Genomic DNA, 57,671 nt, shown 5'->3' on the forward strand with positions numbered 1-57,671 from the left:
CCCGCTTCGCGACCGAGTGGAGCAACGCGGATCCGCACATCGCTCCCGATGGCAGGAGCGTGTTCTTCATCTCCAACCGTCCCCACCCGGGGGAGACGGCCGCGCGCGCGACGCACGACCTCTGGGTCGCCTCGCTCCAGGCGGACGACGAGTGGGGCGAGGCCACCCGCCTCCCCTCGCCGGTGAACGACGCGAACACCGACGAGTGGTCCCCCGCCGTGGCCGCCAATGGGAACCTGTACTTCGGCGCCGAGCGCCCGGGAACACACGGTGACAGTGACTTGTGGGTCTCCCGCCTCGTGGACGGCGTGTATCAACCTCCGGAGAACCTCGGAGACGCCATCAACACCCGCGCGGCCGAGGTCGAACCGTGGATTGCCCCGGATGAGCGCTACCTCCTCTTCAGCGCGCTCCGTCGCGCGGATGGCGTCGGTAGCTATGACCTGTACGTCAGTCAGAGACTTCCGGGAGGTGGATGGGAGAAGGCCCGGCTGCTCGGTGGCGGCATCAACTCACCCGACAGGGACTTCAACCAGAGCGTCTCCCCGGACGGGAAGTGGCTCTACTTCAGCAGCAACCGGCCGCATGCCGGTGACGTGGACCTGGGCGCGAGGTTCGACCACCCGAGGAACGACGCCGCGCTCGTGGGCATCGGCAAGGGCACGGGTGACATCTACCGCGTGCCCATGAGCGCGCTCGGCCTGTGATGCGTCACGCCTTGAGTCGAAGCGCGTATGCCGTGAGGAACACGGAGGGCAGGTCCATGTCACCCGACGGCTCGCGCACGTAGCCGCGCTTCATGTACATGCGCGCGACGCCGTCCGCGCCCTTGCGGACGTGGAGGCATATCGCGTCCATTCCCCACTTGCGCGCCAGGTCCTCGGCCGCGTCGAGCAGCGGCCGGGCCAGCCCGGTGCCGTGGTAGCGCACGGCGGTGGCCAGGCCGCGCAGGTCCGCCGCGTTCGGCAGCCACGCCTCCGAGCCCGGCGCGCCCGGGGGGAACAGGGCCACCGTCCCGGCAATCTCCCCGTCCACCTCCGCCACCAGCACCGAGGCCACCTTCCGGCGCGAGGCCACGTCCCGCAGCTCGCGCTTGCGCTCCTCCGTGTAGACGACGTCCGGCAGCTTCTTCGCGTACTGCGTGATGAAGGCCTCCACCAGCAGGTCACCGACCGCCGGGTCATCCTCGGCCCGTGCCTCGCGAATGAGGGCCCGCTCCGCCACGTTCTGGGTCTCCATGCCCCGGGCTCTAACACGCTCCTTCTTCCGCCGCCGCATGCGGAAACGGGGCTCCACCGCCGCGCCGCGGCATGCCACCCTGACTCAGAGATAGTCGCTGATGAACCAGGGGAGCTGGTCCACCAGCTTCTGGAGCACCCCGCGCCGCTTCCACCCGCTCCAGTGGATTTCGTGGGAGTGGCCCAGGTCCTTCTCGAACGCCGCGGCGAGCCCGGCCGCCAACCCCGCGTCGTCCACCACCACCGAGCACTCCTCCGAGCTGCCCAGCGCCAGCGGGTCCAGGTTGGTGGAGCCGACGACGGACAGCGAGTCGTCCACGAGCATCGTCTTGGAGTGCATCATCGACAGCTCGTACTCCCAGATGCGCACGCCCCCTTCGAGCAGCCGCGCATACGAGGACCGCTGCGCCGCGTGCACCGGGTCGATGTCATGGTGCCGCCCGGGCACCAGCACCCGCACGTCCACGCCCTGCTTCACCTTCTCGATGAGCATGTCGCTGATGGCCTCGGAGGGGATGAAGTACGAGTTCGCAATCCACAGCCGCCGCCGAGCCGAGGCGATGGTGAGCAGCGTCATCCGCCGCGCGTTGGACATGAAACGGTTGTTGGTGCTGGCGACGAAGCCCGCGCGGGCCTCGCCCACATACAGCGGCGCGGGGAAGTCGCTGGCCGGGAGGAAGTCTCCGCCCGCCTCCTGCCAGTTCTGCGCGAAGGCCACCTGCATCTCGCGCGCGGCGGGGCCCTCCACGCGCACGGCGAGGTCCCTCCACGAGTCCGGCCCGTCCGCGTCCCCGAGCCAGCTCTTCCAGATGCCCCAGCCGCCGGTGAGCCCCACCTCGCCGTCGCGCACCACCAGCTTGCGGTGCATGCGCATCTTGATGCGGTTCGGGTCGAACGAGGAGATGGACCCCTGGATGGGCCGGAAGGTGCGCACCTCGCAGCCGGCCTTCGCGAGCGTGAGCCCCACGGACTCGAAGTTGACGCTGCCCAGCGGGTCCACGAGCACGCGGCAGGCGACGCCGGGCTGGCGCTCCTGGATGGCGCGCAACAGCCGGTCCGACGGCACCCCCGGGCGCCAGATGTAGCTGGCGATGTTGATGCTGGTGCGGGCGGCGCGAATCTCCCGCTCGATGGCGTCGAAGATGTGGCCGTTCTCCACCAGGTCCACGCGGTGGCCCGGCTCCAGCGCCACGCCGAGCGACTGATAGAAGGCGAGCGAGCGGGCCTCGGGGTCGCCCTCCGGCAGCGCGCGCAGGCGCAGGTCATGACGGTGGTTGGGGTACGAGCACCCGGTGACGAACAACGCGCCGAGCACGAGCCAGGCCAGCTTCACCGCCGGAAGCTAATGCCGCGGGTGCACGAGCGCACCTGCCCTCCATCACGCACCGGTCGGAGGACAGCGTCCGGCCGACAACATCTGGACGTGGGGGGGTGGAAGCCCGCGCGGGGCGTGCGCACCGTTGTCCCCCACCGTGCTCCGGACCGGAGGACGTGTGGCCCCTGTGTGCCCATGTCTTCTTCCGTGTCCCTGATGTTGCTCGGGTGCCTGCTGGCACCCCTGGCCCACGCGGCCTCCGACGCACCGCTGCGGCGGAACGCGAAGGCCCTGGGGCTCTCGCAGGAGGCTTCCGCATCGGACTCCACCGCGGCGCCGGAGCCGGACACGGACACGGCGGGCGACACCTCGACACCCGCGGCTGCACCGCCGCTCGCGGCGTCTCCGTCTTCTGGCCAGGACGGCACGCGGCTGCCCGGAATGAGCGGCGTGCCCGTGCAGTCGAACGGGGAGGACGTGCCGCTCTCCACCGGGGCCTGGGTGGCGCACGGGGGACTGACGCTGCTGCCGCTCGGAGGCATCTGGGCCGCGACCCGCGTGGGTGGAGACACGCGGCTGACCGCCACCGCATCGGAGACAGCGGCGGGCATGCTCCTGGGCTCCGTGCCGGCCCACCTCCTCTTCTTCCGGCCCGCCACGCCGGGCGGTGGGCGCTGGACGGAGTTGGAGGTGACGGCGTTCGGCGCGGGGCTCGTGCTGACGCCGCCGCTGGCCGCGCTGGGCACGTGGGGCTTGGGCGAATTGGCCTTCGGTGGAAGCAGGGACCGCGGCGACGCGTACCTCGGTGCGCTGGGAGGCGCGGCGGTGGGGGCGCTGCTGGGCGTGGCAGCGCACGGCGTGCTGCTGAAGCTGGCCGGGCCGAGCGCCCGACTGAAGACCGAGCGTCAGCTCATCGGGCTGGGCTTCATCGGCGCGGGAGCGACGCTGGGCTACCAGTGGGCCGGCGGTGGCCCGCGTCCGTAGTCGTCCGGTACGCGTCCACGGCCGGTGCCCTACTCCGTCCGCATGGCCTCCACGGGGTCCAGCTTCGCCGCGCGCGCGGCGGGGTAGATGCCGAAGGCCAGTCCCACGCCGCAGCTCATCGCGAGCGACAGCGCCACCGCCCAGAAGGGCACCTCCGTGGGCAGCCGAATCACCCACCTCGCCAGCTGCGCGAGCCCCACGCCCATCCCCACGCCGAGCACGCCGCCCGTCAGCGACAGCACCACCGCCTCGGTGGCGAACTGCGCGAGGATGCGCCGCTTCTTCGCGCCCAGCGCCTTGCGGATGCCAATCTCCCGCGTCCGCTCCGTCACGGCCACCAGCATGATGTTCAGGATGCCGATGCCGCCCACCAGCAGCGACAGCAGGCACACGCCGAAGCTCGCCACCGAGATGACCTGCGAGATGTTGTTGAACATCTCCGTGGCGCTCTCGTTGGAGAACACGAAGAAGTCGTCCTCCTCCATCGGCTTCAGCGCGTGGCGCCGCCGCATCAACAGCGTCACCTCGTCCTGCGCGCGCTGCACCACCTCCGCCGAGTTCGCCTGGATGCTCACCCGGAAGTCCCGCACGCCGAACAACTGACGGAACACCGTCAGCGGCATCATCACGTTGTTGTCCTGGCTGCCTCCGCCCAGGAAGCCGCCCTTGCGTTTGAGCGTCCCAATCACCAGGAAGCTGCGCCCCTGCATGCGAAGGGTCTGCCCCAGCGGCTCCAGGCCGGGAAACAGCGTGTCCGCCAGGTCCTGGCCAATCACCACCACGCGCCGCTGGTCGAGGAACTCCGTGTCCGTGAAGGCCCGTCCCGCGTGGATGGACACCGAGTTCGTCTGGAAGTACTCCGGCGTGCCCGCCCAGACGCTCACGTTGGCCCGCGACTCGCGCAGCGACGTGGACACCTTGAACCCGCCCTTCGAGTCCTCCCCCGCCGCCGTCAGCACCGACGGCAGCTCACGGATGGCCTCCAGGTCCGCGTCGGTGAACCGCGGCCGCCGCGCCAGCTGCGCCGGAGTGAGCTGACCGCCGAAGGGCAGCCGCTGCACCTGGAAGCAGTTGGTGCCCAGCTCGGACAGGCTCTCGTTCACCTGGTTCCGCAGGCCCTCGATGAGCCCCATCATCGCCACCACCGTGGTGGCGCCGATGACGATGCCCAGCAGCGTCAGGAAGGAGCGCAGCGGATTCGAGACGAACGTCCCGAAAGCCAGCCGCAGGGTGTCCCAGATTGCGTTCATCGCCGCCCTCTCCCGTCACTCGTGGCGGAGCGCTTCCACCGGGTCCAGGTTCGCCGCCCGCGCCGCCGGCCAGATGCCGAACAGCAACCCCACCGTGGCCGCGAAGCCCACGCCGAAGACGACGGTGAGCGGCTGCACCGCCGCAGCCAGCGGCGTAATCATCGACACCGTGTACGCCAGCCCCAGCCCCGCCAGCGTGCCGATGGTGCCGCCCAGCGCGGACACGCTCGAGGCCTCCATCAGGAACTGGAGGATGATGGTGCGTTTGCGCGCGCCCAGCGCCCGCCGCACGCCAATCTCCCGCGTCCGCTCGCGCACCGACACCAGCATGATGTTCATGATGCCGATGCCGCCCACCAGCAGCGTGATGAAGCCCACGCCCGTGGCCGCGCCGTAGAGCGCGCCGGTGAGCTGCTTGTACATGTTGGCCAGCTGCTCCGGCCGGTTGATGGCGAAGTCGTCCCCCAGCTCGGGGGGCGTGTTGCGCTCGCGGCGCAGCACAGGGGTAATCGCGTCCTGCACGTCGAGCACGTGGTCCGGCGAGTCCACCGCCACCGCGATGTTGGGCGACTGCCGCTTGCCGAAGTGAGAGAGGAAGGTGCGGTAGGGCACCATCACCACCAGGTCCTGGTTCTCTCCGAGGATGGTGCCCTTGGCCTCCAGCGTCCCCACCACGCGGTAGGGCTTGCCCTCCAGGAGGATGCGGTGGCCGATGGGGTTGATGCTGGGGAAGAGCGAGCGGACGACTTCCGCGCCGATGACGGCCACCGAGGAGCGCTGGTCCAGGTCCGCGTCGGTGAGGAAGCGCCCGCTGTCCACGACGAAAGAGGACACGGTGGAGTAGTCCGGCGTGGTGCCGACAATCGTCACCGAGGCCATCTTCCGGTCCAGGAAGCGGCCCTCCACGCGGTCGAAGTAGATGGGCGCGGCGGCCAGCACGTGCTCGGACGCGGCGACGATGGGGCCCACCAGGTCCGCGGACAGGTCCTTGCGGTTGCGGTACTCCCACCAGTTGCCGCCCATCGTCCACGGGAACTTGGAGATCTGCAGCGTGTTGGCGCCAATCTGGGAGAGCTGGTCGTCGAAGGAGCGGTTGATGCCCTGGATGATGCCGACGATGGCCAGCAACGTGCACACGCCCACGCCAATGCCCACCGTCGTCAGCACCGTCCGCAGGCGATTGGAACGGAGCGAGAACAGGGCAATCCGCCCGCCCTCCCACACATCGACCCGGAAGCTCACGTGTAACCCTCTCCGCCGGTACTCCGTTGCGCCCCGAGCACACACTCCCGGCGGGCACCCTGGCTACGCGCCAGCCAACGGGTGATTGCATGCGGCATTCCCCAGGGCAAATGCCCGGGGTCCGGATCCGCTTCACGCAGAGGAGGATTCCCAGGGTAGGACACCCCGGGCCCCGGCGTCCGGCCACCCTCCGCCACGCGGCCGTCACCCGGCCCACGGGATCTCCGGAGAAGTCGGGCCCCCGGAATGCACCAGGACTCAGCGCCCGGCCACCTTCCGCCACGCGGCCACCAGCGCCGCCGCCGCCCGGTCCACCTGCTCGCCGGTGGTGTCGGGCCCCAGGGACAGGCGCACCGCGCCCAGGGCCTCGGGCTCGGGGAGGCCCATGGCGCGCAGCACCGGTGAGGCGGACTCGCCGCCCTCATGGCAGGCCGAGCCGGTGGACGCCGCCACCTCCGGCGCCGCCGCCAGCACGTCGGTGCCCCGCACTCCCGGGAAGCGCACGTTGAGGGTGTTGGGCAACCGCTCGGTGGGATGGCCGTTCAGCGCCAGCCCTGGCACCTCCGCGCGCAACCGTTCCCACAGTCGCTCGCGCAGCGCCACCTGGGCCGCGGTGCCCCGCGCCAGCCTCACGCGGGCCAACTCACACGCGGCGCCCAGGGCCACGGCGTAGGGCACGTTCTCCGTCCCCGGCCGCAGGCCCCGCTCCTGCCCGCCGCCGAGCACGAAGGGCCGCAGCGGTGTGCCCGGCCGCACGTACAGCGCGCCCACGCCCTTGGGGGCGCGCAGCTTGTGGCCCACCAGCGTGAGCAGGTCCACGCCGAGCGCCTCCACGTCCACCGGCACCTTGCCCACCGACTGCGCCGCATCCGTGTGCACGGTGGCGCCGTGGCGGTGGGCCCGTGCCGCCACTTCGGCCACCGGCTGGAGGACGCCCGTCTCGTTGTTGGCGTGCATCAGCGTCACCAGCGCGGTGTCCGCGCCCGCCGCGTCCAGGGCGCGCGCCGCGTCCTCCACGCGCACGCGCCCGTCCGCGTCCACCGGCAGCCACGTCACGCGCCAGCCCCGCCACTCCAGCGTGTCGCAGGGCAGCTTCGTAGCGGGGTGCTCAATCACGGAGGTAAGGACGTGCCGCCGCTCCGCGCGGGCCTCGGTGGTGCCGCGGATGGCGAGGTTGTTGGCCTCGGTGCCACCCGAGGTGAAGAGGATGTCCCCGGGCTTCGCGCCGATGAGGGCCGCCACCTTCGCGCGGGCCTCCTCCAGCGCGGCGCGGGCCCTACGGCCGTAGGGGTGCCCGCTGGAGGGATTGCCGAACTCCTCGCGCAGGTACGGCAGCATCGCGTCCACCACCTCCGCGTCGACGGGGGTGGTGGCATTGTGGTCCAGGTACAGCGGGCGCTCGGGAGGGCTCATACGCCCCGCAGGATTACGGAAGGACGGTGGCCGTGTCGCCCTCCAGCGACATGTGGACGAACACTTCGTTGGGATGAACGCTTTCCTCCTCGAGGAGGTCCGACCCGTCCACCCGCGCGAACAGCAGGGACACGGCGGCCAGTGCTCGGTGTGATGACGGCATGGCCGCTCCTCTCGTGTGGGACTGCGTGCGGTGAAGTGCTGGGGACCGGAGCAGGACGGACGCTCCGGTCCACCGGACAGGCTTCGGCTCTCCGCGGCTCAGGGGAGCACGGAGACGGAGTCCCCCTGGATGCGGACGTTCAGCTTCGCCTCGTTGGAGTGGGCGGTGCCCTCCTCGATGATGTCCTGCTCGTCCACGCCCACGCGGAACGTGTACGCGCCGTCGGTGAGGTCGGTGATGTCAATCCACTGGCAGGGGATGTCCGCGAGGTAGATGTCCGACCAGCCGGGGGAGATGCTCATCCGCTCGGCGGCGAGGAGGAAGGGCGCGGCGTCCGAGCACTGGCGGTGGTAGTCCACCAGGTAGAAGCCCTGCTTGCGGCCCTGGACGACGTCGTGCCCTTGCGCGTCGCGCAGCGCGTACCCGGCGAAGTTCGTCAGGTGGTCGTGCCCGTGGCACTCGTCGAAGACGTAGAGGTCCGGCCGCTCGTCCACGTTGGGCACGCTGGCGATTGCGCTGCCCAGGTTGACGATGGAGGTGCTGAAGCGCAGCAGGCGCCGCTCACCGCCGGCTGCCACGCAGCCCTCCAGCACCTCGCACGCGTCCGCGGCGAAGGTGCGACGCTCCACGTACAGCGAGCGCGCCAGCACGTCCGCGTCCACGGTGAGGTCCGGCTTGCCGTTCTCCGGGTCCAGCTGGAGGTTGCACGCCGACACCGCGGGCAGGTGCGGCGGGGCCGTGGGCGTGGCGGGCACCGAGCCCCCGCCGTAGATGGCCACGCGTCCGGCGGGGCCCGAGACGAGGCCGGCCGGCGGGGCCGCGCCCACCACCAGGTCATCGAAGCCATTGCCGTCCAGGTCGCCCGGCGCCAGCACGGCGAAGCGGTGGAAGCCCTCGTACCCGGAGGGCAGGCTGTCCGCGCGAGGCCAGGCCCAGACGGGCTTCAGCTCGGCGGAGACCGCCTGTGCCGGGGAGAAGAAGTAGAGCCGGCCGTCCGCGCCCATCACGAAGTCGTTGCGATGGCCGTCTCCGTCCAGGTCCCCCACCGACACGGTGGCCGCGGTCGAGCCGAGCAGCGAGAAGACCGGGTCCGCCATCGCCGACCAGATGGGCGTGGCCGCATAGCCTCCCTGCGCCTGCGCATCCGACAGGTGGAGGTTCATCGAGCCACCGCCCGGGCTCTGGAAGCGCTCCGGCTTCCCGTCGCCGTTCATGTCGGAGAGGAGGGACATGGTGCGGGACACCACGCTCCAGGTGGGCCCCGTCGAGAGCGAGCCATCACACGGGTACGCGCTGTCCGCCTTGCACCCGCGGAAGAGGCCGTAGGTGTCCCCGCTGATGAGGATGACGTCCGCCGCGCCGTCGCCGGTGAGGTCCCCCACCCGCCGCACGCTGGTGGAGAAGAGGTTGTTCGTGCGGGTCTGCAGCGTGAAGGGCCCCGTCTCCGCGCCGGGCGTGGCGCGGAACACGGACACCAGGGTCTGCCGCAGACTGACCACGTCATCGAGCCCATCCCCGTTGACGTCCGCGAGCACTGCGTTGTTGTAGACGCCCCCGCCCGGCACCACGAACAGCGGCTCCGCGAATACCTGCGACAGGTCCGCGCGGCCCTTGAAGACGAGCGCGCCGTACTGACCGGCGACGAGCACGTCCGCGTATGCGTCTCCGTCCACGTTGCCGGTGGACACCACCATCTGGTTGCCCCGGGTGGCCGCGCTGGCGTTGCGCCAGTTCATCACCGTGGTGAGGGGCTGCTTCGTGAAGTACGGCGCTTCGCCCGCGAAGATGGACACGCGGCCCGGGTCTCTCGTGGTGGTGAGGCACGGCGGCGCGGCGACCACCAGGTCCTTCTGGCCATCGCCATTCAGGTCCCCCAGCGCCACGGAGCGGCCGAAGCAGCCCGCCGTGTACCCGGGGTCGAACTTCACTTCCCACCGGGGGACATCGGAGAGCACCGGGCCCGCATCCCCGGGCCCGGCGTCGGGCTCACCGGCGTCGGGCTCGCCGGCATCCGGCGCTCCGGCGTCCGGCTCGCCGGCGTCCGGCTCGCCGGCATCCGGCTCACCGGCATCCGGCGCTCCGGCGTCATCGGGGATGCCGGCATCGGTTCCGGCATCGGGGGTGGGGTCGGGGTCGTCCGGGCAGGCGGTGAGCGTCGCCGCCAGGAGCGTAGAGAGGATGAGTGCTCGAAAAGGTCGCATGGAAGCGGTCCTCGTGTGTCACGTGGAGAACGTCGCACGAGGCCCGGCCGTGCTGCGCGACGCGTGCGGCAAGTTACGCGCACTCGGGGCCGTGCCTTCCAGATGTTTGCGGCATGAAGGGCATCGAGCGCCGCGAGCCCCTCTCGTGCGACGTCCGTCACCGCCGCCCGTGTACGGAAAATCCACGAGGGGGTTGCGACGGTGAAGGACCGGGCGGCTCGCTCCCCACGACTGGAGAGGCAGACGAGCAGCCTGCCGTTCGGGGTGATTGGCCTCGGCCGGGAGCATCCCCACCTTTGCTCCCGGCGCCCGTGTCCCGGGCGACCTTCGCGCCACATGGCTCCGTCCGCCGCCACAACCTCCGCCGACGCCCTGTCCGCCGCGCTGCCCGCGTTCACCCGTGCACAGAAGGTCTTCACGATGCTGGGGGCGCTGCTCGGGCTGCTGCTCGCGGCGTTGGACCAGACGATTGTCGCGACAGCGGGGCCGTCCATCCAGGCGGACCTGCACATCCCCGCGTCGCTCTACGCGTGGCTCACCACGGCGTACATGGTGGCGTCCACGATGATGGTGCCGGTGTGGGGGAAGCTGTCGGATTTGCTGGGCCGGCGCGCGGTGCTGGCGGTGGGCATCCTCATCTTCCTCGCGGGCAGCTTCCTGTGCGGGGCGGCCCGGTCCACGGTGGCGCTCATCATCTTCCGCGCGGTGCAGGGGCTGGGCAGCGCGGCGCTCTTCACCGCGGCGCTCGCAGTGGTGGCGGACCTCTTCGAGCCTCGCGAGCGCGGAAAGTACCAGGGCCTCTTCGGCGCCGTGTTCGGCCTGTCGAGCGTGGTGGGCCCGCTGGTGGGCGGCTTCATCACCGACCACTTCGGCTGGCACTGGGTGTTCTTCATCAACCTGCCGGTGGGCGTGGTCGCGCTGTCGCTCGTGCTGCTGCGCATGCCGAAGCTGCGGCCTCCGGGCGTGGCACGCGGAGGGCTGGACCTGCGCGGCGCGGGCTCGCTCGCGCTGGCGGTGGTGCCACTGTTGCTGGCGCTGAGCCTGGGGCGGAGTGGCGGCGGGGATTGGGCGTGGGGCTCGTGGCGAATCCTGGGCCTGCTCGCGCTGGCCGGGGTGGGCACGGCGCTGTTCCTCCGGGTGGAGACGCGCGCCAGGGAGCCACTGCTCGACTTGAAGCTGTTCCGCCTGCGGGCCTTCAGCACGGCGAACGTGGCGGTGTTCATCATCGGCGCGGCGTTCCTGTCGGGCGTCGTCTTCCTGCCCCTGTTCATGGTGAACGTGGTGGGGCTGTCGGCGACGCGCTCGGGGCTGACCATCATGCCGCTGACGCTGGGCGTGGTGGCGGGCAACGTCCTCAGCGGACAACTGGTGGCGAAGCTGGGGCGGTACAAGGTGCTGCTGCTCGTCTCGCTCGGGCTGCTGATGGTGGGCTTCGCGGTGATGGGCTTCACGCTGACGCCCGAGTCCACCCAGGCCGAGGTGACGGCGAAGATGGTGCTGGTGGGCCTGGGCCTGGGGCCGTCGATTCCGCTCTACACGATGGCCATCCAGAACGCGGTGCCTCCGCAGCGCATTGGCGTGGCCACGTCGGCGGCGACGTTCTTCCGGCAGCTCGGGATGACGCTGGGCGTGGCGCTGCTGGGCACGGTATTCGCGGCCACGCTGTCACGCGAGCTCGGCACGCGTCTGCCCGAAGCGACCGCGGGACTGCCGGAGTCGGTACGGGCCCAGGTCGCGGTGACGGTGCCGGGAGCGAGCGGCGAGGACAGCGCGCCGGGCGAGGGCTTCCAGGGCGAGGCGGTGAAGGCACGCCTGCGCACGGAGTTCGCCACCGAGCGCCGCGAGGTGGGAGAGGCGGAGCGTGCGCGAGTGGATGCGGAGGAGGCACGCGCGCTGGAGTCGGTGGACCGGGCCCACCAGGCGATGAAGGAGTCCTTCACGCGCGGCGTGTCGGCCGTGTACCGCGTCGCCATCCTCATCGCGCTGCTGGCGTTCCTGGTGACGCTCTTCCTTCCGGAGCAGCCCTTGCGGCGGGGACGCGGGCCCGCGCCGGCGGAGTGACTCAGGCGGCGGTGAGCGCCTGGGAGTCGGCGGTGGCCGCGAGCGAGTAGATGCGCACGGGCATCCCCACACCCTTGAGCGCGTGCTGGCCCAGGTCTCTCGTGCCGCCCCGGAAGTTCGAGACGAAGGCCTCGGACAGGAGCACGGGCTCGTTGAGTGAGGCGCACAGCCCGCCAATGCGGCTGGCGAGATTCACGGCCGGGCCGATGACGGTGAAGTCCAGCCGGTCCGTCGCGCCGATGTTGCCGTACATGACGTCGCCCACGTGGAGCGCGGCGCCGAACTCGTAGGCAGGCAGGCCCTTGCGGAGGCGCTCGGCGTTGTCGCGGGTGCTGGCGGCCACGGCCTCGCGGATGGTGCGCGCGGCGGCCTCGCAGCGCTCCTCCACCGGCGAGGCCGCGTCGATGCGGAAGATGGCGAGCACCGCGTCGCCCATGAACTTGAGCACCTCCGCGCCGTGCGCGTGGAAGGCGCCCACCATGGTCTCGAAGTACGCGTTGAGCAGCTCCAACACCACGTCGCGCGGAAGGGCGTCCGACAGCGCGGTGAAGCTGCGCAAATCACTCAGGCAGATGACGGCGGAGGTCGTCTCGCCGTCGCCCCGGCGGATCTGCCCCTGGAGGATGCGCCGGCCCGTGTCGCGGCCCAGGTACGTGTCCAGCAACACGCCCGTCATGTCCTTGCGCGCGAGGACTTCCAGCACGAGCGCCAGCAGCGGGTGCAGCCCATGGAGCAGCGTGAGGTGCGCGTCCGAGAAGCCGCCGGGCACGGAGGTGGCCCAGGAGACGGCGTGCCGCGCGCCATCGCTGAAGCACACCGGCAGCGCGAGGTAGTCGGTGAGGCCGTCCGCGCGCAGCTCGGCGAACATCGGGAAGTCATCCGGCGCGGGCGGTTCCTCCAGGCGGCGGTGGATGCCGGGCGAGCCGTCGAGCAGCGACTTGAAGGGGCTGAGCGCGAAGCCGGGCAGGTGCTGGAGCCCGTGCGGGTGCATGTCCGTGGAGGCCCGCTGTCCGGGGCGCCAGCGGTGGCTGCGGGCGTGCAACAGCGGGTGCAGGGTGAACAGCGAGATGGACGCGCGGGCCAGCGGGACGCCCTGCGCGAGCAGACGCTGGCAGAGGCCCTCGAGCAGCACGGCCGGGCTCTCCACGCTCCGCGCTTCCGACACGAGCCATCCCGCGACGTCCGGGCCCGTTACGGTCTGCTGTCCGCGCATCATCCGCGAGTCTCCGGCATTCGCTGTCACGGTGGCCCCCAACCCGACGGAGACCGCCGCCAGAACTGCCTCATTGTTCCACCGAACCGACCCGCGTGCGAGCGATGCGGGCCGGCTCAGGGGAGCCAGGCAGGCAGGCGCCTCCCGGAATGCCGGGAGGACCGGGACTTCAGTGCGCCGAGGCCTTCGGCGGCATCGCCGCGGGCGCACCGGAGGGCGGCGCGGGAGGCTCCGGACGCACGAGCGTGCCCGGCATCTCCGCGAGCGCGTACGTCAGCCACGCCACCGCGGCGGTGCTGCGCGCCAGGTCCTGCGGGTCCACCTTGTCCAGCGTGTCCGCCATGGTGTGGTGCACGTCGAAGTAGCGGCTGCTGTCCACCTCCACACCGAAGAAGGGCACGCGCGCGGAAACCATGGGGCTGATGTCCGCGCCACCCGCCTCGCGCGTGGAGAAGTTGGACGCGCCCAGCGCCACCAGCGGCGTCAGCCACGGGCGCACCAGGTCCTGGCCGCCCGCGCCCGCGCGCAGGCTGATGCCCATGGGCCGGCCACCGCCGGAGTCCATCTCCATCGCGCCCACGTGCTTGGACAACTCCGCGGCGTGGGCCTCCGCGTACGCACGCCCACCGCGCAGGCCGTTCTCCTCGTTCATGAAGAGCACCACGCGCACGGTGCGGCTCGGTGCCTTGGGCAGCTTCGCGATGAGGCGCGCGGCCTCCATCACCATGACCACGCCGGCGCCGTCGTCATGCGCGCCGGTGCCCACGTCCCACGAGTCCAGGTGCGCGCCGATGAGGACGATTTCCTGCGGCTTCTCGCGGCCGCGAATCTCGGCGATGACGTTGGAGGAGTCCGCGTCGGGCAGCTCGGAGCAGCCGAGCACCAGCTTCACGCGCACGGAACCGCCCGCGAGCATGCGGTGGAGCTGGTCCGCTTCCTCGGTGGTGATGGCGGCGGCGGGGATGCGCGCCTCGCCGTCCTCGAAGCGTGTGGAGCCGGTGTGCGGCGTGCGCAGGGACGCGGTGGCCAGCGAGCGCACCAGCGCGCCCACGGCGCCGGCCTTGGCGGCGGCGGCGGGCCCACGGCCTCGCAGCCCGGCGAAGCGGCCGTAGTCGGCGGCCACGGACATGGTGTGGTTGAAGAAGACAATCTTCCCCTTCACGGAGTCACCGAGCGCGGCCAGCGCGTCGAGCGACGTCACCTCCACCACCTCGGCGGTGAGGCCCTCGGGGGCGGTGGGCGGACTGCCGCCCAGGGCGAGCAGCGTGAGCGGGTGTCCGCGCGTGCGCTCCGAGGCGAGCACCTCGCCGCGCTCCTCGCCGCGGACCCAGCGCGGCACCTTGACGGGCTCGGTCCACACCTTGACCCCGTCGGCCTTGAAGCTGCGCACGGCCCACTGCACGGCGGCCTCGGCGGCCTCGGTGCCGGACAGGCGCGGGCCGATGCCGTCGGTGAGCTCGGCGAGGCGCGCGTAGGCCTGGCCTTGCGTGAGCGCGGGGCCGATGAGCTGGTCCGCGGTGGCCTGTGCATACGCGGGCGCGGCGGGCTTGATGAAGGCGGCCGGGGGACGCATGGGCGGAGGGAGGGTGGGCTTCGCGGCAACGGCCGGCGCCGCGCCCGAGAGGAGCTGGAGCGCGAGGGAGGCAGGCAGGACGAAGGAAGCGACGGGCAAGGGGACCTCCAAGGAGGCGCCCACTCTCCGCAAGTCACCGGGTGCTCGCAAGCGAGATGGCCTTCGCGCACGGTGTGCGCAAATGACGGCTGGCCGGGAAGCGGGGGTGCGAGGAGCTTGGGAATCCCAGGGGCCACCGCGCGCCGAGAGGGGGAACGCGGCGCGCGGGGCTCAACTGGGACTTCCACGGCGGTGCTGCTTTTGGGGGAGGCATTCACCGCCGCCGCGTCTCACTCCGAAGAGGAAACGTGTCAGGCACTCTGAAGGCCCTTCGAGCGAGCGTCAAGCACCCTCCCCCTCCAGGCGCACAAACGAACAGATTTGGTTCCAAATTGCGGGAACTTTACACCCGGAGTGTTTGCGGGGCTTCAATGGGCAGCATTCTCTGAGTGCAAACAACCTGATCAACGCGGCCAGACATGAAACAGGAGCCCTGTCGGGGGCCGTGTTACAGCCCGTCCGTAGGTGAGCCATGCCCTCGACCCTGACGCGGCGGCCGCAAGCGACGGCCTTCAGCATTGAGGACCTGCTGGACCGGGTCCGGCGCGGAGAGGTGCGCATCCCCGAGTTCCAGCGCCCGCTGAAGTGGACGGCGGAGGATGTACGCGACCTGTTCGACAGCGTGTACCGGGGGTATCCCATTGGCACGCTGCTGTTCTGGAAGCGCGAGGCGCCTGCTGCGAGCGTCAGCTTCGGGCCGGTGCGCATCGACGCGCCGTCCTCGAGCCAGGCGCTGTGGGTGGTGGACGGACAACAGCGCATCACCGCGTTGACGGGGGTGTTGCTCCACCCCGCGGACGCGGCCCCTGATGGCTTCGCCCTCTTCTACGACCTGGAAACGGAAGAGGTCGTTTCCCAAGCCAACGGTGAGTCCCCCCCCCACTGGCTGCCGCTGAGAGTCGTTCTGGACAGCGAGCTGCTGCTGGAGTGGCTGGACCGCTATCCAGGACGCGCGCAGAACCCGGAGCACACGCGGCGGGCCATCCGCATCGGCAAGGCCATCCGCGAGTACCAGGTTCCCGCCTACGTCGTCGAAGACGCGGAAGAGAAATCCCTTCGCATCATCTTCAAGCGTCTGAATACGGCGGGAAATCCTCTCAGCCAGACCGAGGTCTTCAATGCGTTGTATGGAGGCACGGCGGGTTCGCGCCCCACTTCGCTGCAAGGACTTGCGGAAGACCTGCGAGCACTCGGCTTTGGAACGCTGACCGAGTCCATGATGCTCAGAGCGGTCCTCGCGGTGCGGGGACTCGACTTCACCCAGGACTTCCAGGGGCAGCTCCGTGAGGAAGATGACCTGACGGAGACGCTTCAGGCCACGCAGCGGGCACTCCAGAGCACCATCGTCTTCCTCAAGCGTGACGCGGGCATTCCGCACCTCCTGCTCCTGCCCGAAGACATCTCCTTCTACCTGCTTGCCCGGTTCTTCCACCTGCATCCCGAGCCCTCGCCGCGCTCGCGCGAGCTGCTGGCCCGCTGGCTCTGGCGGCGCGCCACTGCATCCGTCAGCAATCTCCTCATCCCTCAAGGCGCCGCCCTGTCGTTCGACGCCTCGGACGAAGAGCGCACCGTCCAGGAGCTCCTGGCACAGGTCCCCGCTCGGCCAGGGCCGTTGGAGCAACAGCTCCCGAGCTTTCGATTCTTCGCCCTCGACACCGTCATGGGAGTCGTCGACGCGAATGCGCTGCTCTCGCTTCACCCCAGGCACCTGTTGACGGGGGCGCCGTTGGACGTGGCCGCCATGCTCGAGGAAGCAGGGCGGTCCGCCTTCCATCCCATCCTCCCCAACACGCTGACGCTCCAGCCGCAACAAACCGCATCGATGCCGCTCGTGCAGCTGACGGTGGCCAACTACCTCTTCCACCCTCCGCAGCCAGACACTGACGCCGGGGGTGCGCTCCAGACCGAACACACACCAGGCCCGGAGACTCTCGCAAGCCACGCCCTCACCCTGGAAGGCATCAGGCTCCTCCAGGAGAATCAGCATCGAGACTTCCTGCTCATGCGACTGGACGCCTTGAACGCGGTCACCGTTTCCTTCCTGAAGGCACGCACGCGCTGGGACGAATCGGACCGTCCCTCCCTCCAATCACTCATCGTCGACGACGAGGAGGACTGACGTGGAACCCGCGAGCACCACGGCCGGAGTCCTCGACGTCCACCTCGGTGACGTCCACGTCGGCACGCTGACGCTGCTCGCGGACGAGCGCATCGAGTTCGTCATCTCCGAGGAGTACCGGCAGCGCTACCCGCGTCCCGTGCTGGGCCAGTCCTTCGAGGACGACCTCACGCGCCGCCAGGTGAGCCGGATGCGGCTGCCGCACTTCTTCTCCAACCTCCTGCCCGAAGGCCCCCTGCGCGAGCTCATCGCCGAGCGCGAGCACGTCTCCCGGCAGCGCGAGTTCTTCCTCATCGCCAGGCTGGGCGAGGACCTGCCCGGCGCCATCGTCGTCCGTCCCTCCGGTGTGCTCTCCCTCGTGGAGCCGGGCCCCCTCGAGGAGACCCCGTCGTCCGGCGGCCCCACGGAGGAGGAGCACCTCCGCTTCTCGCTCGCGGGCGTGCAGCTCAAGTTCTCCATGCTGCGCAAGGACCGGGGAATGACGCTTCCCACGGAAGGGCGCGGCGGAGATTGGATCGTCAAGCTCCCGGACAATCGCTATGACCACGTCCCCGAGAACGAATACTCGATGATGACGTGGGCCCGCGCCGTCGGCATCACCGTGCCCGAGATGCGGCTGGTGAAGGTGACTGAAGTCGAAGGACTTCCCGAGGGAATCCCCCTGCGCGAGAACCTCGCCTACGCCATCCGCCGCTTCGACCGCCCCGAGCCCGGCCGCCGCATCCACATGGAGGACATGGCCCAGGTGCTCGGCCTGTACTCCGACGAGAAGTACAAGAAGTTCAACTACGAGACCGTCGCCAACGTCATCCTCAAGGTCGCTGGCCTGGATGCGCTACACGAGTTCCTGCGCCGGCTCGTGTTCATCGTCGCCATCGGCAACGCGGACGCCCACCACAAGAACTGGTCGCTGCTCTACCCGGATGGCACGCGCGCCGTGCTGTCACCGGCCTACGACCTCGTCTCCACCATCCAGTACATCCCCAATGACGTGCTCGCGCTGAACCTCGCGAAGTCCAAGCGCTTCGAGGACGTCTCCCTCGACAGCTTCGAGCGGCTCGCCCGGAAGCTGGGGCTCTCCCCCGACGACGTGCTGCCCGTGGTGAAGGCCACCGTGAGCGCCACGCTCGACACGTGGTCTTCCCTCCACCCCGACCTCCCCCTGTCCGCGGACAGCAAGCAGCGCATCGAAGCTCACTGGAAGCGAGTCCCCCTGCTCCAGGGCACGCCATGAACCCCGAGGCCTTCTTCACCCTCTACAGCGACCTGCCTCAGTTCGGACCCGGCAGTGCCGCGTGCACCCTCGAAGCGCTGAAGCGACTTCCCACCCTGCCCCCGTCTCCCCGCGTGGTGGACGTGGGCTGCGGCTCCGGAAGACAGACGCTCGTGCTCGCCGAAGCGCTGCGCACCCGCATCCTCGCGGTGGACCTGCACCAGCCCTATCTCGACCAGCTCGAACGCGACGCCCGGGCCCGCAGGCTGGACGCCTTCATCGAGACACGTCAGGCGGACATGGCCGCGCTCGATGTGCCCGCGGGCTCCGTGGACCTGCTCTGGTCCGAGGGCGCCATCTACCACCTGGGCTTCGGCCCGGGCCTGCGCCGCTTCCGTCCGCTGCTCGCGCCCGGCGGACTCGCGGCCGTCACCGAGTGCACCTGGCTCACCGATGCCCGCCCCGCCGAGGCCGCCCGCTTCTGGACCGAGGGCTACCCCACCATGGGCACCACTCCGGAGAACCGCGCCACCGCCGAGGCCGAGGGCTACGAGGTGCTCGACACCTTCACCCTCCCCCACTCCGCGTGGTGGGACTACTACACGCCACTGCTCCAGCGCATGGAGCGCCTGCGCCCCACGGCGGCCCCCGCCCTGCGTGAGGTCTTCACCGCCACGGAGGAGGAAATCGCTCTCTTCCGCCGCCACGGCGACAGCTACGGCTACGTGTTCTACCTGCTGCGCAACCGGAACACCTGAGCGCTCGCGGTTGCGAGCGCCACCTGAGCGCTCGCGGCCCCCCGCAAGTCCAGACGTCAGGGTTTCCCGCATTCTCATACGCAGTCGTGCGGACCCCGGCACCATGTGGTGCACGGACGCCTCCCGGCGCACAGGCCCACCGCCACGCCAGGGGTCCGTGAATTCCGGACATGCAAATTTTCCAGAAATAGTGTCTATGTCCCGATCAGACCGTTGCAATCCCACTACACCTCGTTAGCCAAGAGCCGGAGTTCCCCCCGTCGGCTCTGCTGCACCTCCCCCCAAGGGACGCATGTCGATAGCGCATCGAGCTCACCGCTTCTTCGAGCTCTCCCCCGAGCCCCTCATCGTGCTCGCCTCTGATGGGCGGCTGCTCGAGGCCAACGCCGCCTGGTGCCGCCTCGTGGGCTGGTCCCTCGAAGCCCTGACCCATCAGCCCACCCGCGGCTTCATCCACCCCGACGACGTCGAAGCCCTGGACTCCCGCCTGAAGGCACTCCTCGCCGCCGGAGGCCATGCCGACCTCGCCTGTCGTTGGCGCTGCCAGGATGGCACCTGGAAATCATTGTCATGGAGCATGTCCGCCAGCGCGGGAGGCGACGAGGTCTACTGCATCGTCCGCCCGCTGGACGCGCCGCCCTCGGTGGAGGCCGCCCTCCACCGCTCGGAGCAGAACTTCCGCAGGCTCATCGACACCGCGCCCGAGGGCATCTTCGTCCACCGCGACAACCGCTTCATCTACGCCAACCCCACCCTGCTCCAGGCGCTCGGCTATGCACATGCGGACGAGCTCATCGGCCAGTCCATCTGGGGCATCGTCCACCCGGATGACCTGGAGCTGGTGCGCCAGCGCGTGCGCACCGCCGTCGGCGGCGAGCTGGCCCCGCTGCGGGAGATTCGCTACCTGCGCAAGGACGGCACCTCGTACGACGCGGAGAGCGTGGGCATCCCCGTCGAGTTCGACGGCGAGAAGGCCGTGGTGGTGATGTCCCGCGACGTCACCGAGCGCAAGCGCGCCCACACACAGCTCCTCCAGAACGACCGCATGGTGCTGGCGGGCACGCTCGCCGCGGGCGTGGGCCACGAAATCAACAACCCGCTCACCTACGTGATGGCCAACCTGGACTCGGCCATGGAGGCCATGGCGCGGCTCGGCGGAGAGCTGACGCTGTCCGTCCCCGACGGCCCCGGCACCGTGGCGTGGAGCACGACGCTGCGCGAGACGGAGGCGCTGCTCAAGGAGGCCCAGGAAGGCGCCACGCGCGTGCGCAACATCGTCCGGGACCTCAAGTTCATCTCCCGCCAGGACGCGGAGCGGCGCGAGCCGGTGGACGTGCGCGAGCCGCTCGACTTCTCCGTCAACATGGCGTCCAGCGCGCTGCGCCACCGCGCCCGGCTCATCAAGAAGTACGAGCCCGTGCCCACCGTGTACGCCGACGCGTCCCGCCTGGGGCAGGTCTTCCTCAACCTGCTGGTGAACGCCGCCCAGGCCATTCCCGACGGCAGCGCCGAGGAGCACCACATCACCGTCTGGGTCCGCCCCGGGCCCTCCGGGATGGTGGCCGTGGACGTGAGCGACTCGGGCACTGGCATTCCGCCCGACGTGCTCCCGCGCATCTTCGACCCGTTCTTCACCACCAAGCCCGTGGGCCAGGGCACGGGGCTGGGGCTGTCCATCTGCCACAGCCTCATCCGCAACCTCGGCGGCGACATCACCGTCCACAGCGAGCAGGGGAAGGGCACGACGTTCACCGTACTCCTGCCCACCGCGCCCGAGAGCCCCCGCCCCGCCGCGAAGCCGGCGGAAGCGCCCGCGCCCGCGCCCGACACCGAGCACCGGGGACAGGTGCTGGTGATTGACGACGAGCCCCCCGTGGGCCGCTCGCTCGCGCGCATCCTCGGCGCCGCGCACAAGGTCACCGTGGTGAACAGCGGCGAGGAGGCCCTCGCGGCGCTCACCTCCGGCACGCCCTTCGACGCCGTCTTCTGTGACTTGATGATGCCGGGCATCTCCGGGATGGATGTCTACGAGCGGGTGCGCGAGGCTTCACCCGACCTGTCCCGGCGCTTCATCTTCATCACCGGCGGCTCCTACACCGCCCGTGCGCGACAGTTCCTCGAGCGGGTACCCAACCGGCAAATCGAGAAGCCCTTCGACGTGGGCTTGATTCATCAGTTCCTGGGTGAAGTGCTCGGGGCGCGGTAGGCCCCGAGGTGGTCTGTCCTCGAAAGGAGAAGTCTTTTGATTGGCGGCGGATTCGTCATCGATGCTGTAACGCACGCGTACAACCTCGACCCATCCAACTACCGCGCCGGCAAATATGCGGCGTCGCTCGCGCAGCTCATCTGGGGGCTGCACAGCGGCCTGTCGGGCGACACCCACCGCGTGCCCGAGGAGAAGCGCTTCCTCAAGAACTGGTCCGTGCAGGAGCTGGCCCACATCCTCTTCGTAGAGAGCGGCATCGACCTGGCCGTGCACCACGTGCTGCCACTGCAGACGCTCTATGGCGACGGGCTGTGCTCGTACGAGAAGACGCTCGAAATCAAGAAGCGCTACCCGGACCGCTTCCTCGTCTACGCCGGCGTGGACCCGCTGCGCGGCACCGCGGCGCTGGACGATTTGGAGAAGCAGGCCGAGGAGCTGAAGCCGAGCGGCCTGAAGCTCTACCCCGCCGCGTGGCTGGGGGACTCGTTCCGCCACACCGGCTGGCGCATGGATGACCCGAGCATCGCGTTCCCCCTCTTCGAGCGCGCGCGCAAGCTGGGCATCAAGAACCTCGCCGTCCACAAGGGCCTGCCCATGGGCGCCGTCCCGCTCGAGCCCTACAAGGTGGATGACATTGGCGGCGCGGCGGATGCCTTCCCGGACCTCAACTTCGAAATCGTCCACGGCGGCATGGCCTTCCTGGACGAGACGGGGATGCAGCTGTCGCTGTTCCCCAACGTGTATGTGAATCTGGAAGTCACGGGCGCGCTCATCGTGAAGCGCGAGCGCTGGTTCGCCGAGTCCCTCGCCGCGCTGCTGAAGTGGGCGGGCCCGGCCAAAATCATGTGGGGCTCCGGGACGGTGTTCTGCCACCCGCAGCCTGCGCTCCAGAAGTTCTGGCACGACTTCCAGTTGCCGGACGACCTGGTGAGCGTGGCGGGCATGCAGGTGACGCCCGAGGTGAAGCGCATGATTCTCTGCGACAACTACGCCCGCTACGCGGGAGTGGACGTCGAGGCCGTCAAGGCGCGCATCGCCAACGACACCTTCTCCAAGGCGCGCGCGAAGGGCGACGTCGCGCCCTACAGCTACCAGGCGGGCCTCCATGACTGAGCACGAGCTGCGCGCGCGCATCCAGGACATCCCGGACCCGTGCAGCCTCGCCACCGGCGTGCCGCTGGGCATCGGTGAGATGGGGCTGATTCAGTCCGTGGCGTGCACGGAGGGGAAGGTGACGGTGCGCCTGCACATCACCTCGCCCATGTGCATGATGGCCGCGTACTTCATGCGCGAAATCGAGCAGCGCCTCACCGGCCAGGAAGGCGTCGCGTCCGTCCACGTGGAGTTCGACCAGGAGCTCCAGTGGACGCCCGGGGACATCCAGCCCGAGGCGCGCGAGCGGCTCGCGGCGAAGCGGATCACCATGCTCGGCGGCCGGCTGCTTTCACGCGACGCGGCGAAGCCCGAGCGCGTAACCGGCTGATTTCAGGCATGTAGGGAATGTGGCGGCGGGAATCGCACAGGGATGACGCAACTCCCCGTGCGATCCTGCGACAATTCCTCCACAGGTACACTTCTTCCAACATCTCCTGCCCCCGGAGCCCCCATGAATCCCATTCAGCGCGGCCGTCAACTCATCTCCAATGTCGCCAGTGGCACCGGGAAGGTGCTCAACAAGGCGCAGGACGCCGTCAGTGACGCCGCCGGGGCGGTGAAGAACACGGTCGTCGCGGGTGGCCGCGCGGTCGGCAACGCGGTGGACGGCTTCGAGAACACCGTCGCCAAGGGCGCGCAGGCGGTGGGCGGGGTGTTTGGCTTCGGCAACCAGCCGGACCGCGTGCACGACGGCAAGTTCGTGGGCGCGGGCGGGCAGACCTTCTCTCCCGACACGCCGCTGAGCCAGATTCCGGCCGTCACGCCGCGCAACAACCCCAACCCGACGCAGACCATCCTCTACGTGAACGGCATCAACACGTCGAAGGATGCGCAGGCCAGCAGCCTGCAGTCCATCGCGGACACCAGCGGGGCGCGCGTCATCGGCATCCACAACGCCACCGAGGGCATGGCCGCGGACCTGGCCCAGTGCGTGAAGGACAAGCTGGACAAGGGCCACAACCCCGCCGTGGATACGCTGGCGGACACGCTCTACAACGAAATCAAGTCGGGCCGGGACGTGCATCTCATGGCGCACAGCCAGGGAGGCCTCATCTCCAGCCGCGCGCTGGGTGACGTCTACAAGCGGCTGCGCATTGAAGATGGGATGAGCCAGGGCGATGCCCAGAAGATGATGGGCAAGATCAGCGTGGAGACGTTCGGCGCGGCGGCCATGCACTACCCGGACGGCCCCAAGTACGTGCACTACGTGAACCGCGCGGACCCGGTGCCCAGCCTGTTCGGCCTCGGGCCGGTGGCGGACAAGTGGAACCCCGCGGTGGACGGCGGCAAGGGCTCGAAGGTGCACCACTTCACCGAGCCGCACCTCAACCCCATCGCCGCGCACGGCTTCGAGTCCGTGTACCTCCAGCACCGCGTGCCGTTCGACCAGGCGCGTGAGGGCAACTTCGGGCGCTAGGCCATGGCGACCGCACTGGGCAGTGGCCTCGCAGGCCTGTTGCGGTCCTGGGTCTCCGTCCTGGCCCCGGCCGCACCGGAGAACACGCCGCTGACGCGCGAGTCCGCGCGTCGGCTGGTGCAGGGCTTCCTCGGTGAAGAGGGCACTCCGCCGAGCGCCGGCATCAACGAGAAGGGCTTCGGCGGCATGTCCGCCGGCGGCGCGAGCGTCTACTTCGAGTGGCACGAGGAGTCCCAGTCGCTGGAGTGCAGCGCGCTGGTGTACCGCTTCCGCGAGCCTCCGAAGCCGGGCGTCATCGACGGCTTCCACGCGGAGGAGCGCGGAGGCACCGACGCCGGTGGCGGCACGGTGGACTACGAGCCGGAGAACCGCGGCCTGTTCCTCAGCCGCACGTACAAGCTGATGCCCACCGAGCGCGCGTTCGCGAAGGACATGCGCCGGTTGATGAAGACCAGCCTCAAGTGGGGCGACGAGGTGCTGGACCGCGTGGCCTCGCGCGTGTTCCACCCCGAGGAGCTTCAGGAGCAGGGCAAGCCGTGAGCAGGGCGACGCGGTGTTGAGCCGCGTCGCTTCACACGGGTTTCACGTCGACGAGCATCCGTCGCACTGAGTGGGGCGGCACGGTCCTGGACCGCGTCGCCCCACGCGCGTTTCCGGGGACCTACAGCACGCGCCGCACGAGCTGCGGGAACACCTTGGACACCTTGCCGAGCAGGTAGTCGCCGTAGGTGCCCTGGAAGGCGTGGACACTGGCGCCGTCCCAGCGACGGGCGCGGTCCTCGTCCACGTCGGCGCTGGCGGCGCGAGGCAGGGGCTTCACCTCGGCGGCGAAGTCCGGGTCGAAGAACAGCGGGAAGGACAGCCGGTCCCTGCCGCTGACGTTCTTCACGCGGTGAGGCGTGGAGCGGTACCACCCACCCGTCATCCGGTCGAGCATGTCGCCGATGTTGCACACCAGCGTCCCGGGCAGCGGCGGCGCGGAAATCCAGCCGCGCGGCGTCTTCACCTGCAAGCCCCCGTGGACGTCCTGCGCGAGCAGCGTGAGCAGGCCGTAGTCGGTGTGCTCGCCCACGCCCCAGCGCTCCTCGCCATCCGCCGGCGCGGGCTCCGCGGGGTAGTGGAAGATGCGGAAGAGCACGGTGGGCTCGGCGGTGTAATGGCGCCGGAAGTAGTCCGCTTCCAGGCCCAGGCTGAGCGCGATGCCCTCCATCAACGCGTGCGCCGCGCGGGTGACACCGTCCATGTAGTCGAGCGCGGCCTCGCGCAGCTCCGGCACCTCGGCGGGCCACAGGTTGGCACCGTGCAGCGGCCAGCCGGCCTTCACCCTCGGGTGCTCGCGGCCCAGCTCGGTGCCCAGGTAGAGCCCCTCCTTCCGGTCCGGACGTCCGGACGTCAGCTCTCCTCCGAGCGGGAACCAGCCCCGCCACGCGGCCCCGCCGCGCTCCATGGAGAGCGCCTGCTTCGCCGCTTCGGGGAGGGCGAAGAAGCGGTGGCTCTGGCGCTCCAGCCGCGTGAGGACGCTGTCGGAGACGCCGTGGCCGGTGACGTAGAAGAAGCCGCTGTCGCGACAGGCCAGCTCGATTTCGCGCGCCACGCTCGCACGCTCGGCGGTGCGGGTGGCATCGAACAGGGACGCCATGTCGATGACGGGCAGGCCGCCGGGTGCGGACTCGTTTCCAACCATGATGCGAGCCTACACGGGCCTGGACCCCAGGGGAGGCCGGCGCCAGAGTGCGCCGCGCCTTCATGCAGACTCCATCACCTTCGGACTCCTCCCACGCCGCCCTCAGCCCCGGACTGGTGTGGTTCATGGCCGCCGCGTCGGGCGCCACCGCAGCGAACCTCTATTACAACCAGCCGCTGCTCGGAGACATCGGCCGCGAGCTGGGCGCCTCGGGCAGTGCGCTCGGGCTGGTGCCCACGCTGACGCAGGTGGGCTACGCGGCGGGGATGCTGTTCATCGTCCCGCTCGGGGACAGCCTGGAGCGGCGGCGGGTCATCGTCACCATGTCCGCGCTGGTGACGCTCGCGCTGGTGGGCGCGGCGCTGGCACCCACCCTGCCCCTGCTGGTGTTCGCGAGCTTCGCGGTGGGGGCCACCACTGTCATCCCGCAGCTGCTGATCCCCTTCGCCGCGCACCTGGCACCGGCGGCCCAGCGTGGGCACGTGGTGGGCACGGTGATGAGCGGATTGCTCATCGGCATCCTCCTGTCGCGCACGGCGGCGGGCTTCGTGGGCACGCACCTGGGGTGGCGGGCCATGTTCTGGATTGCGGCGGGGCTGATGCTCGCACTGGGCGGAGTGCTGCGCTTCGTCCTGCCGGCGCAGCCGCCCATGGCGGAGATGCCGTACCTCGCGCTGCTGCGCTCTCTGGGACACCTGACGCGCACCGAGCCCGTGCTGCGGCTGCACTCACTGCTGGGCGCGCTCACCTTCGGCGCGTTCAGCGTCTTCTGGTCCACGCTCGCGCTCTATCTCCAGAGCCTGCCGGAGCACTACGGGCCGCAGGTGGCGGGCCTCTTCGGCGCGGTGGGCGTGGCGGGCGCGCTGGCCGCGCCGCTGGTGGGGCGCTACGCGGACGCGCGGGGGGACCGGCGCATCAACGCGTTGGGCATCGCGGTACTGCTCCTGTCCTTCGTGTTGATGTGGCCGCTGGGGCGGTGGCTGTGGGGGATGGCGCTGGGCGTGGTGCTGCTGGACCTGGGCACGCAGGCGAACCAGATCTCCAACCAGACGCGCGTGTACTCGCTGAGGCCCGAGGCGCGCAGCCGGCTCAACACCGTCTACATGGTGACGTACTTCGCGGGCGGCGCGGGAGGCTCGTGGCTGGGCACCACGGCGTGGACACATGGAGGCTGGACGGGCGTGTGCGCCGCGGGCGCCGCGCTGTGTGTCATCGCGCTGCTGTCGTTGTGGCGCGGCTCATCGCGCCTGTCACCGGACGCGGCGCGGAGCTGAGCGCCAGTCCTCGCGGCAGATGGCCCAGCGCTCGTGGTCCCTCCAGCGGCCGGCGACCTTGAGGTAGCGGGGTGAGAATCCCTCCAGCCTGAAGCCAGCCCGCTCTGCCAGCGCCTTCGACGCGGCATTGTCGGGCTGGATGTTGGCTTCCACGCGGTGGAGCTTCAGCGTGCGGAAGGTGTACGCGAGGACGAGCTGTAACGACTCAGACATGAGCCCGCGTCCCTGGAAGCCGTGGACGGCCCAGTAACCCAGGTAGGAATTCTGGAAGCCGCCCCGGAATATCTGACTCAGATTGAAGGCGCCGATGAAGTGTCCGGACTCGCGCTCACAGGCGAGGAGGGCTTCGAAGTCGTCCCGCTCGTTGCGCTGGAGATACGCCTCGAACGCCTCGCGAGTGGTGGGCGGCGCCACCCAGGGCCGGTGGAAGGCGCGGCTCGTACGGGTTGCCGCGAGGAAGGCCTCGCGGTCTTCCGCGTGAGGCGCCCGCAGCACGACTCGAGGACCCTTGATGAGAATGCGCCGTTCGCCGCGCGTCGCCGTCTGACGCCTTGTTGCCATCCGTGCTGCCTCCGTGGAGACAGCCCATACTACCCGCCTACGTCGCACACATTGGACAACGCGTGCGCACGGTCTGGCGCATCGTGAAGGCTGGCGTCGCGTGGCCTACTTCTTCCCCACGGTCAGCACCAGCTTCCCGCGCCCGTGCCCCGAGTCGAGGATGCGGTGCGCGTCGCCGACCTTCTCCAGCGGCAGCACGCGCTCCACCAGCGGCTTCATCTGCTTGCGCTCGAGGAGGACGGACATTTCCTCCAGGCGGCGCCGCTCTCGGGTGAGGAAGACACCGTGCAGCGTGAGGTTGCGCGGATAGAAGGCGGACACGTCTCCATTGAACCCAAGGATGGTCGCGAGCCGCCCACCCGGCCGCGTCGCCGGAAGGCTGGGAATCATGTTCTTGCCCGCGGTGTCGAACACCGCATCCACGCCCTGCCCACCCGTCTCGCGCAGCGCAATCTGCGCCGGGTCCTCGCTCCGGTAGTTGATGACCACGTCCGCGCCGAGCTTGCGCAGCGTCTCCAGGTTGTCCGGACCGGAGGTGGCCAGCACGCGAGCCCCCAGCGCCTTCGCAATCTGCACCGCGAACGAGCCCACGCCGCCCGCACCACCGTGGATGAGCACCGTCTCCCCGACGCGAAGCTGCATCCGCCGCACCAGCGCATCCCACGCGGTGCCTCCGGCCAGCGGGACGGCGGCGGCCTCCTCATGCGAGAGGCTCGGCGGCTTCTTCGCGATGATGCTCGCGGGAACGAGGTTGAACTCCGCGTAGGTGCCATGCGGGTTGCCGAAGATTTCCGGCGTGTAGAAGACCTCGTCGCCGGGCTTGAAGTCGGTGACGCCCGGGCCCACCTGCTCGACGACGCCCGACGCGTCGTAGCCGATGACGGAGGGGAGCTGGATGCCCGCCCACGTCCCGTCCTGGCGCAGCTTCGCGTCCACGGGATTCGTGCCGGAGACGATGACCCGGACGAGCACCTGTCCGGGGCCAGGCGTGGGCATCGGAACATCGCGAACTTCGAACAGCTCGGGCCCGCCGAAGCGGGGAAGGACCATGGCTCGCATGGGCGCGGGATTAACCGGGTACACCGGAACGGGCAATGCCGCGTCAGGCCAACCGTCCAGGGTCCGACGGCTCAGCCGTGGAAGGAACGTTCATTCCACCTCGGTCAGCCTCCGGGGCGAGCCGAGCGTGGAAGGAACGTTCGTTCCACTTCAGCACCTCGCCCGGAGCGAGCCGGACGTGGAAGGAACGTTCGTTCCACCTCACCCCTCGCCCGGAGCGAGCCGGACGTGGAAGGAACGTTCGTTCCACCTCACTCCTCGTCCGGAGAGCCGGGCGCGAACGGAACGTTCGTTCCACCTCCCCCTCGCCCGGGGCGAGCCGGGCGCGGAAGGAACGTTCGTTCCACCTCACTCCTCGCCCGGAGAGCCGGGCGCGAACGGAACGTTCGTTCCACCTCCCCCCTCGCCCGGGGCGAGCCGGGCGCGGAAGGAACGTTCGTTCCACGTCAGCCAGCCTCCGGGGGACTGAGGACGACCTGCTCCTTCCGCATTTCTCCCCCGGGCGAGACCGGATGGAATCAGCTCGCCCCGGGCTGCGGCTTCGCCTCTGGCGTCAGCACCACCAGGAGCTGCCGCGCGGCGACCTGGCTGCCCACGGTGACGTTCACTGCCTCCACCGTGCCCGCCACGTCCGCGACAACCTGGAACTCCATCTTCATGGCCTCCAGCACGGCGAGGACCTGTCCCGCCTTCACGGCCGCACCTGCCTGTGCATCCACGCGCAGGATGCGCCCGTCCATCGGCGCCACGAGCCGGCCACTCCCCGCGCCCTCCGACTTCGACGGCGGGCGGAACGTCACGTCGGACACGGCATGCGCACCGTGCCCCAGGTCCAGCCAGAGCGTGTCCCCAGCCCGCGTGTAACGCGCACGCCCGCGTGCGCCAGAGACGGCGTAGTCCAGCACCCCCTCCGCCATCCCGAGGACCGCGAGGTCGAACGTGTCACTGCCCACCGCGACCTCGTACCGCTCCTGGGCCACCGGTCGCACCGTGACGTGCTCCTCACGCTCCCGACTCGCGAGCTTCAGCCTCACCGGATGCGAGGTCTGCGTCGTGCTCCAGTTCACCAGCGACGCGTCCAACCCGGCCTCACGCGCAAGCGTCAGCGCCTCCGCATGGAACAGCGCCGCGCCCGCCAGGGCCAGCTCCTTCGCATGCGTCCGATACAGCGCCTCCAGCGTCACGGCCTCCGCATATTTCGGGATGAAGCCCGTGTCGTACTCGCCCGAGCTGAACGCCACATGCCCGAGCACCCACAGCAGCAGGCTCTTGTTCGTCGTCACACCGAACACGGTCAGCTCATGCAGCGCCTCCACGAGCCGCCGTCGCGCCGTCTCGCGGTCCGGCCCGTGCGCAATCACCTTCGCCTGCATCGAGTCATAGAAGGGCGGGATGTCCTGCCCCTCGCGCACGCCGTAGTCGATGCGCACTCCCTCGCGCGCCGGCAGCCTCCACGCCAGCAGCCGCCCCGTCTGCGGCGCGTAGTTGTTCGCCGGGTCTTCCGCGCAGAGGCGGACCTCGATGGCGTGCCCCGACCACGACACCTGCTCCTGCGTCAGGGGCAGCCGCTCACCCGCCGCGACGCGGAGCTGCCACTCCACCAGGTCCAGCCCGGTAATCGCCTCCGTCACCGGGTGCTCCACCTGGAGGCGGGTGTTCATCTCCATGAAGTAGAACTCGCCACTCGGCGCGAGCAGGAACTCGATGGTCCCCGCGCCCCGGTAGCTGATGGCCCGCGCCGCCGCCACGGCGACTCCACCCATGCGCGCGCGCAGCTCGGGGCTCACCGCGGGGGACGGGCTCTCCTCCACAATCTTCTGGTGCCGGCGCTGCACCGAGCAGTCGCGCTCGCCCAGGTGCACCACGTTGCCGTGCTCGTCCGCGAAGACCTGCAGCTCCACGTGGCGTGCGCCGATAACGGCCTTCTCCAGGATGAGCTCTCCGCTCCCGAAGGCATTCGTCGCCTCCGAGCGCGCCGAGCGCAGCGCGTCCCGAAGTTTCGCCGCCTCGTGCACGAGCCGCATGCCGCGCCCGCCGCCACCGGCCGCCGCCTTGACCATCAGCGGGAAGCCGATGCGCTCTCCCTCCTTCGCCAGCGCCTCGTCATCCGCATCGGTGGCCTCGTAGCCGGGAATGCAGGGCACGCCGGCCGCGAGCATCCGCAGCTTCGCCTGCCGCTTGTTCCCCATCAGCGAGATGGCCTCGGCCCCCGGACCGATGAACGTCACCTCCGCGTCCCGACACGCGCGAGCGAACTCCGCGTTCTCCGAGAGGAAGCCATAGCCCGGGTGAATCGCATCCGCGCCCGACGCCTTCGCCGCCGCGATGAGCTTCTCGATGACGAGGTACGACTCCTTCGCGGGAGACGGGCCGATGGGCACCGCCTCATCCGCCGCGAGCACGTGTGGCGCCGCGCGGTCCGCCTCGGAGAACACCGCGACGGTGCGGTAGCCCAGCCGCTTGCAGGTCCGAATCACCCGGACGGCAATCTCGCCCCGGTTGGCGACGAGCACCTTCTTGAATCGCTCCATGCGGTCCGTCCCTCTCACAGGCGCGCCACGCCGAAGGTGTTGGGCTTGAGCTCACGCCGCTTCGCCTCGCGGCACACGGACAACGTGAACCCGAGCACCCGCCGCGTGTCGCGCGGGTCGATGAGCCCGTCGTCGAACATCCGCGCGCTGCAGTTGAACGGATGCGACTCCTTGTCGAACTGGTCGATGATGGGCTGGCAGAACGCGCGAATCCCCTCCTCGTCCACCGTCTCTCCCTGCCGCGCGAGCTTCTCGCCGAAGACAATCGACATCACCTTCGCCGCCTGCTCGCCGCCCATGACCGCGGTGCGCGCGTTGGGCCACGCGAAGATGAAGCGCGGGTGGAAGGGCCGGCCGCACATGCCGTAGTTGCCCGCGCCGAACCCGCCGCCGATGAGCAGCGTGAGCTGCGGCACCGTCGCGTTCGCCACCGCCTGAATCATCTTCGAGCCGTGCTTGACGATTCCGGCCTGCTCCGGCTGCGTGCCTACCATGTAGCCCGTCGTGTTCTGCAGGTAGAGGATGGGCGTGTCCGACTGGCAGCAGAGCTGGATGAACTGCGCCGCCTTCGTGGCGCCCTTCGGCGTAATCGGCCCGTTGTTGCCGATGATGCCGATGGGCATCCCGAAGATGCTCGCACGCCCGCAGACGGTGTGCGGGTCGTACTCGTCCTTGAAGCCGGCGAACTCGGAGCCGTCGACGATTCGCGCGATGACCTCGCGGCAGTCGTACGGCTTGCGGTAGTCCACCGGGACGGCGCCGCACAGCTCGTCGGGGGAGTAGACGGGCTCGGCGTACGGCGCCTGCGCCTCACGTGCCAGCCGCGCGTTCCACCCGAGCTTGGCAACGATTTCGCGCGCCATGCGGATGGCGTCGGCGTCGTCCTCCGCGAGGTAGTCCGCCGTCCCCGCCACCGTGGCGTGCATCTCCGCGCCGCCCAGGTCCTCGTCGGTGGCAATCTCGCCCGTCGCGGCCTTGAGCAGCGGCGGGCCCGCGAGGAAGACCTTGGCCTTCTTCTTCACCATGACGACGTAGTCGGACAGGCCCGGCAGGTACGCGCCGCCCGCGGTGCTGGAGCCGTGCACCACCGTGACTTGAGGGATGCCCGCCGCCGACAGCTTCGCCTGGTTGTAGAAGGTCTCACCGCCAGGGATGAAGATCTCCTGCTGGTACATGAGGTTGGCTCCGCCGCTCTCCACCAGGGACACCAGGGGGAGCTTGTTCTCCAGCGCCATCTCCTGCGCCCGCAGCGCCTTCTGCACGCCCCACGGCGACGCAGTGCCGCCCTTGATGGCGGAGTTGTTCACGAAGACCATGCACCGCACACCGGACACGTAGCCGATGCCGATGATGCTGTTGCCTCCGGCCAGCGAGCCGTCGCTGTCGTCGTGGTAGCCGTAGCCGCACAGCGTGGACAACTCCAGGAACGGAGTGCCCCGGTCCAGCAGGAGCGTCAGCCGCTCACGCGGAAGGAGCTGGCCGCGCTTGTGGAACTTCTCGCGCGCCTTGCTCTCCGTGTTGCGGACCTTGGCCTCCACCTCGCGCAACTCCGCGACGCGCGCGAGCATGTCCGCGCGGTGGGCCTTGAAGGCCTCGGAGCCCGGGTCGATTCGGGACGTGATTCTCGGCATTGGTCTCACCCCTGCCCTTCGCGCAGCAGCGACTCGGGAATGTCCATGTGGCGCGAGCGGAGCCACTCGCCCAGCGCCTTGCCCTGCGGGTCGAAGCGCGTGGAGGACGACACGCCTTCTCCCAGGATTCCGTCGATGACGAAGTTCAGCCCCCGCAGATGCGGGAAGACGTGCCGCTCCATCGGGAAGGCCGCGGCCTCCGGGAGCAGCTCGCGGAGCTTCTCCGGCGTCAGCGTGTGCGCCAGCCAGCGCCAGGCTTCATCCGTCCTCGCCCAGACGCCGATGTTCGCGGTGCCACCCTTGTCCCCGCTCCGCGCGGCGACGATGCGCCCCAACGGCGCGCGGCGCGTGGGACCTGACGCAGGTGGCGCGGGAAGCACGGGCGCCTCTACCGGCGCCAGGGCCAGCGTCTTCTCCGAGGGCGGAATCACGGTGCGCGTTCCGTCGGCGAGCACGGCGACATGCTCCACCTTGCCCGCCTCCACATAGGCAGGCGTGTAGACGCCATACGGTGCACCGTCCGACGGCGGCGCCGTCATGGTGAAGCCCGGGTAGCTGCCCAGCGCCAGCTCCACCGCGGCGCCGCTGAAAGCACGGCCCACCAGCTTCGGGTCCGCGTCCTTCACCACCACTCGCAAGAAGGCGGCGGCCTGCTCCTCCGTGGCGGCGTCCTCGCGGTCCGTGCGGACCAGCGTCCAGTGGACCTCCTTCGGCTTGCGGCCCATCGCCGCGTCCAACTGCTCGCGGACGAGCCGGGCCTTCTCCTCGATGTCGAGCCCCACGAGGACGAACGTCGCCTCGTTGCGATAGCCACCGAGGTTGTTGAGGCAGACCTTCACCGTGGGAGGCGGCGGCTCGCCGCGCACCCCGGTGATGCGCACGCGGTCCTTGCCCTCAGAGGACAGCGAGATGCTGTCGAAGCGCGCCGTCGCATCCGGCCCCGCGTACCGGGCCCCGGTGATTTCGTAGACGAGCTGCGCGAGCACCGTGTCCACCGTCACCGCGCCGCCCGTGCCCGGATGCTTGGTGATGACCGAGCTGCCATCCTCGTGCAGCTCCGCCAGCGGGAAGCCGGGACGGCGCGCATCCACCTCCGTGAAGAAGGAGTAGTTGCCGCCCGTCGCCTGCGTGCCGCACTCCAGCACGTGGCCGGCCACCATGGCCCCGGCCAGCCTGTCCCAGTCGTCCTTCTTCCACCCGAAGTGCGCCGCCGCCGGGCCCACCACCAGCGATGCGTCCGTCACGCGTCCCGTGACGACAATGTCCGCGCCCGCGCGCAGGCACTCGGCGATGCCCCAGGCGCCCAGGTACGCGTTGGCCGTGAGCGGACTGCCCAGGCCGAGCGCGTCCGCGCTGCCAGAGAGGTCATCCCCCTCCACGTGCGCCACCTGCACCTTCACGCCCAGCTTGCCGGCCACCTCGCGCAGCGCGGCGGCGAGCCCGGCCGGATTCAGCCCTCCCGCGTTGGTGACGACCTTGACCTTCTTCTCCACCACCAGCACCAGGCACTGCTCCATCTGGCGGAGGAACGTCTTCGCGAAGCCCGTGGCCGGGTCCTTCATCCTGTCACGGCCGAGAATCAGCATCGTCAGCTCGGCGAGGTAGTCGCCGGTGAGGACGTCGAGCTGCCCGCCCTCCAGCATCTCCTTCACGGCCGAGAAGCGGTCTCCGTAGAAACCCGAGGCATTGCCGATACGCAGGGGGGACGCGCTCATGCTCTCTCCATCCGGCCGAGGGCAGGTCTGCCCATGCCGCCAGCCAGGGTCCAAATCAGTGTGGGAGGCCCTCCATAAAAAAGCAAGCGCGCTTGCTTTTTTCTCCCGCGACTTTCATCCTCGGGGTGTGAGTGACTCATCCGGCGCGACGGGCAGGCAGGAGCAGGAGCGCAGCCGCGTCACGCGCCAGCGGCTGATGCAGGCGGCGATTGGCGCCCTCTGTGAGCTGGGGTGGGCGGGCGCCACCATGACCGTCATCGCCGAGCGCGCGGGCGTGTCTCGCGGCGCGTGCCAGCACCACTTCCCCACCCGCGCGGACCTGGTAGCGGCGGCGGTGGAGTACGTCGGACAGCAGCAGGTGGAAGAGGCCCTGCGCCGGTCCGCCGTGCTCCCGGCGGACGAGCGGCGCACGGAGGCCATCCTCCACATGCTCGCGGACATCTACACGAGCCCCCTGTTCATCGCCGCCGTGCAGCTCTGGGTCGCCGCCGCAGCGGACCCGGAGTTGCGCGCGCAGCTCACGCCCCTGGAGGCGCGCACCGGCCGCGAGGTGCACCGGCTCACGGTGAAGCTGCTCGAGGTGGATGACAAGGACTCGGAGGTGCGCGAATTGGTGCAGGCCTCGCTGGACCTCGTTCGCGGGCTCGCGCTGGCGAACCTCCTTCGCGATGACAGCGCCCGGCGGAAGAAGGTGCTCCACCGGTGGGCTCGCACGCTCGATGCGGCGCTCGGCGCCCGGCGCTCACGCAGGGACTGACGTTTCTTCTTTCAGGTACACGCCAACATCTGGAGGTGACATGGGTTACCGCTCTCTCTTCGCGCCGGGCTGCTTCAAGGACCGCAACGTCATCGTGACGGGCGGCGGCAGTGGCATCGGCCGCTGCACCGCGCATGAATTGGCATCGCTGGGCGCGCACGTCGTCCTCGTCGGCCGCAAGCAGGACAAGCTGGAGGCCGTCGCCGCGGAGCTTCGCGAGGACGGCGGCGAGTGCTCGCTGGAGGTGGTCGACATCCGCAACGAGGACGGCGTGAAGGAGACTGTGGGCCGCATCGTCGCGGCGCGCGGGCGCATCCACGGCCTGGTCAACAACGCGGGCGGGCAGTTCCCCTCGCCGCTGGCGGCCATCTCGAAGAAGGGCTTCGAGGCGGTGGTGTCCACCAACCTCACGGGCGGCTTCCTCATGGCGCGCGAGGTGTACCTCCAGTCGATGAGCAGCCACGGCGGCGCCATCGTCAACATGCTCGCGGACTTCTGGGGCGGCATGCCGGGCATGGGGCACTCGGGCGCGGCACGCGCGGGCATGCTCAACCTCACGGAGACCGCCGCCGTCGAGTGGGCCGCGTCCGGCGTGCGCGTCAACGCCGTGGCCCCCGGGTGGGTGATGTCCAGCGGCATGGACAGCTACCAGGACGAGGGCGTCAAGGCGCTCATCCCCCTGCTCAAGAAGGAAGTCCCCCTGCAGCGGCTCGCCAGCGAGTCCGAGGTGAGCGCCGCCATCGTCTTCCTGCTCACCGACGCCGCCGCGTTCATCACCGGCGACGTCATCAAGATTGACGGTGGGGCCTCGTGCAACACGAAGATCTACCCCCTCGAGGAGACCTCCGCCTCCAAGTCCTACGAGGGCTTCCACCGCGCGCAGGCGCCGCGCATCCTCGGTGGAGAGCCCAAGAAGTAGCGGGCTTCAGGGGACCTCGGTGCCCTCGAAGAAGCGCCGGGCGCGGGCCACGGCGGACAGGCCCACCTTGCTGCCGAGCCTCCGGCCCACGAAGTCATCCGGGGTGAGGTGGATGCCGCCCCACAGCCGGGACTGTCCCGCCTGGTCCGCGGCGTCGGCATAGGTGGCCCACTGCAGGCGCACGTCGGTGGTGGGGCCGCGCTCGAAGGTGAGGTAGCTGTTGGCGCCCGCGACGAACTCGCCGAGGCCTCCTGGGAAGTACTCGCTGCCGGTGAGCGCGGTGAGCACCTCGGCGGCGGAGCGGCTGAAGGTGCTGTGCCCGGAGATGAAGCCCGGGAAGGCCGGCGTCACAAAGGTGCGCAGCTGGTAGGGCATCCACTCCACCGCACGAATCCACGCCGAGCCACCCACCTCGTTGCGGCGGTCTCCCGGTTCGCCCCGCCACGCGTGCACCGCCACCTGCCCCACGAAGCGCGCCAGGTGCGCGTGCCGCTGGCCCGGCGCGGAGCTCTCCGCGGTGATGACCTCGATGAGCCCCGGCACCAGCGGCAGGCCGTCCGGGTGGTACGCCGGGCCGCTCGGGTCCGTGGACTGGCCCAGCTTCCCCATGTACCGGATGAGCGAGAGCGGCCGCGCGCCGAGGAACTCGCGCTTCACCTCCCACGCGACGATGGCCGCATCGTGCACCGCGCCGTTGAGCGCGAGGTACACCTTCACGTCCCACTCCAGCGCGTCCAGTTCGGGGCCCGTGCCGAACAGGCGCCGCGAGAAGCCGGGCGCGTCCGCCACGCTGTTGGCGAGCACGTTCCAGTGCCCCGGCGGCGTCTCCGACTTCGGGCCGTCCGCCCAGAACTCCGCCAGCACGCGGCCGAAGTCTCCGCGCCGCACCATCCGCTGTGCATAGGGCTGGCCGGTGACGGGATTCACCGAGCGGCCGGTGCCGTCATTCGCGCCCAGGCTGTTGTTGCCGAGCGAGCCGGGCGACGTGTCCATCATCTCGTCACTGCCCAGCCAGCTCTCCTTGCGCAGCACGTCCACCACGTGCGTGCGCACCTCCGCGTCGAACTTCGGCGGACTGCCCGGGTCCAGGTACAGCCCGCCGCCCGCCGGCCGCGTCAGGGCGAACGGCGTCACGTTCCTCCAGTGCGCGCCGATGTACCCCTGCACCCCGGAGCCGGTGATGATGCCGTTCTGCGTGACGGACACCGCCAGGTTGAGCGGCTGCCATACGGACGGGTCCGCCAGCGTCACCAGCGGCGTGTCCACCACCAGCGGCGTGTTCACGAACTGGAAGCCCGTGGTGTCCTTGTAGTCGTTCTGCTCGTTGGCCCCGTCGTCCGCGCCCGCGCTGATGATGGCCTGGCCGATGCGGTTGCCCACGGCGCGCGGACTGTCGCCCGTCGCCACGGTGTCGTCCGGCGCGTAGCCGAGCTTCTCCATGAAGGCGCGGAAGCACACCGCGGAGGTGGGCCCGCCGACGGCCTTCGTGTAGCGGTGCGCGAGGACACGGTACGCCGCGTAGCTGAGGGCCTCCGCGCGCGCGGCTGACACGTCGCTGGCGGTGTGCTTCTCGCGCAGGAAGACGCCGTCCGCCGTCGCGTCGTACGCGGCCCACGCGTCCCACATGGCCGCGGACACGTGGTACAGGTTGCGCGCGTGCACCGTCGGACGCGGGATGTCGCGACGGATGGCATTGAGGAGCTGCTCATCCCAGCGGCGGGCGATGGTGCCCGTCGGCTTCGGGTCCACCGCCGCAGCGGGACACGTCACCGCCGGGGGTGTCGGCGTCACGACGTCGGGCGCGAACGCAATCTCCGCGCCCCCGTGCACCAGCGCGCCGGCATCTAGTCCGCCCGACAGCACGTTGCCTCCGACGGCCCAGACTCCACCTTCCGGGTCCGTCCACGCGGCGTGCAGGGACTCCACGGGCGCGGTGTTGTCGAGGTCCGCCTGGGCCCACTTCCCCGCCGCGCGCCGATAGATTTCGCCCCGGAAGCCCGTGGCCCAGCCGGTGCCGTCCTCGGAGAGGGAGACGCCCTGCATGAGCGGGGTGCCCTCGGGGGCGCGGCTCACGAAGCGGCCGGCGGCCTCGTCCAGCTCCAGGATTTCGCCCTGGTTCTCTCCTCCCACCACCGCGACGACACCTCCCGCGCCGTGCACGGTGAAGAGGCGGCTGGTGGTGCCGGTGGGAAGCACCGCGAAGGCGCCGCCGCCGCGCGAGCGCATCGCCACGCCCTGCGCACCCACCACGTACACGTCACCTCCGGTGCCCCACACCTTGAAGAAGCCGGGGATGTCTCCGTCGGCGGTGCGCGGCAGGTCGGCGAGCGGCAGCGGCACTTCGCTCCACTGCGTGCCGTCGTAGTGCCAGATGAAGCCGCCGCGGTCGGACACGGCGCCCACCGCGTACAGGTTCTCCGGGGTGGAGCCCCAGATGCCGTACACGGTGTGGCGCGCGAGGCCCGGCGTGCGCATGCGGGTGAAGGCTCCATTCTCGTAGCGGAGGACGGTGGCGCTGCCTCCGGACATCAGCACCGGGCCATCCTTGAAGGCGTGCACCCACCACAGGTCTCCGCGCAGGCCGGTGGGCACTTCGGTCCAGGAGGTGCCGTCGAAGTGGAGCACCTCGGGCCCGCGGCCCCGGTCCGCGCCCACGGCCCACACGTCGGTGGCCGAGCGGCCGGAGATGCCGAGCAGCGCCTCCGGGCGGACCTGCGTCACCGTGGCCCAGGCGAGGGGCTCCGGTGTGGGGATGGGGTCGGGCTCGTCGGGGCAGCCGGTGAGCAGTGCGCCCAGCGTGAGGGAGAGGAGCCAGCCACGGAAGGGGGTGTGGAGGTGCTGCGGCATGGTGCGACTCCTGCGTGTCGCGAAGGTGGGATTGCGGCGAGTGGATGCGCCGTGAGTTACGGGAACGGGGTCTCCGCCCACTGGAGGGTGCCGGTGCGCGAGTCGGAGCCGTGCTCGCCGTCGTCGCTCGCGAAGGACGCGTTCAGGCGGACCTCGCGGTCCACGGCTTCGAACGGGTCTTCGATGACGAGCAGCAGTCCTTCAAGCTTTGCCGGCTCGCCCTCCTGCGGGGGCCGGTCGAAGCGCAGGTTGACGGAGTAGGGGGCCGAGAGTTGCTCTCCGTCGGAGATACGCTCCAGGGACAGCTTCACCTTCGCCTTCACGTTGGTGAGCTCCCAGACGCGCAGGGAGACGAAGACGTGCTGGCTGCCCTGGCCGCCTTCGTTCAGGTCCAGCGTGCTGCCGTCCTCGATGGGGGAGAAGGAGACGCCCGTGCCCACTTCGAACTGGCGGAGCGGGCCCTCCGGCCCGGGACAGCCCGCGAGCCCGAGGCCCAGCGCGAGCCAGCCAAGGCACAGGGCACTGCGAACCGTGCGAGCACGGTGGAGGGAACCCGAAGTCACCTTGCGTGACGAGGGGAAAGAACGGGGGCTCAACACGAAAGACTCCGGGGCTGCCGGCCGCTTCCGGGAGCATACGTGAATTCGCGAGCGGGGATCAGGCGGGGCGGAAGCGAACCACCCGCACCTCCAGGTCGCCGGCCTCGGCGTCCAGGACGTGGCGCATCAACTCCAGGGCGCGCTCCTCGTTGAAGCTGCCTGAGCCAGAGCCGATGAGGGGGAAGGCGAGGGAGCGCAGGTTGTGCTCACGGGCCCTGGCCAGGGCGTTGCGCACGGAGTCCTGGATGGAACGTTGCGATGCCCTCCAGAGCATGTTGATGCCGGCGACGTGGATGATGGCCTTGTAGGGAAGCCGGCCGGCGGAGGTCACCACCGCCGTGCCGAGCGGCATCGGCCCCACGCGGCCGAGCTCGCGGAACGGGCCGAGCCCCGCCTTGCGCTTGATGGCGCCGGAGACTCCCTGCGGCAACAGCAGCCACCAGGGGATGATGTTCCGGTTCCAGGCGTTGACGATGGCTTCCACCGGCTGGTCGAGCAGGTCTCCTTCGACGATGTGGACGGGCATGGGCGCGAGTCTCTACCATTGGCGCATGGACATGCGCGAGGCGCTGCGAAGGGCCTATCCGAGCCATGGGCCTGACTGGGACGCGGCCATCGAGGCCGGCGTCGACGTCTCCCTCTTGGAGGAGAATCTCCGGCTCACCCCGACAGAGCGTCTCGAGCAACTCCAGCGCATGACCGAGCTGTACGAGGCACTACGACCCAAGGAGGAGCACGAAGACGAGCAGACCTCCTGACACCCACGCCAGGAGGCCCCTCGTTTCACACGGTGCTCAGTCGCACTCGTGCGTCACGGTGTGTGTCGTGGCCTTCGGGCCTTGGTCTTCACGTGCCGCCATCCAGCCACTGAAGGGGAAGCGGCTGCGGCTCGCCCCAGGTGGTGTCGCCCACGGGAATGGACGGCTCAGGCGAAGTCTCCGGCAGCCCTGCATCCGTGCCTTCAGGAGGAGGCAGCGCTTCGGGCTCACCATCGAAAAGACGCCGAAGGATGCGACCATCCGGGCTGATGGCGTATTTCACTCCGCCATCCAGCATCCGCGGGCCCGGCTGGCAGGCGCCAGGGTCAGCGCTGATATCCACGAAGATGAGGCCGTCCTGTTTGATGACCCGGTAGCGATACGACGCCTGCCGGTTCCAGCAGGACTTCCCCCGGGCATCTGGTGGCAGGAAGTCATTGGCCGCCATCGCGAGGGCCTGGAGCACTGCACCGTCCAACTCGTATGGCTGCCCTTCCACGCTGACCCGCGTCGCTCCTTGCTCGTGGAAATTGGGGAAGACAATGGACAGGTCTTCTTCGCTGGGGGCAGTGCGCCGGCTTGGAGTCCGCACGCAGCTGGCGAGCAGCATGGCCACGGCCAGGAGCAGACTCCTCATGGAGGACTCCTTCTCGTGCAAGGCTGACGCATCTCGCGGATGGAGAAGTCCTCCCCGTCATCAGCGCTCCACACGACGGAGCCCGTCTGCTCGCAGCTCCATCTACCCTCCGCCTGGGTCCACTTCAGGAGTTGTCCCGTCATGGGAATGTACTGGTGAAAGCCGTCACATGTGGGCTCTGCGACGTGGTTGGAGAAGAACGCCACCACCGAGAGCCGGAGACGCCCATCCTTTGTTTCGCTCTCGAAGCCATGCTCCGTTCCTTCCGAAACAATGAAGCGGATGTCTCGGTCCGTGAGCTCGCTGCCATACGGATGATTGTGGAGGGCATAGACGTACTTGAGGCTCTCGGACGGGAAACGTGCGTCCTCGACCGTTGAAGGGAGGAGACAACTCTTGCTGCGCTGCACGGGGTCCACCCTCGACTGGTCCGTCAGCTTGCTGACGACGTATTGCTCGTCCGGGGTGTAATACAGCCAGGCGCAGTACTCGCTGGAGACCCTCCAGCGCGTCTGGAAGTCCTGATGGTCCCTCCGCCCGGCGCTCGCGTAGGGCTTCGCGAGAATCCGTTTACAGGCAGCGAGGAGCGCATCGGAATACGAATCGAAGGGTCCCAACATCGGTCCCGGAATCTTCTCCAGGAAGGGTGCGCCAGGAGCCGGGCGCGCGATGTCGGGGTCAGCGACCTGGGACGACGCGCAGCCCAGGCCCAGCAGGGCGAGGAAGGCTGACCTCCAAAGTGCTCCCGAGCGCATCGCGCCAGGATGCTACGGGACCTCCTGACACCCACGCCAGGAGGCCCCTCACTTCACACGGTGCTCAGTCGCACTCGTGCGTCACGGTGTGTGCCGTGGCCTTCGGGCTCCAGCCTTCGTTCCCGTCCTTCTCGAAGAAGAACTTCGCGCGCTGGCGCTGTCGCGTCCCCACCTCGTTCAGCGTGGCCGCGTCGTACAGGTGCCCGTTCACCATCGTGTAGCGCACCGTGCGGCTGTTCTGGATGGACTCCAGCGGGTTCTTGTCCAGGACGATGAGGTCCGCCAGCTTCCCCTCCTCCAGCGAGCCCACTTCCTTGTCCAGCCCCAGGTACTTCGCGCCACTCAGCGTCCCCGCGCGCAGCGCCTGCAGCGGCTTCATCCCGCCCTGGCCCATCATCGCCAGCTCCCAGTGCGCCGCCAGGCCCTCGCGCTGGCCGTGCGCTCCGAGCTGGATGCTCACGCCCGAATCATTCAGCTCCCGCGCCACCTTCGCCGCGTTGAAGTGGTTGAGCTCGTCCTCCGGCACCTCCATGCGCCGACGGCTCCGGCTGTCCACCACACGCCTGGGCACGAACGACAGCAGCCGCTCGTCCTCCCAGACGTTCGTCGTCTGGTACCAGTAGTTCTCACCCCAGTTGCCGCCGTACGCCACGCCCAGCGTCGGCGTGTAGCCCGTGCTGCTCTTCCCCCAGAGCTGCTTCACGTCCGCGTAGATGCGCGCCACCGGAATCGCGTGCTCCACGCCCGTGTGCCCGTCCACCACCATCGTCAGGTTGTGGTTCAGCAGCGAGCCACCCTCCGGCACCACCAGCATCCCCAGCTCCCGCGCCGCCTGGAGCACCTTCTGCCGCTGGTCTCTCCGCGGCTGGTTGTAGCTCTTCACGCTGAACGCCCCGATGGCCTTCATCCGCCGCATGTGCGAGCGCGCGTCGTCCAACGTCTCAATCGGCGCGCGGTAGCCCGCCCCCGCCGCGCCATACAGAATCGTCCCCGTGGAGAAGATGCGCGGCGCCAGCAGCGCCCCCGTCTTCCCCAGCTCGCTCGCCGCGAACACCTGCTCCGACGAGTTCGACGGGTCGTGCAGCGTCGTCACACCAAACGCCAGCGACGCCGCATGCACCCAGCTCTGCTCCGGCATCAGCCCGTCCACGCCCATGGCCCCGTGCCAGTGCACGTCGATGAGCCCCGGCATCAACGTCTTGCCCTTCACGTCCACCACCTTCGCCCCCGCCGGCACCTGCACCTTCCCCGCCGGTCCCACCGCGACGATGCGGTTGCCCCGCACCACCACCACGCCATTCTCGATGACCTCGTCACCCTTCATCGTGATGACGCGCCCACCGACGAAGGCCAGCGTGCCCTCTGGCACGTCCGTCTTCGCCACGAAGGAGATGTCCACGCCCTTCTCCGGCGCCGCGGGCAGCTTCTCCGGCGCGCCGTCCATGAAGCGGAAGCTGTCCTTCAGCTCGCGCGTGAAGAGCTCGGGCCCCAGCGCCCAATGCAGGCGCTTGCCGTCGCCGCTCCAGTGCAGGTACTCGCCCGCGTCCTTCGTCACCCGCGCCACCGGCAGCGCCTTCGCCTCGGGCCCCACCGCCGCCGACTTCGCTCCACGCGGGAACGGCGTGATGAACGCGTTGAAGTTCTCCCGGAACGCCACCCACTGCTCGTCCGGAGACACCCGGTACTCCGTCGCCTCCGCGCTCGTCAGGTGCGTGCGCTCCTCCCCGCCGACCAGGCTGATGCTCTTCAGCGAGCGCACGTCCTCCTTCTCCTTCGACTCCACGTTCAGGAAGTACACGCGGTCCGAGCGCGCGCCGAAGTGCGGCTGCTCTCCGTCCCGCACCAGCCGCTTCGCCACGCCACCCGCCGCCGGCATCACGAACAGGCCCGTCTCGCGGCTCCACTGCCCGGGCATCAGGTAGCCGTCACCCGACGCGCGATACACCAGCGACTTCCCGTCCGGGCTGAGCGCGGGCTCCACGTAGTAGCCCGGCTTCGTCGTCAGCACCTTCCCCTCGCCGCCCGTCGCGGACACCATGCGGATGCTGCCCAGCTTCTCGTCGTCCCACGTCGTGTAGACGATGGACTTCCCGTCTCGGGAGAACGACGGGAAGAACTCCAGGTGGTCCTCCTGCTTCGTCACCCGCTTCGGCGTGCCGTTGGGCAGCTCGCGCACGTAGAGCTTCCCGAGCGCCTGGTACACCACGCGGTCCCCGCGCGGCGACACCTGCACCCAGCGCAGCATCTTCGCCTCGAACTGCTCGGGCGCCACCTGCTGCGGCGAGCGCACCGCCTGGAAAATCGTGCGCGTGTCCTTCACGTGGAAGGGAATGGGCGTCACCTTCTTTGACGCCACTTCGATTCGCTGCAGCTTGCCGCCCGCCCAGAAGACAATCGACTGGTTGTCCCGCGTCCACGCCATCGTCGGGTACACGCCGTGGATGGCCCACGTCTCCTGCATGTCGCGGTCGAGCCCGTAGTACAGCGGGCGCTCCGCACCCGACGCGACGTCGGTGACGTAGAGGACGCTCTGGTTGCGCACGCGGCGGATGAACGCGAGCTGCTTGCCGTCTCGCGACGGCGTGGGCCGAATCGAGCCGCCCGGGCCCGAGACGAAGGGGTCGATTTCCTTCGTCTCCAAATCCAGCCGCTGGATGGCGTAGATTTCGCCGTTCGGGTCCTTGTTGTACTCGAACGTCTTCCCCGGCGTGACGTCCTGGCTGAAGTAGACGTAGCGGCCGTCGTGGGAGAACGCGGGCTCGCCCAGGTCCTTCTGGTCGTTCGCGCGCTCGGTGAGCTGCACGCCCTCACCGCCGGAGCGGTGGTACATCCACGCCTCGCCCGCGCCCAGCGAGCGGCGCGCCGTGAAGTGCTTGCGCGCGACGATGAACTGCCCGTCCGGACTCCACGCGGGGCTGTTGAGCAGGCGGAACTTCTCCTGCGTCACCGCCTGCGCATTCGAGCCGTCCCGCTTCATCACCCAGATGTTGTCGCCGCCGCCGCGGTCGCTCGTGAAGGCAATGGACTTCCCGTCCGGGCTGTAGCGCGGCTGCATGTCCCAGGCGACGCCGGAAGACAGCGCCTTCGCCTCGCCGCCGCCGATGGGCAGCTCGTAGATGTCGCCCAGCAGGTCGAAGACCAGCGCGTCCCCGGCCGGGCTGACGTCCACGTTCATCCACGTGCCCTCGGTGACGTCGATGCTCACCTGGGTGGCGGGGAAGCCCGGCGCGTCCACCTTCCACGCGTCCTTGTCCTTGTCCTCCTTCGCCGCGTCCTTCGCGGCGTCGGCGGTGGCGGGAGTGCCTCCGTCCACCTCGGCGGCGCGGGCAGCCTCACGCGCGGCGTCATCCTTCTGCTTCTGCTCCGGCGGCGGGGGTTGGTCCTGCTTCGCCTGGGGCGTCGTCGTGGGCTGCGCGGCCAGCAGCGCGCCGGGAAGCAGCAGCGCGGCGCAGAGGGCGGAGGTCAGTCGTTTCACCGGGAGTCCTCGTGAAAGGGCGGGTGTGTCGGGTGGGGGAGACTACCCGGCCCCGTGGGGCCAGAGGTTGCGGGCCGTGAACAGGCTGACGGGCAGGCGTGTTCCTGGCGGTGTAAGGTGCGCGCGGGGTGAAGCGGCGGACGGTCCGGCTGTCACAGGGCAACGCCCGCCACTCCGCCCCGTCGAGCACCACCGCACCGAGGGGGAAACACACCATGCCGCCGTGCAGCACCGTCCGGGCCACCGGCCCTCGCCCTGGCCGGGAGGACCGGCCATGAAGAAGCTCGCCGTCCTCATCATCCACGGCATCGAGGTGGACGACCCGGGTCTCTTCGACACCGCCCTGCGCCTGCTCCGCGAGCAGTTCACCGCGCAGACGGGCGCGGCCTCCCTGGGTGCACTCGAGGTGGAGACCGTGAACTGGGCCTCCGTGCTGGAGGGCGCGGAGAAGGACTTCCTCGCGCGACATGCCCCGCCCGACGCGGAGGACTACTGGAAGTCCCTCTACGACGGCGTGCGCAACGTCAATCAGGGCCGCGAGTCCGCGCTGGTGCCACTGATGCTGCGCATGATGAAGCCGTCCCTGCGCGGCATGGACCTGCGCTACCCCGGCCTGCGCTGGCTCATCGTCCACTTCGTGGGCGACATCATCGCCTACCAGAGCAACCCCGCGGACCCGGACGTGTACACCGGCATCCACCGCAAGGTGGCCGAGGCGCTCGGCCGGCTGCGCGCGCGGGCCGGTGACACCGCGCCCCTGTGCGTCATCTCGCACAGCCTGGGCGGCGTCATCGCGAGCAACTACTTCTACGACTTGCAGACGCACCGGCAGACGGGGCGCGACATCATCGAGACGTCCATCCGCGCGGTGCAGGGCGATTCACCGCTGGAGCGCGGCGAGACGCTCAGCCGCTTCTACACGCTGGGCACGCCCATGGCGCTGTGGAGCCTGCGCTACCGGCACACGGAGTTGGACCGCCCCGTCCAGGTGCCCGCGCCGGAGCTGGCGCGCTACCACCCGGGCCTCGGCGGCGAGTGGCTCAACTTCCATGACGACGATGACGTCTTCGCCTGGCCGCTCCAGCCGCTGAGTGATGCCTACCGTGAGGCCGTGGAGGACCGCCCCGTGCGCCTGGCCGGGCCGCTGTTCTCGTGGACGCCGCTGGTGCATCCCTTCTACTGGTCCGATGACTCGGTGATGGGCGCCATTGGCGAGTCGCTCGCGGAGGCGTGGCGGGAGCTGGAGGCCACACCGCCCGTCGCGGCGTAGGAACACGCGCGCGGTATTCGAGGAATCGAAGAGAGATGCCATGACCCGGAGAGAGCTCCGGGTTCAGCGGCCTTCCAGACGTCGACAATGAGCAGTCCGTTGAAACCAGCGCGCCATGCGCCGGTGATTCTGCTATCCGCATCCGCATGTCGGACTTCACGCTTCCCGATGACAAGGCGGCGCGGCTGGAGCGCTGCTCCGTTTTCTACACGGACGTCGTTCCGCACAACCACGCGCTCGGCCTGAAGCTGGTGGACATCGGTCCCGCCGAGGCCACCGTCGAGCTGCCCTATGCGGACTTCCTCGTCGGCAACCCGGAGACGGGCGTGCTCGCCGGCGGTGCCGTGACGACGCTCATCGACGCGACCTGCGGCTCGGCCGTGTTCCTGAAGCTGGGACGCTTCGCGCCGCTCGTCACGCTGGATTTGCGCATCGACTACCTGCGCCCCGCGCGCCCCGGCAGCACCCTCACCTGCGTGGCCGAGTGCTACCGCATGACGCGGCAGGTGGCCTTCGTCCGCGCGCTCGTGCACCAGGGCGACAAGAGCAATCCGGTGGCCTCTTCGCAGGGCACCTTCATGAAGCTGGAGGAGTGAGAGCACCATGAGCGACACGACGCCCACCGCTCCCCTCGCAGACCTCGTGCGACAGGTGCGCAAGACGCGCGAGTACCGGCAGCTCACCGACGCGATTCCCTACACGCGGTACATGGGCATCGGCGTGGAGAACCTCGCCGGAGAGATGCTCTGCCGCATGGCCTACACGCCCAAGCTCATCGGCAACAGCCTGCTGCCCGCCCTGCACGGCGGCTCGCTGGGCGCGCTGCTGGAGTCCGCCTCCGTCTTCGAGTTGCTCCTCCAGACGGACACCGAGCGCGTGCCCAAGGTCATCTCGCTCACCGTGGACTTCCTGCGCTCGGGCAAGCCGCAGGACACCTTCGCCAAGGCGCTGATTACGCGCCAGGGCCGGCGCGTCGCCAACGTGCGCGTCGAGGCCTGGCAGGATGACCGCACCCGCCCCATCGCCAGCGCCCACGCGCTGTTCCTGCTCGCCGAGCCCTGAGACGGGGCCGACGCAACCCGGCCCCATGGCTCGCGATAATCCCCGTGTAGGTCTGGCGCCCAGGCGCCAAAGAGGGGGGATTCAACATGGACGGCGTTTCTCGTTTTTCGGGCCAGAGCAGCCCGCGTATCTCGTCGACGCAGCAGTCTTCTCCAGCGCCGGAGTCCGGCTCCCGCCCGGAGCCCGAGACAGCCCAGCGCGAGCGGGTGGACCTGTTCTCCCAGAGCCGCTTCGAGTCCGGCAACCCGGTGCGCGCCTTCTCCGAGCCCGCCGCGCCTCCAGCGCTCCCGCCGCCTCCGCCCCTGCCTCCGGATGCAACCCAGGAGCAGCGTGAGACGGCCGCGCGGCAGTGGCAGGACTACTGCAACCAGTTCAAGACGAACGCCCTCACCGAGCTCACCCGCAAGAAGGACACCCGGCTCCCCGACGCCGCCGCCAACACGCTGATGCACGGCGGCAGGAGCAGCGACGTCTTCGTCGCCGGCCGCTCCAACGTGCCCGGCAACGAGAACGTCCCCGCCTTCTTCCAGGACTTCCCCAGCAGCGCCAACCGGCAGATGCAGCTCTACACCTTCTGCCGACCCGAGCCGGGGCAGACGCTGAACCCGAACGACCCCAAGCAGTGGGCGTCCTTCGAGGTGTACGGCGACATCTGCAAGGCGTACTCGGACCCGGGCTTCACCAGCGACAAGCTGGGCACCAACTCCGTGCTCGGCTTCCCCGACTCCGGCCGCGAGGACGCGCGGCGCACCGGCGCACCCTTCCTCGAGGACCCGCTGGTGAAGGACCGGGCCGAGGTGCCCTTCCAGAAGTTCCAGAACGGCTACCTCGTGGACCTGGGCGGCAAGGTGCAGGCCTTCGGCCTCGACGGCAAGCGCCTGGGCACCGCGTGGCCCGAGGGGAAGATGGACGCCGGCGGCGTGAGCGGCCCCGGCGGTCCCCAGAAGCCGACGGGCCCGTACGGCGTCTTCGGCGCGAGGACGGGCGACACGTCCTTCGGCAACGAGACGGTGCAGCTCGGCACGTCCGCCCAGTACGGCGGCGCCATCAACAGCCTCGTCTACGACGGCAAGGAATTCATCAACAACATCGACCATGGCCGGCAGATGCAGGTGGCGTACTCGCTGGACAGCAGCGGCGAGACGCTGATGCCCACCGAGGCCGGCAACAACCGGGACTTCGACGGCCCCACGTCCACCACCGTGGTGCGGGGCGTGGACGTGAAGGACGGCAGCGTCACCACCACCGTCAACCCCGCCTACTGGCTGGAGCCCGGCGAGGCCGCCGGTGGCTACAACGGCCCGAACGCCCGCGTCGCGAAGAACACCACCGAGGTGTCCGCGGACACGCTGTCCAAGACGGTGACGGCCGGCGTGGGCGGGCACTCCAACGTCATCCAGTACGACAGCCACATCCACCTGGCCGAGAAGCACGACAACATCTACGTGGAGGCGCCCACCACGTACATGCCGGAGGAATTCGAGCGTCACTTCCGCTTCGACCCGGCCACCGGTGAGACACGCGAGTACGCCCGCGTCCACTCGGAGCTGGACCCGAAGGACCCGAACGCCAAGGGCTTCAAGGACGAGGCCGGCAACGTGCCGCTCATCGTCTCCACGCCGGACGGCAAGCACGCCATGGCCATCTGGTCTCCGGACGAGGCGCGCACGGACCTGCAGTACCGCTTCCACCAGTTCGACTTCGCCAACACCGGCGGAGACACCCGGTACAACGCCAGCAAGATGGGCGTCACCTTCGGGCTGGGCAACAACGTGCCCCAGGACATCGACACGCGCACCTACGTCGTCGTCGGCACCGTGGACGAGGTGAAGGCCCGCCTCGCGGAGCTGTACGGGCAGAACCCCACCGGCGTGAACCGCGTCTGGCCGGAGTCGAAGCCGATTTGAGGCGTGCCCTGCGCTCCTGCGTCGGGCCGCTCGCTCCGCTGGCCGCCCTCCCCTGGTCTCTCGCATGCCGTCGCCTCCACCTTCCAGCCGGAACTTCCATGCCGAAGGAGGCAGGCAATGAAGCGATGGATGGGTTGGATGCTGATGGGCTCGCTGGCGATGGGAGGGGCGGCCATCGCGCAGGACGCGCCGGGGCAGAAGCAGCCCTCGGAGGACCGCAGCGGGCAGAAGGAGAGCGGAGCGCAGAACGGGACGGATGACACCCAGGGCATGTTCCGCATGGGCGAGGCCGACGCCATCGACCAGGGCGCGGATGTGACTGACACGACCGGAGGCATGCAGGGCACGGGGGGCTCCGGCCAGCAGGCCCAGCCCGCGAAGCCGGATGCGGCCGGCGCGAAGTTGATGGACGAAGGGCTGCTGCCCATCCCCACCACTGAGCAGGCCTATCTGGAGATGCTGCACCACGGAAACCAGAAGGAGGTGCGGCTCGGCCAGCTCGCGCAACAGAAGGGCACGTCGCAGGGCGTGAAGGACTTCGGCGCGCGGCTGGTGAAGGACCACCAGGCCGCGGACCAGAAGCTCCTGACGTACGCGCAGAAGAAGAACCTCCAGCTCGGTGAGCCGAAGGCGGACGACGACTTCACGAAGACGATGAAGAACGCCAGCGAGGCCGACCTGGCGAAGCTCCAGTCCCTCCAGGGTCCCGCCTTCGACCGCGCCTTCCTGGCCAGCATGGTGGGCGGCCATGACGCCAACATCGCCAAGGTGATGGCCGGACAGAAGCAGTTCGCCAGCAACGCCGAGCTGAAGGGACTGCTCGACGGACTGCTGCCCACGATGAAGGCGCACCGTGACGAGGCGTACCGCCTGCTCGGCCAGGAGAAGCCGCGCCAGGCCCGCACGCCGCCGCAGACCCGCTGACGCGGCTCGTGCGCTCGGCGCGTGATGACCGACACGGTGTCGCGGGGGAACGCGTCGTCCCGGGTCCACGCCTTGACGTGCGTGGACCCGGCGCCGTCACCCGGGCACCTTTTGGACCGGAACACAGCTCCACGACGCGCGGTGGAGGCTGGAGCACCGGGGGACAGGCCCGCAGTCCCGCGGTGCACAGCGAGGCCCGCATGCCCCGCGGGCCGGGCTCGTCCGCGGCCGTACGGACCTTGGGACGCGGGTGTGGGTTGATGGGGCGCAACCGGCGCTGCCGTGCTCGCGTGCACACCCCGGCCAGGGTCCGCGCCCGGCTTCCGGGCCGGCTCGGAGGCTTTCCTTGTTACAGGGCCCTTCCCCATTTCTACAGGGTGCGGCGCCGCGTGCGTCCCGACTGCGTGCGTCTGGCGTCGCACCCGAGGCGGGGCCGCCGCACGGCCGGTAACAGGCGGCTGCGGCGCCGGGTGGAGAGTCCGCCAGACACCGGACCTTTCAACGGCCCTGCACCGTCCGGCACGTCCCCTGCTTCCTGTCCCCCCCATCGGCAAGGGGGGCCAGGGAGATGGGCGAGCGGGAGTTGATGAAGTTGAGGGAGCTGAAGGAAGCCGCGCACGCCCTGTTCGCGAGGGGGCGGTATGTCCAGTGCACGGAGACCTACGCGCGCATCCTCCGGCTGGCTCCGAAGGACCCGAACGTGCGCGTGCGCCACGCGGAGTCCTGCCGCCGCGCGGGAGACCGCCAGTCGGCCATCGCCTCGTATCGTGCCGCGTCGGAGCTGCTGATGGAGCAGGGCTGCGAGTCGCGGGCCCGGGGCGCGCTGCGCGCCGCGCTCGAGCTGGACCCGAAGGACCCGATGATCATCGCGGACCTGGCGCGGCTGGGACAGCAGGCGTCGCCCGTCAGTGCGCCGGAGGACGAGCGAGTCCATCCGCTGGGCGCCACCGGATTCTTCGAGCGGCAGGGCACCGCGTCCGCGAAGGGCGCCGCGACGCCTCGAGCCTCCCACCCGGGACACGTGTCGCCGCCGCCTCCGCCGCCTCCGTCGTACATCCTCCGCGCGGCCGAGGAGACTCCCGCGCCGGCGGCACTTCCCGCCGTGCCCGCCGTCGCGCCGCTGCACGCGGACGCACCGGGTGCGACGGGGCGGGCCCTGGCGCCGATTCCCCGGATGAACCCGGTGCGCGCGAGCGGTGTCGTGCCGAGCATCACCCCCGTCATCCAGGGACGGCTCATCACCCAGGCGCCGGTGCCGGCCGGAGATGGGGCCTCGGGGAGGCCAGCCGCCGTGCCTCCGGCGCCGCGTCCCTCGCGTCCCAGCCTGGCCACGATGGCGCCGCTGCCCGCGCTGGCCCGTTCCGCGGGAGCGCCGCTGCCTCGTCCAGCGGCCACGCCGGGACAGAACGTGGTCCCGGGTTCAGCCTCGCTGACGATGCTGCCGATTCCTCCCCGGGCGGGTGCGACTCCCGGAGCCGGCGGTGACGCTCGCGCCGCCGCACCGGCTGCGATGCCGTACCGTCCCGAGCTGCGCCGCCTGGGCCCGAATGCCGTCGCGCTCCGGGTGTCGCCGCAGGCGCGCTGGGTCATCATCCGCTCGGACAGCCCGCTGGAGGTGAGCCGCGCCGAGTCGCTCCCCGCGCCCGGCGCGCAGCAGGCCGGGGCGGCGTATGCACCCGAGCCGCACTCCGTGAGTCCCGCGTCCGCCAATCACTGAGCCTCCAAGAGAGGCACTGCCGAGCTGGACGCGCGCCGTGTCCGGCGCACTGCCGAGCTGGACGCGCGCCGTGTCCGGCGCACTGCCGAGCTGGACGCGCGCCGTGTCCGGCGCGCGTCCGAGTGCCTACATGGACACGGACTTCTTCGGGTCGATCTGCTTCTTCTGCTCGGGAACCGGAGCCTTCACGGGCGTCTGCTGCGCCTCGGTGCTCTCGGCGGGCAGCTGCGCCTTCACCGGCGCCTCGCAGTGGTCACCCTTCCGGTTCGGGTGGCAGTGCCGGATGCCGTACACGTGGTGGCAACCGCAGGGGTCCACCCGCTTCTTCGCGCAGGTGGAAGGACTGAACACCGGCGCGGCCACCATCTCCGGCGTCTCCTTCGTGTACGACTGATTCTGTTCCACCGGGGCCGTGTTCAGCGCCACCGCCAGGAAAATCCCACCGAGAAAACCCATCGCCCCACCCCCTACCTGGATGCTGAGCAATGGATGGGAATGGGCGCGGTACACCGCAAGCCCCATGGCGATCGGATTCGTGCCGTTCGCATGCGAGCCGACTGTCGCTCGGCCCTCCGCGCGCGGGGGCACGCGCCCCGTCTCATCCCAAGGTGGGAGTCCGACGTCGTCACGGCAACACGGAGCCGGAGGAAATCACTCGCCTTCCCGCCTGCCCCCCCACCATCCTCGGTGCGAGTCGGATTTCGGGCGCCGCCGGTCAGCCTCTCCCGGACGCTCCCGTCCCTGCCGCCTGTTCAGCCCTCTCCGGGGAGTCACGCCATGAGCTGGAAGCAGCATCTGGAAAAGGCCGCCGAGGGCCACTACGTCCTGCCGAAGACCAAGAGCATGAAGGTCGACGCGGACCTGTTCCTGTCCGACAAGCTGCTCTGGGGCGAGGGCCCCGAGCTGCCCGGCCTGGAGGACGCCGTCTTCGACCAGGTGGTCAACGCCGCGTCCTTCCCGGGCGTCACCCGCGTCGCCGTCACGCCCGACTGTCACGTGGGCTACGGCGTGCCCATCGGCACCGTCGTGGAGACGGACGGCATCCTCCTGCCCACCGCCGCCGGCTACGACATCGGCTGCGGCATGGTGCAACTGCAGACGTCCCTCATGGCCGAGGACGTCGCCGACCCCGTCAAGCGCCGCAAGTGGATTGACGAGGTGACCAAGCGCATCGCCGTGGGCGTGGGCGCCAGCCGCGTGCAGAAGCAGCGCAAGGTCACCGACCGCACCTTCGCCGAAGTCGTCCGCCACGGCGCCAAGGCCCTGGGCCGCGGCTCGTCGATGACCGAGCGCGACTTCATCCCCGTCGAGGACGACCGGGTGGACATCCCCGACCGAGCCTTCGGCAAGCGGGACCAGCTGGGCAGCCTGGGCGGCGGCAACCACTTCACCGAGATGCAGGTGGACCAGGACGGGCGCGTCTGGGTGATGCTCCACACCGGCAGCCGCGGCTTCGGGTGGAACATCGCCAAGCACTTCTTCGTGGCGGGCGCCGCGCACCTCGGCCTCAAGAGCCGCAGCGAGGACCTCATCTGGCTGGACGCGGAGAGCGCCCTGGGCCGCGAGTACTGGAACCTCCACAACATGGCCGCCAACTTCGCCGTGGCCAACCGGCTCATCATCGGCGAGGCCGTGTGCGCCTCGCTCGAGGACGTCTTCGGCGGCACCGCCAGCGTCTATTACGAAATCTCCCACAACCTCATCCAGAAGGAGGCCGGGAAGTTCGTCGCACGCAAGGGCGCCACGCGCGCATTCCCCGGCAAGCACCCCGCGCTCAAGGGCACGCCATGGGAGAAGACGGGCCACCCCATCCTCATCCCCGGCTCCATGGAGACGGGCAGCGCCATCCTCTTCGCGGAAGCAGGCGCGGAGAAGTCCATCTACTCCGTCAACCACGGCTCCGGCCGCCGGCTGTCTCGCGGTGAGGCGCGGCGCGTGCTGAAGCAGGACGTCACCGACAAGCGCATGGCCGAGGCGGGCATCCTCCTCAACACGCGCACCACGCCGCTCGACGAGTCCGGGCCCTGCTACAAGAACCTGGACGACGTGCTGGAGACGGTGGAGCTGGCCGGGCTCGCCAGGGTCGCCCACCGCCTCAAGCCCGTCGCCTGCATCAAGGGCGCGGACTGACTCACGCCGGGGCCCGCGCCCCGGACGCCGGGTCGGGCGGAAGGAACGTTCCTTCCATGGGGAGGCCCGTCCGGGGGCTCCCCGTGTCTGGAAGGAGACGCGCCGTAAGCCCCTGGAATCCGGGCGCGCGATGCCCGCCTGCCCACTCCGCACGGGTGGGTGGGACCCCACTCCCCGAGTCCCGCGAAGGGGACGGGACGTGGGGCTCGTGGGGGCGGGCCGGGAACGCTACAGTGGGTCGCCTTGGAGTCTCCGAGAATGACCTCGCCGTCCCCTGCTGCCCGCCCGCCTCCGGCTCCTGCCCGCGAGGCGGAGCTGACTCGCGCCGAGAACGAGCTGTCCTCCCATGAGGCCCGCCTCGCCGAGCAACTCGCCCGTGCCACCGCCGAGGCGTCCGCGCTCACCCAGCGGTTGAACCAGACGCTCGCGGCGCTGGAGCGCGTGCGGTCGGAGCCCGACGCGGACCCGGTACTGGAGGAGCAGGCCGAGCGGCTGCAGTCGGCCGTGGTGCCCGGACTGGAGGTCGAGGCTCCGCGCGAGAAGGCGCTGGCGGCCCGCCAGGCGGCACTGGAGGCCCGGCGCAAGGCAGGCCAGGAGATGCAGGCCGCGCTCAAGGCGCACCAGGAGCAGGCGGCACACGTGGCGCGCGCGGTGGCCGACGCGGAGACGGTGGTGAAGCTCCAGGTCGAGGCAGCCGCGGCGCGCACCCGGGCAAAGCAGGAAGCGGCGGCGCGGGCCCAGCAGGACGCGGTGCGAGCGCGGCAGGCCGAGCAGGCCCGGGCACAGGGGGCGCAGGCTCCGGCTCCGGCGGTTCCGCCGGCCATGGTTCCGAAGAGCAAGAGGCCCTCGGGGGCGACCGAGGGGCTGGACGCGCGGCGCAACGGGCGGGTGCGGATGCACACGTCCATCGACATGCGCAGCGACTCCAACTTCTTCACCGGCTTCTCGATGGACATCAGCGAGGGCGGCGTCTTCATCGCCACGGTGGACCCGGTGGCGCGTGGCACGCAGGTGGAGCTGGACTTCACGCTACCGGGCGGCCGGCCCATGAAGGTGACGGGCGTGGTGCGCTGGGTGCGCGAGTCCAATCCCCGCACCCCGGAGCTGATGCCCGGCGTGGGCGTGCAGTTCACCGGGCTGGCACCCGAGGTGGCCCACGCCATCACCTCGTTCGTCACCACGCGAGACCCGATGTTCTTCCCGGACTGAAGGCCGGGCACGGCGCGCGTCCCTCCGCCGCATCCGTCCGCTATTCGACCGGTTCTCGCTGCGCGGCGCCAACCTTCGGGATTATCCTTCGCGAAAGACAGACAATGCGAGGGGACGTCATGGCGCGAGCCATTGCAGCGACGCCGCACAAGGAGTCGAAACCGGCATGAGTACGCCCACCCGGAGCTCCACCGTCACCGTCGCCCGGCCGCCACGCTGGGACAACCGCCGCCGCGCCGAGGCCGTGGACAACCCCTCCACCGAGCCCGCGCCCGAGCAGGCCGCCACGCCCACCGTGGACAAGGTCAACCTCGCGGAGAAGCTCGCCCTCTTCTCCGAGCACTGGTCTCCCAGGGTCGTCGGTGACCTGAACGGCCAGCAGGTGAAGCTGGTCAAGCTCCAGGGCCCCTTCGTCTGGCACCACCATGAGAACGAGGACGAGCTGTTCCTCGTCCTCCAGGGCCACCTGCGCATGGAGTTCCGGGAGCGCACCGTGGACGTGACGCCGGGCGAGTTCATCATCGTCCCCCGCGGCGTCGAGCACCGGCCCGTGGCCGAAGAAGAGGTCCACGTGCTCCTCTTCGAGCCCGCCTCCACCCTCAACACCGGCAACGTCCGCGGCGAGCGGACCGTCGAGCAGCTCCAGCGCCTCTGAAGCAGGGCGCGCCGCCTGAGCGGGCTTCCGCCACCCGGGTGGCATCCGAGCAGGCGAGCCTCCGGCTCCCGCGTGTCGGTGGATTCCTCACCGGGGCCCCACAGCGCACCTTTGCTCCGGACCCGAGCGGCCCCACCAGGGGCCCGACGCCAGGAGCCGGAGCGATGCGCATCCACCACCTCAACTGCACCACCATGTGCCCGCCTGGACGCCGGCTGATGGACGGGCGGAAGGGCTTCATCGGGCCGGCGGCACTGGCGTGCCACTGCCTGCTGGTGGAGGGCGCTCGCGGCCTCATCCTCGTGGACACCGGCTTCGGCCTGCAGGACGTGCTGCACCCGCGCCAGCGCCTGGCGCCCATGTTCCTCGACGTGTTGTCCCGGCCCCGCCTCATCGAGGAGTCCACGGCCATCCGCCAAATCGAGCGGCTCGGCTTCAAGGCCGAGGACGTGCGCGACATCGTCCTCACCCACCTGGACTTCGACCACGCCGGCGGCCTGGACGACTTCCCGAACGCGCGGGTGCACCTGCTCGAGGACGAGTACCTCCAGGCCACCGCGCAGGCCACGCCGCTGGACCGGCGCCGCTTCCGTCCCCTCCAGTGGATTCACGAGGAGAACTGGGTGACGTACCCCATGGGCGGTACGGCGGACGGCTGGTTCGGCTTCGAGTGCGTGCGCGACTTGAAGGGCCTGCCGCCGGAAATCCTGCTGGTGCCGCTGGTGGGGCACACGCTGGGGCACGCGGGCGTGGCCATCCAGTCCGATGACGGCTGGCTGCTGCACGCCGGGGACGCGTACTTCTACCACGGGGAGATGGACCCGGACCGGTACCGCTGCACGCCGGGGCTGCGCGCCTACCAGAAGCTCATGCAGAAGGACGGGTACCAGCGCTGGTACAACCTGCGCCGCCTGCGAGAGCTGGTGCAGCGGCACGGCCGCGAAGTCACGGTGTTCTGCGCGCACGACTCGCTGGAGTTCGAGCTGCTCGAGGAGCGCGACAAGGCCCCCGTCGAGTCCGCGCTGCGCAGCTTCCTCGCGCCCGCGACGGAGTCCCCGCTGCACGCGTGAGCCCGCGGCTCATGACGGAGCTGGCGGCGGGCCGGGAGGCTCCGGCTCCGGGCCCACCTCCACGCCCGGCTGGGACAGCGGCAATTCCACCGTGAAGAGCGCGCCCTCGCCGGGCGAGCTCTCCACGCGGATGACGCCGCCGTGTGCCTCCACCAGTTGCTGGACGATGTAGAGCCCCAGGCCGAAGCCCGCGTGCTTGCCGGCGGAGGGCCCGCGCTCGAAGCGGTTGAAGATGAGCCGCTGGGACTCGGGGGCGATGCCCTGCCCCAAATCCCTCACCCGCAGCCGGGCCCTCGGCCCCGTCCCACGCTCCACCCGCACCTCCACCGGACTCCCCCTGCCGAACTTCAGCGCGTTGGACAGCAGGTTCGTCACCACCCGGTCCAACCGCAGCCGGTCCCACCGCCCCACCAGCCCCAGCTCCGCGTCGAACACCAGCTTGCAGCCCGCCTCCTCCGCCTGTTCGGCGAAGCGCTCCACCACCTCGTGCGCCAGGTCCGCCAGGTCCACCGGCGCCACGTCCAGCACCAGCTTCCCCGACGACAGCCGCGACAAGTCCAGCAGGTTGAGCAGCAGCTGCCCCAGCCGCTGCGTCTGCTTCAGCCCCGTGCCCAATCCCTCGCGCACCTTCTCGCTGCCAGGGGGCAGCTCCATCCGGTGCAGCCGGCGCAGCAGCAGTTGCAGCGTGTTCAGCGGGTTGCCCAAATCGTGCGCCGCCACGCCGATGAGCTCCACCGCGTCCTGCGCCTCGCGGAACAGCCGCGCGTTGTCCAACGCGAGCGCCGCCCGTCCCGCCAGCTCCTCGACGAAGAGCTGGTCCGTCGGCGTCAGCCGCCGCTCCGGCGTGGACGTCGCCAGGACGAAGACGCCCCGCGTCTGCGTCCCCACTCGCAGCGGCACCGCGA

General features: G+C 70.0%; 48 protein-coding genes (2 of these 48 only partly in view). 25 read left to right on the forward strand and 23 right to left on the reverse strand.

What is annotated here, in order from left to right:
* Positions 1 to 707, forward strand: partial view of a TolB family protein gene (locus tag OV427_RS20025; RefSeq protein ID WP_267857729.1) — the 3' portion only. The gene continues 268 nt to the left of window position 1, outside the view; 707 of the gene's 975 nt are visible here — the last part of the coding sequence; its start codon lies off the left edge, out of view; it ends in the stop codon at positions 705 to 707.
* Positions 708 to 711: 4 nt separating this feature from the next.
* Here OV427_RS20025 and OV427_RS20030 read toward each other — a convergent pair whose 3' ends face one another.
* Together OV427_RS20030 and OV427_RS20035 are read right to left on the reverse strand one after the other, a co-directional pair.
* A complete protein-coding gene (locus tag OV427_RS20030) occupies positions 712 to 1,239 on the reverse strand; it encodes a GNAT family N-acetyltransferase (protein ID WP_267857730.1) in 528 nt (175 codons plus the stop codon).
* An 84-nt stretch (positions 1,240 to 1,323) separates the two neighbouring features.
* Positions 1,324 to 2,571 carry a phospholipase D-like domain-containing protein gene (locus OV427_RS20035; protein ID WP_267857731.1) on the reverse strand — a complete coding sequence of 416 codons (1,248 nt, stop codon included), beginning with the start codon at positions 2,569 to 2,571 and terminating at the stop codon, positions 1,324 to 1,326.
* Positions 2,572 to 2,748: 177 nt separating this feature from the next.
* Here OV427_RS20035 and OV427_RS20040 point away from each other — a divergent pair, with 177 nt between their 5' ends.
* Complete coding sequence (locus OV427_RS20040; protein WP_267857732.1) at positions 2,749 to 3,537, forward strand: hypothetical protein; 789 nt, start codon at positions 2,749 to 2,751, stop codon at positions 3,535 to 3,537.
* Positions 3,538 to 3,566: 29 nt separating this feature from the next.
* Here the strand turns inward: OV427_RS20040 and OV427_RS20045 are convergent, their stop codons facing one another.
* From OV427_RS20045 to OV427_RS20065, 5 genes are all read right to left on the reverse strand, one after another.
* A complete protein-coding gene (locus OV427_RS20045; RefSeq protein WP_267857733.1) occupies positions 3,567 to 4,787 on the reverse strand; it encodes an ABC transporter permease in 1,221 nt (406 codons plus the stop codon).
* Between the two features lie 15 nt (positions 4,788 to 4,802).
* Positions 4,803 to 6,029, reverse strand: a complete 1,227-nt coding sequence (locus tag OV427_RS20050; protein ID WP_267857734.1) for an ABC transporter permease — start codon at positions 6,027 to 6,029, stop codon at positions 4,803 to 4,805.
* Positions 6,030 to 6,287: 258 nt separating this feature from the next.
* Entirely contained in the window at positions 6,288 to 7,442 is a 1,155-nt protein-coding gene (locus OV427_RS20055) for a cysteine desulfurase family protein (protein ID WP_267857735.1), read from the reverse strand.
* Between the two features lie 13 nt (positions 7,443 to 7,455).
* A complete protein-coding gene (locus OV427_RS20060; protein WP_267857736.1) occupies positions 7,456 to 7,605 on the reverse strand; it encodes a hypothetical protein in 150 nt (49 codons plus the stop codon).
* Positions 7,606 to 7,703: 98 nt separating this feature from the next.
* Positions 7,704 to 9,806: a lysyl oxidase family protein gene (locus tag OV427_RS20065; protein WP_267857737.1), complete on the reverse strand. Its 2,103-nt coding sequence runs from the start codon at positions 9,804 to 9,806 to the stop codon at positions 7,704 to 7,706.
* A 336-nt stretch (positions 9,807 to 10,142) separates the two neighbouring features.
* On the opposite strand from OV427_RS20065, the gene OV427_RS20070 reads away from it, so the two are divergent.
* Entirely contained in the window at positions 10,143 to 11,867 is a 1,725-nt protein-coding gene (locus tag OV427_RS20070; protein WP_267857738.1) for an MDR family MFS transporter, read from the forward strand.
* A 1-nt stretch (position 11,868) separates the two neighbouring features.
* On the opposite strand, the gene OV427_RS20075 is transcribed toward OV427_RS20070, so the two are convergent.
* Together OV427_RS20075 and OV427_RS20080 are read right to left on the reverse strand one after the other, a co-directional pair.
* Entirely contained in the window at positions 11,869 to 13,110 is a 1,242-nt protein-coding gene (locus OV427_RS20075) for an adenylate/guanylate cyclase domain-containing protein (protein ID WP_267857739.1), read from the reverse strand.
* Positions 13,111 to 13,249: 139 nt separating this feature from the next.
* Entirely contained in the window at positions 13,250 to 14,752 is a 1,503-nt protein-coding gene (locus tag OV427_RS20080) for a M20/M25/M40 family metallo-hydrolase (protein ID WP_267857740.1), read from the reverse strand.
* A gap of 472 nt (positions 14,753 to 15,224) precedes the next feature.
* Here OV427_RS20080 and OV427_RS20085 point away from each other — a divergent pair, with 472 nt between their 5' ends.
* The 8 genes from OV427_RS20085 (at position 15,225) to OV427_RS20120 (ending at position 24,160) form a co-directional block, all read left to right on the forward strand.
* A complete protein-coding gene (locus OV427_RS20085) occupies positions 15,225 to 16,871 on the forward strand; it encodes a DUF262 domain-containing protein (protein WP_267857741.1) in 1,647 nt (548 codons plus the stop codon).
* 1 nt (position 16,872) lies between these two features.
* Positions 16,873 to 18,105, forward strand: a complete 1,233-nt coding sequence (locus OV427_RS20090) for a type II toxin-antitoxin system HipA family toxin (protein ID WP_267857742.1) — start codon at positions 16,873 to 16,875, stop codon at positions 18,103 to 18,105.
* Positions 18,102 to 18,842, forward strand: coding sequence for a class I SAM-dependent methyltransferase (locus OV427_RS20095; RefSeq protein ID WP_267857743.1), 741 nt, complete (start codon positions 18,102 to 18,104; stop codon positions 18,840 to 18,842). The genes OV427_RS20090 and OV427_RS20095 overlap by 4 nt, the downstream gene beginning before the upstream one ends.
* Before the next feature lie 292 nt (positions 18,843 to 19,134).
* A complete protein-coding gene (locus tag OV427_RS20100) occupies positions 19,135 to 21,048 on the forward strand; it encodes a PAS domain S-box protein (protein ID WP_267857744.1) in 1,914 nt (637 codons plus the stop codon).
* A gap of 36 nt (positions 21,049 to 21,084) precedes the next feature.
* Positions 21,085 to 22,161 (forward strand): amidohydrolase family protein, encoded by a 1,077-nt coding sequence (locus OV427_RS20105; protein WP_267857745.1) that lies wholly within the window; start codon positions 21,085 to 21,087, stop codon positions 22,159 to 22,161.
* Positions 22,154 to 22,531, forward strand: a complete 378-nt coding sequence (locus OV427_RS20110) for a metal-sulfur cluster assembly factor (protein ID WP_267857746.1) — start codon at positions 22,154 to 22,156, stop codon at positions 22,529 to 22,531. The genes OV427_RS20105 and OV427_RS20110 overlap by 8 nt, the downstream gene beginning before the upstream one ends.
* Before the next feature lie 123 nt (positions 22,532 to 22,654).
* Positions 22,655 to 23,620, forward strand: a complete 966-nt coding sequence (locus OV427_RS20115) for a hypothetical protein (protein WP_267857747.1) — start codon at positions 22,655 to 22,657, stop codon at positions 23,618 to 23,620.
* Between the two features lie 3 nt (positions 23,621 to 23,623).
* Positions 23,624 to 24,160: a hypothetical protein gene (locus OV427_RS20120; RefSeq protein WP_267857748.1), complete on the forward strand. Its 537-nt coding sequence runs from the start codon at positions 23,624 to 23,626 to the stop codon at positions 24,158 to 24,160.
* A 121-nt stretch (positions 24,161 to 24,281) separates the two neighbouring features.
* Here OV427_RS20120 and OV427_RS20125 read toward each other — a convergent pair whose 3' ends face one another.
* Complete coding sequence (locus tag OV427_RS20125; RefSeq protein WP_267857749.1) at positions 24,282 to 25,304, reverse strand: isopenicillin N synthase family dioxygenase; 1,023 nt, start codon at positions 25,302 to 25,304, stop codon at positions 24,282 to 24,284.
* A 125-nt stretch (positions 25,305 to 25,429) separates the two neighbouring features.
* Between OV427_RS20125 and OV427_RS20130 the strand changes: the two genes are divergently transcribed.
* A complete protein-coding gene (locus OV427_RS20130; protein WP_324289973.1) occupies positions 25,430 to 26,578 on the forward strand; it encodes an MFS transporter in 1,149 nt (382 codons plus the stop codon).
* Here OV427_RS20130 and OV427_RS20135 read toward each other — a convergent pair.
* From OV427_RS20135 to OV427_RS20155, 5 genes are all read right to left on the reverse strand, one after another.
* Entirely contained in the window at positions 26,555 to 27,139 is a 585-nt protein-coding gene (locus tag OV427_RS20135) for a GNAT family N-acetyltransferase (protein WP_267857750.1), read from the reverse strand. The genes OV427_RS20130 and OV427_RS20135 overlap by 24 nt on opposite strands.
* Before the next feature lie 105 nt (positions 27,140 to 27,244).
* Positions 27,245 to 28,198 (reverse strand): zinc-dependent alcohol dehydrogenase family protein, encoded by a 954-nt coding sequence (locus OV427_RS20140; RefSeq protein WP_267857751.1) that lies wholly within the window; start codon positions 28,196 to 28,198, stop codon positions 27,245 to 27,247.
* 518 nt (positions 28,199 to 28,716) lie between these two features.
* Positions 28,717 to 30,729, reverse strand: coding sequence for an acetyl/propionyl/methylcrotonyl-CoA carboxylase subunit alpha (locus OV427_RS20145; protein ID WP_267857752.1), 2,013 nt, complete (start codon positions 30,727 to 30,729; stop codon positions 28,717 to 28,719).
* 14 nt (positions 30,730 to 30,743) lie between these two features.
* Entirely contained in the window at positions 30,744 to 32,360 is a 1,617-nt protein-coding gene (locus OV427_RS20150; protein ID WP_267857753.1) for an acyl-CoA carboxylase subunit beta, read from the reverse strand.
* Between the two features lie 5 nt (positions 32,361 to 32,365).
* Complete coding sequence (locus OV427_RS20155) at positions 32,366 to 34,075, reverse strand: acyclic terpene utilization AtuA family protein (RefSeq protein ID WP_267857754.1); 1,710 nt, start codon at positions 34,073 to 34,075, stop codon at positions 32,366 to 32,368.
* A gap of 127 nt (positions 34,076 to 34,202) precedes the next feature.
* Between OV427_RS20155 and OV427_RS20160 the strand changes: the two genes are divergently transcribed.
* Together OV427_RS20160 and OV427_RS20165 are read left to right on the forward strand one after the other, a co-directional pair.
* Positions 34,203 to 34,832 (forward strand): TetR/AcrR family transcriptional regulator, encoded by a 630-nt coding sequence (locus OV427_RS20160; protein ID WP_267857755.1) that lies wholly within the window; start codon positions 34,203 to 34,205, stop codon positions 34,830 to 34,832.
* A gap of 40 nt (positions 34,833 to 34,872) precedes the next feature.
* The gene (locus OV427_RS20165) at positions 34,873 to 35,751 is read left to right on the forward strand and encodes an SDR family oxidoreductase (protein WP_267857756.1); all 879 of its coding nucleotides are present in this window, start codon (positions 34,873 to 34,875) and stop codon (positions 35,749 to 35,751) included.
* Positions 35,752 to 35,757: 6 nt separating this feature from the next.
* On the opposite strand, the gene OV427_RS20170 is transcribed toward OV427_RS20165, so the two are convergent.
* The 3 genes from OV427_RS20170 to OV427_RS20180 all read right to left on the reverse strand — a co-directional run bounded on the left by OV427_RS20170 (position 35,758) and on the right by OV427_RS20180 (position 39,723).
* Positions 35,758 to 38,598, reverse strand: coding sequence for a vanadium-dependent haloperoxidase (locus tag OV427_RS20170; protein WP_267857757.1), 2,841 nt, complete (start codon positions 38,596 to 38,598; stop codon positions 35,758 to 35,760).
* 56 nt (positions 38,599 to 38,654) lie between these two features.
* A complete protein-coding gene (locus OV427_RS20175) occupies positions 38,655 to 39,194 on the reverse strand; it encodes a hypothetical protein (RefSeq protein WP_267857758.1) in 540 nt (179 codons plus the stop codon).
* A 61-nt stretch (positions 39,195 to 39,255) separates the two neighbouring features.
* The gene (locus OV427_RS20180) at positions 39,256 to 39,723 is read right to left on the reverse strand and encodes a macro domain-containing protein (protein ID WP_267857759.1); all 468 of its coding nucleotides are present in this window, start codon (positions 39,721 to 39,723) and stop codon (positions 39,256 to 39,258) included.
* Here OV427_RS20180 and OV427_RS20185 point away from each other — a divergent pair.
* The gene (locus tag OV427_RS20185) at positions 39,722 to 39,955 is read left to right on the forward strand and encodes a hypothetical protein (protein WP_267857760.1); all 234 of its coding nucleotides are present in this window, start codon (positions 39,722 to 39,724) and stop codon (positions 39,953 to 39,955) included. The genes OV427_RS20180 and OV427_RS20185 overlap by 2 nt on opposite strands.
* An 88-nt stretch (positions 39,956 to 40,043) precedes the next feature.
* Here OV427_RS20185 and OV427_RS20190 read toward each other — a convergent pair whose 3' ends face one another.
* From OV427_RS20190 to OV427_RS20200, 3 genes are all read right to left on the reverse strand, one after another.
* Complete coding sequence (locus OV427_RS20190; RefSeq protein WP_267857761.1) at positions 40,044 to 40,571, reverse strand: hypothetical protein; 528 nt, start codon at positions 40,569 to 40,571, stop codon at positions 40,044 to 40,046.
* Between the two features lie 17 nt (positions 40,572 to 40,588).
* Positions 40,589 to 41,212, reverse strand: a complete 624-nt coding sequence (locus tag OV427_RS20195) for a hypothetical protein (RefSeq protein ID WP_267857762.1) — start codon at positions 41,210 to 41,212, stop codon at positions 40,589 to 40,591.
* 199 nt (positions 41,213 to 41,411) lie between these two features.
* Complete coding sequence (locus OV427_RS20200; RefSeq protein ID WP_267857763.1) at positions 41,412 to 44,822, reverse strand: amidohydrolase family protein; 3,411 nt, start codon at positions 44,820 to 44,822, stop codon at positions 41,412 to 41,414.
* A 274-nt stretch (positions 44,823 to 45,096) separates the two neighbouring features.
* Between OV427_RS20200 and OV427_RS20205 the strand changes: the two genes are divergently transcribed.
* The 6 genes from OV427_RS20205 (at position 45,097) to OV427_RS20230 (ending at position 51,702) form a co-directional block, all read left to right on the forward strand.
* Complete coding sequence (locus tag OV427_RS20205) at positions 45,097 to 46,092, forward strand: hypothetical protein (protein ID WP_267857764.1); 996 nt, start codon at positions 45,097 to 45,099, stop codon at positions 46,090 to 46,092.
* A 146-nt stretch (positions 46,093 to 46,238) separates the two neighbouring features.
* A complete protein-coding gene (locus OV427_RS20210; RefSeq protein WP_267857765.1) occupies positions 46,239 to 46,688 on the forward strand; it encodes a PaaI family thioesterase in 450 nt (149 codons plus the stop codon).
* 7 nt (positions 46,689 to 46,695) lie between these two features.
* Positions 46,696 to 47,154, forward strand: coding sequence for a PaaI family thioesterase (locus tag OV427_RS20215; RefSeq protein WP_267857766.1), 459 nt, complete (start codon positions 46,696 to 46,698; stop codon positions 47,152 to 47,154).
* Between the two features lie 86 nt (positions 47,155 to 47,240).
* Positions 47,241 to 49,061 carry a hypothetical protein gene (locus tag OV427_RS20220; protein WP_267857767.1) on the forward strand — a complete coding sequence of 607 codons (1,821 nt, stop codon included), beginning with the start codon at positions 47,241 to 47,243 and terminating at the stop codon, positions 49,059 to 49,061.
* Between the two features lie 117 nt (positions 49,062 to 49,178).
* A complete protein-coding gene (locus tag OV427_RS20225; protein ID WP_267857768.1) occupies positions 49,179 to 49,985 on the forward strand; it encodes a DUF4142 domain-containing protein in 807 nt (268 codons plus the stop codon).
* Between the two features lie 586 nt (positions 49,986 to 50,571).
* Entirely contained in the window at positions 50,572 to 51,702 is a 1,131-nt protein-coding gene (locus OV427_RS20230) for a hypothetical protein (protein ID WP_267857769.1), read from the forward strand.
* A gap of 126 nt (positions 51,703 to 51,828) precedes the next feature.
* Here the strand turns inward: OV427_RS20230 and OV427_RS20235 are convergent, their stop codons facing one another.
* Positions 51,829 to 52,158 (reverse strand): hypothetical protein, encoded by a 330-nt coding sequence (locus OV427_RS20235; RefSeq protein ID WP_267857770.1) that lies wholly within the window; start codon positions 52,156 to 52,158, stop codon positions 51,829 to 51,831.
* A 321-nt stretch (positions 52,159 to 52,479) separates the two neighbouring features.
* Between OV427_RS20235 and OV427_RS20240 the strand changes: the two genes are divergently transcribed.
* The 4 genes from OV427_RS20240 to OV427_RS20255 all read left to right on the forward strand — a co-directional run bounded on the left by OV427_RS20240 (position 52,480) and on the right by OV427_RS20255 (position 56,766).
* Complete coding sequence (locus OV427_RS20240) at positions 52,480 to 53,832, forward strand: RtcB family protein (protein ID WP_267857771.1); 1,353 nt, start codon at positions 52,480 to 52,482, stop codon at positions 53,830 to 53,832.
* A gap of 258 nt (positions 53,833 to 54,090) precedes the next feature.
* Positions 54,091 to 55,041, forward strand: a complete 951-nt coding sequence (locus OV427_RS20245) for a TIGR02266 family protein (protein WP_267857772.1) — start codon at positions 54,091 to 54,093, stop codon at positions 55,039 to 55,041.
* A 166-nt stretch (positions 55,042 to 55,207) separates the two neighbouring features.
* Entirely contained in the window at positions 55,208 to 55,696 is a 489-nt protein-coding gene (locus OV427_RS20250) for a cupin domain-containing protein (protein WP_267857773.1), read from the forward strand.
* A gap of 164 nt (positions 55,697 to 55,860) precedes the next feature.
* Positions 55,861 to 56,766 carry an MBL fold metallo-hydrolase gene (locus tag OV427_RS20255; protein WP_267857774.1) on the forward strand — a complete coding sequence of 302 codons (906 nt, stop codon included), beginning with the start codon at positions 55,861 to 55,863 and terminating at the stop codon, positions 56,764 to 56,766.
* Between the two features lie 9 nt (positions 56,767 to 56,775).
* Here OV427_RS20255 and OV427_RS20260 read toward each other — a convergent pair whose 3' ends face one another.
* Positions 56,776 to 57,671 carry the final stretch of an ATP-binding protein gene (locus OV427_RS20260; RefSeq protein ID WP_267857775.1) on the reverse strand. It continues 1,396 nt past the right edge of the window, so 896 of the gene's 2,292 nt are visible here — the last part of the coding sequence; its start codon lies beyond the right edge, outside the window — the gene reads right to left on this strand; the stop codon is at positions 56,776 to 56,778.

This window comes from Pyxidicoccus sp. MSG2 (assembly GCF_026626705.1).
GTDB lineage: Bacteria > Myxococcota > Myxococcia > Myxococcales > Myxococcaceae > Myxococcus.

Bases quoted from the DNA above. Each gene is read 5' to 3' on its own strand.
- OV427_RS20030 (WP_267857730.1), bottom strand. From the start codon at position 1,239: ATGGAGACCCAGAACGTGGCGGAGCGGGCCCTCATTCGCGAGGCACGG.
- OV427_RS20040 (WP_267857732.1), top strand. From the start codon at position 2,749: ATGTCTTCTTCCGTGTCCCTGATGTTGCTCGGGTGCCTGCTGGCACCC.
- OV427_RS20045 (WP_267857733.1), bottom strand. From the start codon at position 4,787: ATGAACGCAATCTGGGACACCCTGCGGCTGGCTTTCGGGACGTTCGTC.
- OV427_RS20055 (WP_267857735.1), bottom strand. From the start codon at position 7,442: ATGAGCCCTCCCGAGCGCCCGCTGTACCTGGACCACAATGCCACCACC.
- OV427_RS20060 (WP_267857736.1), bottom strand. From the start codon at position 7,605: ATGCCGTCATCACACCGAGCACTGGCCGCCGTGTCCCTGCTGTTCGCG.
- OV427_RS20065 (WP_267857737.1), bottom strand. From the start codon at position 9,806: ATGCGACCTTTTCGAGCACTCATCCTCTCTACGCTCCTGGCGGCGACG.
- OV427_RS20070 (WP_267857738.1), top strand. From the start codon at position 10,143: ATGGCTCCGTCCGCCGCCACAACCTCCGCCGACGCCCTGTCCGCCGCG.
- OV427_RS20085 (WP_267857741.1), top strand. From the start codon at position 15,225: ATGCCCTCGACCCTGACGCGGCGGCCGCAAGCGACGGCCTTCAGCATT.
- OV427_RS20095 (WP_267857743.1), top strand. From the start codon at position 18,102: ATGAACCCCGAGGCCTTCTTCACCCTCTACAGCGACCTGCCTCAGTTC.
- OV427_RS20100 (WP_267857744.1), top strand. From the start codon at position 19,135: ATGTCGATAGCGCATCGAGCTCACCGCTTCTTCGAGCTCTCCCCCGAG.
- OV427_RS20110 (WP_267857746.1), top strand. From the start codon at position 22,154: ATGACTGAGCACGAGCTGCGCGCGCGCATCCAGGACATCCCGGACCCG.
- OV427_RS20115 (WP_267857747.1), top strand. From the start codon at position 22,655: ATGAATCCCATTCAGCGCGGCCGTCAACTCATCTCCAATGTCGCCAGT.
- OV427_RS20120 (WP_267857748.1), top strand. From the start codon at position 23,624: ATGGCGACCGCACTGGGCAGTGGCCTCGCAGGCCTGTTGCGGTCCTGG.
- OV427_RS20125 (WP_267857749.1), bottom strand. From the start codon at position 25,304: ATGGTTGGAAACGAGTCCGCACCCGGCGGCCTGCCCGTCATCGACATG.
- OV427_RS20130 (WP_324289973.1), top strand. From the start codon at position 25,430: ATGGCCGCCGCGTCGGGCGCCACCGCAGCGAACCTCTATTACAACCAG.
- OV427_RS20135 (WP_267857750.1), bottom strand. From the start codon at position 27,139: ATGGCAACAAGGCGTCAGACGGCGACGCGCGGCGAACGGCGCATTCTC.
- OV427_RS20140 (WP_267857751.1), bottom strand. From the start codon at position 28,198: ATGCGAGCCATGGTCCTTCCCCGCTTCGGCGGGCCCGAGCTGTTCGAA.
- OV427_RS20145 (WP_267857752.1), bottom strand. From the start codon at position 30,729: ATGGAGCGATTCAAGAAGGTGCTCGTCGCCAACCGGGGCGAGATTGCC.
- OV427_RS20150 (WP_267857753.1), bottom strand. From the start codon at position 32,360: ATGCCGAGAATCACGTCCCGAATCGACCCGGGCTCCGAGGCCTTCAAG.
- OV427_RS20155 (WP_267857754.1), bottom strand. From the start codon at position 34,075: ATGAGCGCGTCCCCCCTGCGTATCGGCAATGCCTCGGGTTTCTACGGA.
- OV427_RS20165 (WP_267857756.1), top strand. From the start codon at position 34,873: ATGGGTTACCGCTCTCTCTTCGCGCCGGGCTGCTTCAAGGACCGCAAC.
- OV427_RS20170 (WP_267857757.1), bottom strand. From the start codon at position 38,598: ATGCCGCAGCACCTCCACACCCCCTTCCGTGGCTGGCTCCTCTCCCTC.
- OV427_RS20185 (WP_267857760.1), top strand. From the start codon at position 39,722: ATGGGCGCGAGTCTCTACCATTGGCGCATGGACATGCGCGAGGCGCTG.
- OV427_RS20180 (WP_267857759.1), bottom strand. From the start codon at position 39,723: ATGCCCGTCCACATCGTCGAAGGAGACCTGCTCGACCAGCCGGTGGAA.
- OV427_RS20195 (WP_267857762.1), bottom strand. From the start codon at position 41,212: ATGTTGGGACCCTTCGATTCGTATTCCGATGCGCTCCTCGCTGCCTGT.
- OV427_RS20205 (WP_267857764.1), top strand. From the start codon at position 45,097: ATGAAGAAGCTCGCCGTCCTCATCATCCACGGCATCGAGGTGGACGAC.
- OV427_RS20210 (WP_267857765.1), top strand. From the start codon at position 46,239: ATGTCGGACTTCACGCTTCCCGATGACAAGGCGGCGCGGCTGGAGCGC.
- OV427_RS20215 (WP_267857766.1), top strand. From the start codon at position 46,696: ATGAGCGACACGACGCCCACCGCTCCCCTCGCAGACCTCGTGCGACAG.
- OV427_RS20220 (WP_267857767.1), top strand. From the start codon at position 47,241: ATGGACGGCGTTTCTCGTTTTTCGGGCCAGAGCAGCCCGCGTATCTCG.
- OV427_RS20225 (WP_267857768.1), top strand. From the start codon at position 49,179: ATGAAGCGATGGATGGGTTGGATGCTGATGGGCTCGCTGGCGATGGGA.
- OV427_RS20230 (WP_267857769.1), top strand. From the start codon at position 50,572: ATGAAGTTGAGGGAGCTGAAGGAAGCCGCGCACGCCCTGTTCGCGAGG.
- OV427_RS20235 (WP_267857770.1), bottom strand. From the start codon at position 52,158: ATGGGTTTTCTCGGTGGGATTTTCCTGGCGGTGGCGCTGAACACGGCC.
- OV427_RS20240 (WP_267857771.1), top strand. From the start codon at position 52,480: ATGAGCTGGAAGCAGCATCTGGAAAAGGCCGCCGAGGGCCACTACGTC.
- OV427_RS20245 (WP_267857772.1), top strand. From the start codon at position 54,091: ATGACCTCGCCGTCCCCTGCTGCCCGCCCGCCTCCGGCTCCTGCCCGC.
- OV427_RS20250 (WP_267857773.1), top strand. From the start codon at position 55,208: ATGAGTACGCCCACCCGGAGCTCCACCGTCACCGTCGCCCGGCCGCCA.
- OV427_RS20255 (WP_267857774.1), top strand. From the start codon at position 55,861: ATGCGCATCCACCACCTCAACTGCACCACCATGTGCCCGCCTGGACGC.